Raw genomic sequence first — 56,263 nt, 5'->3', positions numbered from 1 at the left:
CTCGAAACCGGACCGGCGGCGCGACGGCACCCGGAAGTCCGCCTCGAACTCGGCTGCTGCGCCGATGTGTGCGATGTCGCGGTGCCCCAACGCGATCAGATGCTCGGTGGCCAGGCAGGCGAGCGCGGTCTGATCGAGCGAGAGCGTGCGCAGGCCGGGGTTCGGGCCGCCGATGCCGATCACCGGCAGGCCCAGCCCCTGCAGCTGCGAGGTCTCGTGCTCGTCGAGCTCGATGGCGACGGCGATCACGGCATCGACGCGCTGGCGCCGCAGAAAGGTCGAGAAGACCTCGCGGCGCACGACGGCATCGGCCGTGATGTTGTACAGCGTGACGTCGTAGCCGGCGCGCATCAGTGCGCTGGTCGCGCCGGAGAGCACGGTGCTGAAGAACCAGCGGTCGAGAAAGGGCACGATGACCCCGACGTTCTGCGTGCGACCGGATGCCAGGCTCGACGCCCGCGACGACACGACGTATCCGAGGGAGTCTGCCGCGGAACGCACGCGCTCTCGCGCGCGCTCCGACACGTGCCCGCGCCCGCTGAGCGCGCGCGAGACGGTCGCCGTCGACACCCCAGCGAGCCTTGCGACCTCGTCGATGCTCACCACATCGTCAGCCTATCCCGGCTGACCATCCGCTCAGCCGCGGGTGAACCAGGCGGCCGTGTTCGGCGGCAGCGCGGTGCCGGTGAACGGCTCGCTCTGCACGACGAAGGTGACGTCATCGCCGAGCTCGATCGGCTCGGCGCCGAGGTTCGCGACGACGTGCAGCTCGCCGCGGCGGAAGGCGACAGCAGAGTCGGCCACGTCGTCCCAGACGAGCGAGCCGCTGCCCAGGCGGCGCGCCGCGCGCTCGCTGAGCAGCTTCTTGTAGAGGTTCAGCGTCGAATCCGGCTGGCGCTCCTCGGTATCGCGCGCGAAGTGCGCCCACTCCGCGGGCTGCGGCAGCCACGAGGCGCCGGTGTCGTTGAATCCGAACGCGGGGCCCTCGGCCGTCCACGGCAGCGGAACGCGGCATCCGTCGCGACCGTAGCGCTCGCCGTTCGTGCGGAACCACGTCGGGTCCTGTCGGAACTCGTCGGGGATCTCCATCGCCTCGGGAAGGCCGAGCTCCTCGCCCTGGTAGACGTACGCCGAGCCGGGCAGCGAGAGCATCACGGTGGTCGCCGCGCGGCCGCGGGACAGGCCGATGGCCGGGTCGGGCTTGCCCTGCGAGTTCGGGCCGATGCCGTCGCCCTGCGGGCTGTCGGCGGTCAGCGCGAGACGCGAGGCGTGCCGGATCACGTCGTGGTTCGACAGCACCCAGGTGCTGGGTGCGCCCACCGCTCCGAACGCGTCGAGCGATTCGCGGATGACGAGGCGCAGCTCCTGGGCATCCCACGGCGTCATCAGGTAGGGGAAGTTGAAGGTCTGGTGCATCTCGTCGGGACGCACCCAGAGCGCGGTCTTCTTCAGCGTCGGCAGCCAGGCCTCACCGCACAGCGCGCGGTCGCCGTCGTACTCGGCGAGCACGCGGTTCCAGTCGCGGTAGATGTCGTGCACCTCGTCCTGGCCCCAGTACGGCACGTTCTCCTCGCCGCCGCCCATCGAGTCGGCGTCGGCGACGGGGGCGTAGTCCGGCAGCCCCGCCTCCTTCATCATCCCGTGCGCCACGTCGACGCGGAATCCGTCGACGCCACGGTCGAGCCAGAAGCGCAGGATGCTGCGGAACTCCTCGCGCACCTCCTCGTTGGTCCAGTCGAAGTCGGGCTGCGTCGCATCGAAGATGTGCAGGTACCACTGGCCCGGAGTGCCGTCGGGCTCGGTCACGCGCTCCCACATGCCGCCGCCGAACACGCTCTCCCAGTTGTTCGGGGGCAGCTCGCCGTTCTCGCCGCGTCCGTCGCGGAACACGTAGCGGGCCCGCTCGGGGCTGCCGGGCGCGGCCTTCAGTGCCTCCTGGAACCACACGTGCTGGTCGGAGGAGTGGTTGGGCACGAGATCGACGATCACCCGGATGCCCCGGGCGTGCGCCTCGTTCAGCATGACGTCGAAGTCGGCCAGGGTGCCGAACAGCGGGTCGACGTCGCGGTAGTCGGCGACGTCGTAGCCGGCGTCCTTCTGCGGGCTGGTCATGAACGGGCTCAGCCAGATGGCGTCGATGCCGAGGCTCTTCAGGTCGTCGAGCCGGCTGGTGATGCCGGGCAGGTCGCCGATGCCGTCGCCGGACGCGTCGGCGAACGACCGGGGGTAGATCTGATAGATGACGGCGGTGCGCCACCACTCGGAACCGGGGGCTGCCATCTGCTCACGCTGCTGTTCACGTTGTGCCATGAGCCCAGGCTACTGCAAGCGCTTACATCACGATGTTCACGGGCGGCTCTCCCGCCAGCATCCGGTCGATCTGACGCCGGATCAGTCGCGCGATGCGCGGGTTCATCGCCGTCGAGGCGCCGCCGCCGTGCGGGGTGATCAGCAGGTTCGGGGCGCTCCAGAGCGGATGCCCTGAGGGCAGCGGCTCCTCTTCGAAGACGTCGGATGCCGCGCGCATCGCATCGGCGCTGAGCGCGTCGACGAGGGCGTCGGTGTCGATCAGCGGCCCGCGACCGACGTTGACCAGCAGAGCGCCCTTCGCCATGCGCGCGATCCGTTCGCCGTCGAAGAGATGATGTGTGGAGTCGCTGGCCGGCAGGCTCAGCACCACGATCTCGGCATCCGGCAGCAGTGCGTCGAGTTCGTCCAGACCGTGCACGGCGATCTCGCCGACACCCTCGACCTGCTCGGTGCGCGCGGTGCGCGCGACCGCGGTCAGTTCGACCTCGAACGGCGCCAGGCGCCGGGCGATCGCCGTGCCAACGCCGCCGAAGCCGACCAGCAGTACGCGCCGGTCGGCGAGGCTCTCGGTGAAGACCGGCGCCCACTCGCCGCGGTCCTGCGCGCGCACGAACCGGGGCAGCTGCCGCTGCGCGGCGATCATCATCCCCACCGCGAGCTCGGCGGTCGATGCCTCGTGCACGCTCGCGGCGTTCGCGAACGGGATACCGGAGGGCAGTGCCTCCGCGACACCGTCGTACCCGATCGACTGGCCCTGCACGAGCCCGACCTGGAGTCCCTCGAGCGCCGTGAGCACCCGGCTGCCGCCCATGTACGGCGGCACGACGATGTCGATGCGGTCGGCCGGCGCGGGGGAGCGCAAGTCCCAGATGCGCAGCTCGACCCCGTCGGGAAGCGCGCCCAGGTTCGCGGCGAGACGCTCGGTCGGCACGGTCACGAGAAGGCTCACGCTACGACCCTACCGGCGTGCGCCCCGCAGGGTTCGCGTGCTACCTTAGGCAAGCCTTACCAAAGTGCGCACCGGGTCTCGGTGACGCCGCCACCCACCTGAAGGAACGCCCGTGCGATCTTCCCGTCTCCTCGCCCTCGCCGCCGCAGCAGCCCTTGCCGTCGGTCTCGCCGGCTGCGCCTCCGCAGCCGATGACAGCTCCGATGACTCGAACGCCTCCACCGGTTCGTCCGGCGAGTCGTTCCCCGTCACCGTCGAGCACGCCTTCGGCGAGACCGTGATCGACGCCAAGCCCGAGCGGGTCGCCACCGTCGCCTGGGCAAACCACGAGGTGCCCCTGGCGCTCGGCATCGTCCCGGTCGGCATGAGCAAGGCCACCTGGGGAGACGACGACAACGACGGCATCCTGCCCTGGGTCGAGGAGAAGCTCGACGAGCTCGGCGGCGAGCCGCCGGTCCTGTTCGACGAGACCGACGGGATCGACTACGAGGCCGTCGCCGACACCGCCCCCGACGTGATCCTCGCCGCGTACTCCGGGCTCACGCAGGAGGAGTACGACACGCTGTCGAAGATCGCTCCCGTCGTCGCCTACCCCGAGGTCGCGTGGGGCACCTCGGTCGAGGACATGATCGAGATGAACTCCGAGGCGCTCGGCCTCGAGAAGGAGGGCGACGCCCTCATCGAGCAGCTCGACGCCGACGCGGAGGCCGCGCTCGCCGAACATCCGGCGCTGAAGGACGCGAAGGTGCTGTTCGGCTACTTCGACATGAGCGACCTGTCGAAGATCGGCTACTACACCGCCGCCGACACCCGCCCCGGCTACCTGCACGAGCTCGGCCTGCCGCTGCCGCGGATCGTCGAGGACAGCGCAGACAGCGACCAGTTCTACCTCGAGGTGTCGGCAGAGGAGGCGCAGCGGTTCGACGACGTCGACCTGTTCGTCACCTACGGCGACGACTCCACCGTGGCCACCCTGCAGGCCGATCCGCTGCTGTCGAAGATCCCCGCAATCGCCGAGGGGCGCATCGCGATCCTGCCCGACGCGACGCCGATCGCCGCATCCGCCAACCCGTCGCCGCTGTCGATCCCGTGGGGCCTGAACGACTACTTCGACATCCTCGCCGCGCCGCTGGCGAAGTAAGTCCCTTCCGCTTGCGGAGACCCCGTTCGTGACCTCCACCACCACCGCCGCATCAGCACCGGCCGCCGCGCACCTGCGCCGGCCGGTGCTGGCGCGCGCAATGTGGCTGATGGCGGGCGTCGCGGCGCTGGTCGTGCTCAGCATCCTGTCGATCTCGTTCGGCGTGCGGGCGGTGACGATCGACGATCTGCTCGCCGCGCTGTCGGGGCAGAACGAGACGATCGAGCAGGCCGCGATCATCAAGCGGATGCCGCGCACCGCGCTGGCCCTGCTGATCGGCGCCGCGCTCGCCATGGCGGGCGCGGCCATGCAGGCCGTCACCCGCAACCCGATCGCCGAACCCGGCATCCTCGGCGTCTCCAACGGCGCCTCCCTCGCCGTGGTCGTCGGCATCGCCTCGTTCGGGCTGAGCGACCCGTTCGGGCAGATGGCCTTCGCGATCTCGGGCGCCGCGGTGGCGGCGGTCTTCGTGTACGCGGTCGGCTCGCTGGGCCGTGGCGGTGCCACCCCGCTCAAGCTCGCCCTCGCGGGTGCGGCGACCTCGGCCGCCTTCGCCTCGCTGATCAGCGCGATCATGCTGCCGCGGGTCGATCTACTGCAGACGTTCCAGTCGTGGCAGGTGGGCGGCGTCGGCGGTGCGGAATGGCCGCGCATCGCGGTCACCGCGCCCGTGCTGGCGCTCGGCGCTCTCATCTGCCTGCTGAGCGCACGGGGGATGAACTCGCTCGCGCTCGGTGACGACATGGCCAGGGGTCTCGGCGAGAACGTCGCCCGCACGCGGATGCTCGCAGCGCTCGGCGCCGTGATCCTCGCCGGCGCCGCCACCGCGATCGCCGGCCCGATCGGCTTCGTCGGTCTGGTCGTGCCGCACGTGTGCCGGATGCTGATCGGCACCGACCATCGCTGGCTGATGCCGTTCTCGGCGATGGCGGGAGCGGTGCTGCTGACCGCGAGCGACGTCATCGGCCGGGTGATCGCCCCGTCCGGGGAGGAGATCCAGGTCGGCATCATCACGGCGATCGTCGGTGCGCCCTTCTTCATCTGGATCGTGCGCAGGCAGAAGGTGCGCGAGCTGTGAGCACACGCGAGCGCACGGCAGGCGCACATGCCCCGATAGAGACCAGCATCCCGACCACGCACACGCTCGAGCGGCCGGCCGACACCGGCGCGCAGCGCGTCGTGCGCATCATCGCCGGCCGCCGCGCGCGCCACCGTCGCCACGCCGTCGCCACGATCCTGCTGGGCGCTCTGGTGTGCGTGCTCTTCGCTGTCGCGCTCATGGTCGGCGACCGGTTCTACAGCCCCGATCAGATCGTGCGGGTCGTGCTCGGCGAATCGGTGCCGGGGGCCTCGTTCACTGTGGGCGAGCTGCGGCTGCCCCGGGCCGTGCTGGCGGTGCTGACCGGGCTCGGCTTCGGGATGGCCGGCGTGACGTTCCAGACGCTGCTGCGCAATCCGCTCGCCTCGCCCGACATCATCGGCATCTCGCACGGCGCCGGTGCCGCGGCGGTGATCGGCATCATCGTGCTCTCACTCGACGGCCCGGCGGTGTCGCTGCTCGCACTCGGCGGCGCGCTCGCCACGGCCGCGCTGATCTACGCCCTCTCGATCAGAGGCGGCTTCGCGGGCACCCGACTGATCCTCATCGGCATCGGGGTCGCCGCGGTGCTGCAGAGCGTGATCTCGTACCTTCTCTCGCGCGCGGCGAGCTGGGACATCCAGACCGCCATGCAGTGGCTCAGCGGCAGCCTCAACAACGCCTCGTGGGAGCGCGTGCTGCCGATCGCGATCGCCGCCGCGATCGTGATGCCGTTGATGCTGTCGCAGGGGCGCTCGCTCGGTGCCATGCAGCTGGGCGACGACTCCGCCGCCGGCCTCGGGGTGCGCGTCAACGCGACGCGCATGCTGTTCATCCTCGGGGCGGTCGCGCTGCTCGCCTTCGCCACCGCCGCCGCCGGACCCATCGCCTTCGCCGCGTTCATGGCGGGGCCGATCGCCGCGCGCATCACCGGCCCCGGCGCGAACCTGCTGCTGCCCAGCGCCTTCGTCGGCGCGGCGCTCGTGCTCGGCAGCGACCTGCTCGCCCAGTTCGCCCTCGGTGCCCGCTATCCGGTCGGAGTCGTCACCGGCGTGCTCGGCGCGCCCTTCCTCATCTACCTGCTGATCCGCACCAACCGCTCGGGAGGCTCCCTGTGACCGCGGCGCACACTCTCGCGGCCGAATCCGTCACGCTCGCGTACGGCGACCGCACGGTGATCGAGGGGCTCGATCTGTCGATCGCGCCCGGCCGGATCACCTCGATCGTCGGGGCGAACGGATGCGGCAAGTCGACGCTGCTACGGGCGCTGGCGCGCCTGCTCAGCCCCGCCGGGGGCCAGATCGTGCTCGACGGCGCATCCGTGCACGCCCGCCCGTCGAAAGAGGTCGCCCGCGTTCTCGGGCTGCTGCCGCAGTCGCCCGTCGCGCCCGAGGGGATCGCAGTGGCCGACCTCGTGGGTCGGGGGCGACACCCGCATCAGCGGATGCTCGCGCGCTGGAGCGCACAGGACTACGCGGTCGTCGCCGATGCGCTCGACGCGACCGGCATCAGCGAACTCGCCGATCGCAGCGTGGACGAGCTCTCCGGCGGTCAACGGCAGCGGGTGTGGATCGCGATGGCGCTCGCGCAGCAGACCGACATCCTGCTGCTCGACGAGCCGACCACGTTCCTCGACGTCGCCCACCAGGTCGAGGTGCTCGATCTGCTCACCGACCTGAGCGGCTCGCGCGGCACCACCATCGTGATGGTGCTGCACGACCTCAACCTCGCCGCCCGGTACAGCGACGAGCTGGTGGCCATGAAAGACGGCCGGGTGCACGCCGTCGGCGCCCCGGAAGAGATCGTCACCGCAGAACTCGTCCAGGAGGTCTTCGGCCTCGCCAATCAGATCACCGTCGACCCCGTCTCGGGCAAACCGATGGTCACGCCCATCGGGAGGCATCATGTCCGCTGACACCACCACGAAGACCCGGCCCACCTACCTGCTGGCGCTCGCCGAGGTGCGCGCCGTCGAGCGCGTCTCGCCGAACTTCGTGCGGATCACCTTCGGCGGGGACGACCTCGACGAGCTCGGCACCCCCGGCGACACGTACGACTCGCGGATCAAGCTGATCTTCCCGCCCCGACCGGATGCCGTGCCTCCGATCGACCGAGACGGTGACGACTGGTGGGGGTCGTACCTGGCGGTTCCCGAAGACGAGCGAGGGTCGATGCGCACGTACTCGGTGCGCGAGCTGGCGGTGACGGACGCGGGCACCGAGATCGTCGTCGACTTCGTGCTGCACCTGAGCCCCGGCCTCACCGGCCCCGCCTCGCGGTGGGCGGCCGACGCACGCGTGGGGCAGCCGATCTTCGTCGTGGGCCCGCGCCGCGGGGTGTCGGCCCGGGAGCACGGCGGCGCGGAGTTCGCGCCCGGCGAAGCGCGCTCTGTGCTGCTCGCCGGCGACGAGACGGCGGCGCCGGCGATCGCGCGCATCCTCGAGGACGCCCCGCGCGACCTGCGCGGCACCGCGTTCATCGAGGTGCCCGAGCCGGCCGACGTGCTCGAGATCGCCGCACCCGCAGGCGTGGAGATCACCTGGCTGCCCCGCGCCGACGGCGACGCGCACGGATCGGCGCTCATCCCGGCGGTGCTCAGCCACCTCGGCGACGCGCACACGCACGTCGACGTGCGCGATGTCGAGACCGAGGATCTTCTCTGGGAGACCCCGGCGTACTCCAGCCTCGGTGAGCAGATCGCCGCGACCCACGCGCCCGCCGACCGGTACTTCTGGATCGCCGGTGAGAGCGGAGTGGTGACGACGCTGCGCCGTCACCTGGTCAAGGACATCGGGGTCGACCGTGCCCAGGTGGCGTTCATGGGCTACTGGCGCCACGGTGTCGCGATGCGCGGCTGAACGGCCTCGAACGCCACGGCACCCGGGAGTAGTCTGAGCGCATCCGATGAAGGAGGCGTCATGACGGTTCCCGAGATCAACTACTGGGCGGTGCTGGTCGCGACCGCGTCGAGCATGGTGGTCGGTGCGATCTGGTACGCCCGCGGCGTGATGGGTCAGCGATGGGCGCGCCTCGCGGGCGTCGACCTCGAGCATCCCTCACGCCGCCCGCTGTGGCCGATGATCACGACGGTGCTGATGAGCTTCATCACCGCGTGGGTGCTCGCCGGCGCCGCGACGATCGCGTGGCACTTCTACGAGGGCTCGTACTTCTGGGCCGCGCTCGTCACCGCTGTCACGCTGTGGGCGGGGTTGACCGCGGCGCGGTTCATCACGCACGACGCGTTCGAGGGGCGTTCGACCCGGCTGACCACCGTGAACATCGGCCACGAACTCGCCACGGTGCTCGTGATGGCGCTGATCATCGGCGCCTGGCCGCCGGCAGGCCTCTGACGGCCGCGGAGCGGGTGCAGCGACGCGGATGCGTCGCGGCTACGCCGCGATGCGCGCGACCGCGGCGATGGCGCTCTCGAAGAAGCCCAGACCGTCGACGCCCGAGCGCATGGCGGCACGGGTGTCGGGGCCGAAGCCCGCCTCGGTGGCGTGCTCGGGGTGCGGCATGAGGCCGACCACGTTGCCGCGGTCGTTGGTGATGCCGGCGATGTCGCGCAGCGACCCGTTGGGGTTGACCCCGGCGTAGCGGAACGCCACGAGTCCCTCGCCCTCGAGGCGGTCGAGGGTCTCGTCGGCGGCGATGTAGCCGCCCTCGCCGTTCTTGAGCGGGATGACGATCTCCTGGTTCTTCGCGAACGTGTTCGTCCAGGCGGTGTCGTTGTTCTCCACCGTGAGGCGCTGGTCGCGACGCACGAAGTGCTGGTGATCGTTGCGGATGAGGCCGCCGGGCAGCAGGTGCGCCTCGACGAGCATCTGGAAGCCGTTGCAGATGCCGAGAACCGGCATCCCCTTCTCGGCTGCGGCCCTGACCTCGGCCATGATCGGCGACAGAGCCGCGATCGCCCCCGAGCGCAGGTAGTCGCCGTAGCTGAATCCGCCGGGCAGCACGAGAGCGTCGACGCCCTCGAGATCGTGCGAGCCGTGCCACAGGGCGACGGGCTCAGCGCCGGCGATGCGCACCGCGCGCTGCGCGTCGCGGTCGTCGAGCGAGCCGGGGAAGGTGATGACGCCGATGCGCACGCTCACGGCGCGACCTCGACTCCCACGACATCCTCGATGACGGAGTTCGACAGCACGTCCTCGGCCAGGCGCCGCGCCTCGGCGAGCACGTCGTCGGTGACATCGCCGTCGACCGTGAGCTCGAAGCGCTTTCCGATGCGGACCTGGCTGAAGCTCTCGACGCCCAGGCGGGCGAAGGCGCCGGAGACGGCCTTCCCCTGCGGGTCGAGCAGTTCGGCCTTGGGCATGACGTCGACGACGATGGTGGGCATACCCCCGATTCTAGGCGATGCGATCGGTGCTCATGCAGCGTGCGTCCGCTCGGCGATACGCGGCCGTCGCGTCTGTCAAGGGGTGAGGGGAGGGGTGGTCGCCGTTCAGCTGCCTCGCTAGTGTCGGCGCCATGAGAAGACGCCGGATGACGGGTGCGGCCGCGCTCGTGCTGCTCGTCGCCCTGACGGGCTGCGGGATGCGGATCCCCGCTGATCCGCACGGCAGCATCGAGCGGATCGAGGGCGGCACGCTGCGCGCGGGCGCCACCGAGCAGCCGCCCTGGGTCGAGGTGCACGACGACGGGAAGCCCACCGGCTCCGAGCCCGAGCTGGTGCAGGAGTTCGCCGAGCAGCTCGATGCCACGGTGGAGTGGACGACGGGCAGCGAGGCCGATCTGCTCACCGCGCTCGAGCGGGGCGAGCTCGATCTGGTGGTCGGCGGATTCCTCGACGACACACCCTGGACGGATCGCGGCGCGGTGACGCGGCCGTACACCGAGCGCAGCACGAAGCACGGCACGCAGAAGCACGTGATGATCGTGCGGATGGGCGAGAACGCCCTGCTCACCGAGCTCGAGACCTTCCTGCACGAGGAGGTCGGCTCATGACGACGCGATTCGGCCGGACGGAGCTTCCCGAGCAGCAGGAGAAGGCGCTGCGCAAGGCGATCCGCTTCGAGTGGTACACCCTGGTCTTCCTCGCCGTGGCCATCACGATGGTGTACCTGGTGATGGGCAACTCGCAGGCGATGAAGGCGGCCTGGATCGAGGACCTGCTCTCACTGGCCCCGCCGATCGCCTTCCTCGTCGCGGTGCGCATCGTGAACCGCCCGCCCAGCGGCCGCTACCCGTACGGCTTCCACCGCGCGGTCGGCGTGGCCCACCTCGTGGCTGCCGTGGCGCTGATGGCCATGGGCGCGTTCCTCATCATCGACTCGCTCACCGGACTGATCGGGGGCGAGCATCCGCCCATCGGCACGGTCGTGCTGTTCGGGCAGCCGATCTGGCTGGGCTGGCTGATGGTCATCGTGATGGCGCTCACCATCCCGCTTCCGATCTACTTCGGCCGGGTGAAGATGCGCCTCGCGAAAGAGCTGCACGACAAGGTGCTCTACGCCGATGCCGACATGAACAAGGCCGACTGGCAGACCGCCGTAGGATCGATCGTCGGCGTGCTGGGCATCGGCATCGGGTGGTGGTGGACGGATGCCGTGGCGGCGCTGCTCATCGCCGGCAGCATCCTGTGGGACGGAGTGCGCAACATGCGCGCCGCGATCACCGACCTGATGGACGCCGCCGCGACGACGTTCGACGACGACAGGGTGCACCCCCTGACCGGCGAGATCGACGAGCTGCTGCGTTCGCTGCCGTGGGCGCAGGAGGTGGGATCGCGTGTGCGCGATCAGGGCCACGTGCTGCACGTGGAGTCGTTCGTCGTGCCGCGCAGAGGACGCACCCCGAAGCTCGCCGACCTGATCGCCGCTCGCGATGCGTGCATCGACCTGGACTGGAAGGTGCAGGACATCGTGATCGTGCCGATCGACGAGCTGCCCGAGGAAGTCGGCGGGCGCCGGGCGCGTCAGTCGGAGCGGAACGAGTGACAGGCAGCCCGCTCAGGCGGAGTGGAACACGGTGTGCAGATCGCCGATCGCCTCGCGGCCGCCGAGTCCGTCGATCTCGAACAGCACGCTGATGCCGGCGACGTGATAGCCGAGCCGCTCGACGATCTGGCGTCCGGCGGCGAGGGTGCCGCCGGTGGCGAGCACATCGTCGATGAGCAGCACGCGCGTGCCCGTCGGAAGGTCGTCGTGCATCTCGACCGTGGCCGTGCCGTACTCGAGGGCGTAGTCGACGGCCGCTGCGGGCCGCGGCAGCTTGCCCGCCTTGCGGATCGGGGCGAACCCGACCCCGGCGGCGATCGCGGCGGCTCCGGCGAGGATGAAGCCCCGGGCCTCGATCCCCGCGACGATGTCGAAGCTGCCGGCGAAGGGCTCGATGAGCGCCGCGGTCGTGGCACGCAGCGCCCTGGCATCCGCCAGCAGCGGCATGATGTCGCGGAACAGGATGCCCGGTTGCGGGTAGTCGGGGATCGAAGCGATCAGGGACTCGGCGCGCGCCAGTTCGGGACTCACCTGCCAAGGTTACCGAACGGCTGGGCGGCCCGCCCATGGGAGCGCTCCCAGCAAGTCATGGCATCATTGTCACCATGACCCGAACCTTTCCCGACGGCTTCCTCTTCGGCGCGGCCACCGCGGCCTATCAGATCGAGGGCGCGGCCTTCGAAGACGGCCGCACGGCGTCGATCTGGGATGCCTTCGCGCGCGTGCCCGGAGCCGTCGTCGGCGCGGACAACGGCGATGTCGCCTGCGATCACTACCACCGCTACGCCGACGACGTCGCGCTGATGAAGCGGCTCGGGCTGCAGACGTACCGATTCTCGACCTCCTGGTCGCGGGTGCGTCCCGACGGCGGCCCGGTCAACGCGAAGGGCCTCGACTTCTACAGCCGTCTGGTCGACGAGCTGCTCGAGGCCGACATCGTGCCGTGGCTCACCCTGCACCACTGGGACATGCCGCAGGCGCTCGAAGAGCTCGGTGGCTGGACCGATCGCGACATCGCCGAGCGCTTCACCGACTACGCGCTCAGCGTGCACGACGTGCTCGGCGACCGCGTGCAGCACTGGACCACCATGAACGAGCCGTGGTGCTCGTCGTTCCTCTCGTACACCGCGGGCGTGCACGCGCCAGGGCGCACGAGCATCCGCGACGGCCTTCTCGCCTCGCATCACCTGCTGCTCTCGCACGGTCGCGCCGTGCAGGCGCTGCGCGAGCGCGACGCGTCGCTCGACCTTGGCATCACCCTCAACCTCACGGTCGCCGATCCCGCCGACGTCGACGATCCGCTCGACGTCGATGCCGCCCGCCGCATCGACGGGCAGTTCAACGCCTGGTTCCTCAGCCCGATCTTCCATGCCGAGTACCCGGCCGACATCGTGCGCGACTTCCGCGAGGTCGACCCGGCCGCGGTCGCCGAGTGGCAGGCGGCCGTGCAGCCCGGCGACCTCGACATCATCTCGGCTCCGCTCGACGCGCTGGGCGTGAACTACTACCACGGAGAGCTGCTGTCCGGGCATCCGCAGCCCGGCGGGGGCGACCCGCACCAGACGGAGGGCCAGCAGCGCGAGACGCGCTCGCCGTTCCCCTCCAAGGAAGGCATCTACTGGGTCGAGCGCGGCCTGCCGCGCACCGGGATGGACTGGGAGGTGCAGCCCGAGGGTCTCACCCGTCTGCTCGTGCGCGTCGCGAACGACTACGCCGGCGATGTGCCGCTGTACGTCACCGAGAACGGTGCCGCCTACGACGACCAGGTGGGCCCCGACGGCGAGGTCGCCGACGTCGAGCGCACCGAGTTCCTGCGTGCGCACGTCGCGGCCACGCTGGACGCCATCGAGCAGGGCGTCGACGTGCGCGGCTACTTCTACTGGTCGCTGCTGGACAACTACGAGTGGGCGTGGGGATACCAGAAGCGCTTCGGCATCGTGCGCGTGGACTACGAGACGCAGCAGCGCACGATCAAGCAGAGCGGTGCGGAGTACGCTCGCATCATCGCCGCGCACACCGGTCGGTGAGTGACGCTGCGCACCGACCCAGCCGACACGCATTCCCGAAAGCACGCACCCTGATGCCCCGAGCCACGATCGAAGAGGTCGCCGCACTCGCCGGAGTGTCGCGCTCGACGGTGTCCAGGGTCGTCAACGGATCGACGTCGGTCAGCGCCGAGGCGCTCGCGGCCGTGCAGGATGCCATCGCCCAGCTCGGCTACGCCCCGAATCGTGCGGCCCGCTCGCTCGCCAGCCGGCAGACCCACGCGATCGGACTCGTCGTCCCCGAGGACACCACCCGGTTCTTCGGCGATCCGTTCCTGGCATCCGTCGTCGCGGGGATCAGCTCGCGCCTGGCCGAGTCGGAGTACATCCTCAACCTGCTGATCGCGAGCGACGACCCCGACGGCAAGATGACGCGCTTCGTGCGCAACGGCGGGGTGGATGCCGCGATCATCGTGTCGCACCACGCCAGCGACTCGTTCATCGAGCGCATCGCAGAAGCCGTGCCCGTCGTGTTCGGCGGGCGGCCGGCCGTGACGCGCGAGAGCGACATCATCGTCGACGTCGACAACGTGGCCGCGGCCCGCGCCGCGACCGAGCACCTCATCGCGCTCGGCCGTCGGCGGATCGCGACCATCACGGGCACGATGACGATGGCGGTGAGCGCAGACCGCCGCGACGGGTTCCTCGCGGCGCTGGCGGATGCCGGCCTGCAGAGCGTCGGCGAGATCGACGGCGACTTCAGCGAGCACGGCGGGGCAGAGGCCGCGCGTCTGCTGCTGCAGCGCGACGAGCAGCCGGACGCGATCTTCGTGGCGAGCGATCTGATGGCCCGCGGTGCGCTCGGCGTGCTGCGCGCGGCGGGGCTGCGGGTGCCGGACGACGTCGCGATCGTCGGCTTCGACGACTCCCGGGTGGCCGAGTCGACCGACCTCACCAGCGTGCGCCAGCCGATGTTCGCGCAGGGGGAGATGCTGGCAGACATGGTGGTCGACCTGCTGGCGGGCAGGCGGCCCGAGGCGCTGACGATCCTGCCCACCGAGCTCGTAGTGCGCGGGTCGGCACCCGCCGTCTGACACGCACCCCGGATGGACAGCCGCACACGGGTTGGGTAGACAGGCGGTATGGCATCCATCGACCTCAACTCCGACCTCGGCGAGAACTCCGCCGAGCGCGTGGTGAGCGATGACGCGGCGATGCTCGAGATCGTGACCAGCGCGAACGTGTCGTGCGGCTTCCACGCCGGCAGCGCCGAGGGCATCCGCGACACTCTTACTGCTGCCGTGGCGAACAGGGTCGCGATCGGCGCGCACCCCGCGTACCGTGACCGCGAGAACTTCGGGCGCACGCCGCTCGAGCCCGAGTCGCGCACGCTGCAGGCCGAGGTGGAATACCAGCTGGGCGCCCTGATGGCCCTCGCCGCGGCCGTCGGCGGCCGGGTCGCCTACGTCAAGCCGCACGGGGCTCTGTACAACACGATCGCGCGCGACGAACGACAGGCCCGGGCTGTGGTCGCGGCCGTGCGCGCCGTCGACCCGGCGCTGGTGATGCTGGGGCTGGCCGGCGGGGTGGTGCTCGACATCGCCGCGGGCGCGGGACTGCGAACGGCCGCCGAAGCCTTCGCCGATCGGGGCTACCTGCCCGACGGCACCCTCGTTCCGCGCACGCAGCCGGGGGCCGTCCTGCACGACCCCTCCGTCGTGGCGCGGCGGATGGTGCGCTTGATCGAGTCGGGTGTCGTGCGGGCGGTCGACGGCACCGATGTGCGCGTCGACGCGCAGTCGATCTGCGTGCACGGCGACAGTCCCGGAGCGGTGACGATGGCGGCTGAGACGAAGCGGATGCTGCAGGGCGCGGGCATCGAGATCGCCCCGTTCGTCGTGGTCTGAGCGGGTGAGCGCATGCGGGTGCTGACGGCGTCGGATCGGGCGGTGCTCGTCGAGTGCGCCGACCTCGACGAGGCGATGCGCATGCATCGCGCTTGGGCCGACGTGCCGGGGGTGATCGAGCGGGTGCCGGGGGCGCGCACCGTGCTCGTGCGGTTCGATCCGCTGGTGACATCGGCGGCGGAGCTGGCCTCCGCGCTTTCGGCGACCCGTGCGGACCAGGTCCAGCTCGTAGCGGGGCCGGAGGTGGTCGTGCCCGTCCGATACGACGGCGACGACCTCGCGGACACGGCGAGACTGCTCGGCGTCTCTGTCGACGAGCTCGTGCGCCGGCACGGCGCCGCACACTGGACGGTCGCGTTCTCGGGCTTCGCCCCCGGCTTCGGCTACCTCGTCGGCGACGACCCGCTGTTCGACGTGCCGCGTCGCCCGTCGCCGCGCACCCGCGTGCCCGCGGGGTCGGTGGCTCTCGCCGGCCGGTTCAGCGGGGTGTATCCGCGGGAGACTCCGGGCGGCTGGCAGCTGATCGGCACGACGGATGCCGTGATGTGGGATGTGCACCGCGACCCACCCGCCCTGCTGGTGCCCGGCGCTCGCGTGCGTTTCGTCACCGCTGATCGGGTTGCGGTGTCGGCTGCGAGGTCGGCCGTGGTGTCGGGGACGTCGGATGCTTCAGCCGCAGAGCGGAGCGTCGGCGTGCGGCACGCGGATGCCGGTCCGAACGGTCCGCCGGTTCCCGCGCCCGCGCTCGAGGCGCTGAACCCGGGGCTGCAGCTGCTCGTGCAGGATCGGGGCCGCCCCGGCCTCGCCGCGCTCGGCGTGCCGGCATCCGGAGCTGCCGACCAGATCGCCATGCGAGACGCGAACCGCGCCGTCGGCAACGCCCCCGAGGCAGCGGTTCTCGAGGGCGTCGGGCCTTCCGCCGTCCGCTTCCACGGTGCCGGGGTCGCGGTCATCACAGGGGCCGAGGGCGAACTCGCGGTGACCGGCGCCGGCGGTGCCACCCGCCGCATCGGGCACGGCGTTCCGTTCGCCGTCGCCGACGGCGACGAGCTGCACATCGGGGCACCCATGTGCGGGCTGCGGTTCACGATCGCGGTGCGCGGGGGCATCCGGATGCCGGCAGAGCTGGGCAGCCGTTCGACCGACACTCTCTCGGGCATCGGTCCGGCGCCGCTGCGAGCGGGCGATATGGTGCCGCTGGGAGACGCCGCGCCGAACGCGGTCGAGCCTGCGCCGCTGCCGCGCGAGCTGCCTGCGGCGGGCGGCCTCGTCGTGCTCGACATCACGCTCGGCCCCCGGCGCGACTGGTTCACGGCGACCGCGGTGCGCCTGCTCGGCGAGCAGGAATGGACGGTCACGGCGCGCTCCGACCGGGTCGGCATGCGACTGCACGGCGAGCGGCCGCTCGAGCGCGCGATCCTCGACGAACTGCCCAGCGAGGGGGTGGTGGACGGAGCGATCCAGGTGCCGGCCGACGGCCAGCCCGTGGTGTTCGGGCCCGATCATCCGACCACGGGCGGCTATCCGATCATCGGCGCCCTGACCGACGCCGTGCGCGATCTGGCGGCTCAGCTGTCGCCCGGCGTGCGCATCCGCTTCCGCGTGGCGTCGTGAATCACTGACCCTCGGTGTCCAGAGACGGCGTGGTCAAAGGCGACGCGCCGCGTCCGTGCCGTTTCGTCAGAGACTTCCCGCGTCTCCCACCGAACCGGCGCTGCGCCCGAACCGGCGCGCTACGCCCGACCGGCGCGCTACGCCCGACCGGCGCGCTCCACGCGGCCGGCGCGCGAGAACAGCAGCTCGACAGCCGCCTCGACGGTCGCTTCGAGCACGTCCTCGGGCTCGCCGTCCAGGTCGAGCCTGCGGTGCCCGGCCTCGTCGCGCGTCGCCCATCCGAGGAACACGGTCCCCGCGGGATGCCCGTCTTCGGCATCCGGACCACCGACCCCGGTCGTCGAGACGCACAGGTCTGCGTCGAACAGTTCACGGGCGCCTCGGGCCAGCTGCTCCGCGCATCCGGCGGAGGTCGGGTCCTGATCGGCCGGGAACCCCAGCACGCGCTCCTTCACCTCCGGCAGGTAGGCGACGATGCCGCCGCCGAACCAGGTGCTCGCCTCGGGGCCAGCGCCAATGGCACTGGCCAGAGCGCCGGAGGTCAGCGATTCGGCGACCGCGACGCGCAGATCGCGGCGACGGGCGAGGTCAGCGAGAGGTGTGACGTCGAGCATGCGCCGACGATACCGCCCAGACCGGATGCCCCGCGGGGCCTTGACAGACCCGGGGGAGGAGCGCTCAGCAGCCGTGCCGGACGCCCCAGAACAGGAGAACACGCGAGCGCAGGTGGATTCCCCGGGGAATGCACCTGCGCTCGCGTGCTCTCCTGCGCCCGGTGAGGGCCGCTGCCCGCGTCAGGCCGGGTCGCCTCCGGGGGCGCCCACGCCGGCGAGCGGCTTCGGGTCGTCGGCGCCCGAGCCGCGCAGTCGCGCGATGAGGTTGCCGAGGTGGTAGATGAGGATCGCGCCGATCGTCGCCAGCACGATTCCGCCGAGCTCGAAGCCCGACTCCGGATCCTTGATCATGAACCCGCCGACGGCGACGATCAGGCCGACCGCGGCGGTGTACTGGTTGACCGGGCGCGAGAAGTCGACGCGGTTGTCGACCCAGATCTTGATGCCGATGACGCCGATCAGTCCGTACAGGGCGGTGGTGATGCCGCCGAGCACGCCGGCGGGCACCGAGTTGATGACCGCGCCGAACTTGGGCGACATGCTGAGGAGGATGGCGGTGATGCCGGCCACCCAGTACGCGGCGGTCGAGTAGACGCGGGTGGATGCCATGACGCCGATGTTCTCGCCGTACGTGGTGGTTCCCGAACCGCCGAAGAAGCCGGCGAGCGAGGTCGAGATGCCGTCGGCGATGAGCGCCTTGCCCGTCTGCTTGTTGATCGCGGGGTCCTCGACCATGGTGGCCACGCCGCGCACGTGTCCCACGTTCTCGGCGATCAGCACGAGCACGACGGGAAGGAACATCGCCATCGCCGACCAGGTGCCCGGGGTCGCGAAGTCGGGCAGGTGGAACGTCGGGAAGCCGATCCAGTCGGCCGTCTCGACGTTGCTGAAGTCGAGCTCGCCGCGGATGCCCGCGAACACGTAACCCGCGATCACGCCGAGGAAGATCGAGATGCGGCCCAGGAACCCGCGGAACACCACGGCGAACAGGATGGTGATCGCGAGGGTGAAGGTCGCCGTGATCGGCGCCTGCTCGTAGTTGCCGCGCGCAGCGCCGGCGAGGTTGAATCCGATCAGCGCGACGATGGTGCCGGCGAGCACGGGCGGCAGGAAGCGGTCGACCCAGTGCACGCCCACCGTGTGCACGACGACGCCGATGAGGGCCAGCAGCACGCCGACCGCGACGATGCCCGCGAGCGCCGAGCCCATGCCCGCCGATGCCGTGGCGGCGGTGACCGGGGCGATGAAGGCGAACGAGGATCCGAGGTAGCTGGGGAGCTTGTTGCGCGTGATCAGCAGGAACAGGATCGTTCCGATGCCGCTGAACAGCAGCGTGGTCGGCACGGGGAAGCCGGTGATGATCGGAACGAGGAACGTCGCACCGAACATGGCGACGACGTGCTGCACGCCGATCGCGATGGTCGCCGGCCAGTTCAGGCGCTCTTCGGGGCGGACGACGGCGCCGGGCGCGACAGTGCGACCGTTGCCGTGGATGTTCCACAGCGGCATGGGGGCTCCTCGGGAGTCGGGATCAGGGCCGAGGAAACCCTACCGCCCCGGATGCCCGGCATCCGGCGTGCGACGAAACGGGGGCCGACACTCCAGATGTCGGACGGTTTCCGTGAATCGGGCCGACATCTGGAGTGTCGGCCCCCGAAGTGGTGGCGGGTCAGGCCGTCAGGCGGCCGATGAGCGCGCGGTACCGGTCGGCGGTCTGCTCGACGATGTCGGCGGGCAGCGCCGGCGGCTCGCCCTGCCTGTCCCAGTTGGTCGCCAGCCAGTCGCGCACGATCTGCTTGTCGAAGCTCGCCATCCGCTCTTCCGGTGTCGTGCCGGATGCCCAGGCCGCGGCGTCCCAGTAGCGGGACGAGTCGCTGGTGAGCACCTCGTCGGCCAGGCGCAGGATGCCGTCGGCATCCACCCCGAACTCGAACTTCGTGTCGGCGAGGATCAGGCCCTTCTGCTCCGCGATCTCCGCGGCGCGACGGTACAGCGACAGCGACGCGTCGCGCAGCTGGTCGGCGCGCTCCGCACCGACCAGCTCGACCACGCGCTCGAAGGTGATGTTCTCGTCATGCTCGCCGAGCGGGGCCTTGTAGGCGGGGGTGAACAGGGGCTCCGGAAGGCGGTCGCCGTTCTGCAGGCCTGCGGGCAGCGGGATGCCGCACACGGTGCCGTGCGCCGCGTACTCGGCCCACCCGGTGCCGGTGATGTATCCGCGCACGACGCACTCGATCGGCAGGATCTCGAGTGCCATCGCGAGCATGGCGCGCCCCGCCACGGCATCCGGGATCTCGCCCTCCGCGAGGTGGTTGGGCACGTCCGAGAGCTGGTCGAACCACCAGTCGCTCAGCTGGGTGAGCAGCTCGCCCTTGTGCGGGATGCCGGGGGAGAGCACGAAGTCGAACGCGCTCACCCGGTCGCTGGCGACGACGAGGATGCGGGTGTCGGCCGGGTCTTCCGACGCGTACAGGTCGCGGACCTTGCCGGAATACAGGTGCCGCCAGCCGGGGATGCTCTGTGCTTCGCTCACGCACCCATCTTCCCACCACGCAGAAGCGGATGACGGAGGTGCGCCGACGTCGGCGGGCAGGAGTAGCGTTGCCGGGTGACTTCGACTGACACGGCCCGCACCGCGACCCGCAGCCCCTGGCCCGCGCTGTGGGCGCTGGTGATCGGCTTCTTCATGCTGCTGGTCGACACGACGATCGTCTCGGTCGCCAACCCCGCGATCAAGGCGGCGCTCGACCCCGACACCAACAACCTCGACAACGTCGTGTGGGTGACGAGCGCGTATCTGCTGGCCTACGCCGTTCCGCTGCTGATCACCGGTCGCCTCGGCGACCGGTTCGGGCCGAAGAACATCTACCTGATCGGACTGGCCGTCTTCACCCTGGCGTCCCTCTGGTGCGGACTGTCGACGACCCTCGACGGGCTCATCGCCGCACGAGCCGCGCAGGGACTGGGGGCGGCCTTCATGACGCCGCAGACGATGGCCGTCATCACCCGCACCTTCCCGCCGCAGCGCCGAGGCGCGGCGATGGGGCTGTGGGGCGCGACGGCGGGCGTCGCCACGCTGGTGGGCCCGCTGCTGGGCGGCGTGCTGGTCGACGCCTTCGGGTGGGAGGCGATCTTCTTCATCAACATCCCGGTCGGCATCGTCGGATTCGTGCTGGCGTGGATGCTCGTGCCGAAGCTCGACACGCATCCGCACCGCTTCGATCTCGTCGGCGTCGTGCTCAGCGCGCTCGCGCTGTTCCTCATCGTGTTCGGACTGCAGGAGGGCGAGGCGTACGACTGGGGCACGATCGTGGGGCCCATCTCGGTGTGGGGTCTGATCATCGCGGGAGTGATCGTACTGGTGCTGTTCATCGTGCAGCAGGCGATGACCAAGACCGAGCCGCTGGTGCCGCTGGAGCTGTTCCGAGACCGCAACTTCTCCGGCGCGAATGCGGCGATCGCGGTCGTCGGCTTCGCGGTGACGGGCATGTCGCTGCCATTCATGTTCTTCCTGCAGCTCGCGCGCGGCCTGTCTCCCACTCAGGCGGCGCTGCTGATGATCCCGATGGCCGTGCTCTCGGGTGCTCTCGCACCGGCCGCCGGCAAGCTGCTCGACCGGATCGATCCGCGGTGGATCCTCATCCCCGGCCTGCTGTGCGTCGCCGGCGGGCAGCTGTGGAACGCGGCGCTGATGAACATGGACACCCCGACCTGGATGTTCCTGCTGCCGTCGGCCGTGCTCGGCATCGGCAACGCGGGCATGTGGGGACCGCTGGCCACCACCGCGACCCGCAACCTGCCGATGCGCCAGGCGGGTGCCGGCGCGGGCATCTACAACACCACCCGCACGATCGGATCGGTGGTCGGCTCGGCCGCCATCGCCGCCTTCATGCAGTCCCGCCTGGAGGCGAACCTGCCGGGCCTGTCCGACGCTCCGGCCGGTCTCGGTGGCGGGAGCGGGATGCCGCAGCAGATCGCGGAGGGCTTCGCGGCGGGCATGGCGCAGGCGATGCTGCTTCCCGCATGCGTCCTGTGCATCGCGCTGATCGCGGCGCTCTTCCTCGGGCGCGCTCGAGCCGACGAGGCGCAGCCCGCGCACTGATTTGACGGCCGCGCCACGCGTCCGGCTCAGCGGAAGAGGGCGATGCCCGCCTGGCCGATGAGCGCGAAGACGATCGCCCAGATGATGATCGAGATGACCTGCCAGACGATCACGGCGTTGCGGCTCGCACCGAACGACACCATCATCCCCGAGGTGATCTGGCTCGGCAGCACGGTCTGACCGAGCAGGCTGACGCCGGGAACGCCGAAGCGGTCGAACAGGCGCTTGACCCTCTGCCGACGCGGAGAAGGGGCATCCGTCGCGGCGCCCGCGCCGCGCCTCGCCAGGACTTTCTGCCGGGCGGCGGCGGCGATGAAGACGAAGACCAGCATGGAGATCACGTTGCCGACGACGGCGGCGAGCACGGCGATCGGGAGCGGCACCCCCGCGATCGCACCGATGAGCGTGCCGAAGTAGGACTCGATGAAAGGGATTGCCGCGGCGAGCATCACTCCCGCCCACTGCAGCCACAGGGGAAGGGACTGGGTGAATTCGACGAGTGCGTCCTGCATGATGGCCTCCGGATATGTAAAGCGCGTTTGACATGACAAGCATGCTTGACATCCATCCACGCTGTCAAGTCGGCTTTACATTGCGATGTCGGCGGCCTACCTTTGAAGCGTGCAGAGCAGGGTCAAAGAGCTGAGAACCGCACGTGGTCTCTCGCAGCAGGGGCTTGCGAGCGCGGTCGGGGTCTCCCGCCAGACCATCAATGCGATCGAGACCGGCCGATACGACCCCTCGCTGGTACTCGCCGTGCACCTGGCTCGGCATTTCGGCTCGACCGTTGAGGAGGTCTTCGATGTCGACTCATGACGACGCTGCAGTCGAACAGGCCCGCCGCCGCTGGCCCATGTCGCGCACCAACACCGTCCTGGTGGCGGTGTGCGCGGTGGGTGCGCTGGTCTGCTTCGTGCTCGGTCAGACGATCGCGGCGGTGGCGCTGCTGGTAGGCGCGATCGGCGGTGCGCTCGGCGCGATATTCGCCCGGCGCGGCACGTCAGGCGATCTCGAGCGCGTGAACGCGCTGGAGTACGCCGACGAGCGCGACCGCACGGCGGCCACGAAGGGACTCGCCGCCGTCGGGGTCGTCGCGCTCGTGCTGTGCACGGTGCAGCTGGTCGTGCACGCGGTCGTCGACACCGACCCGGTCTCGCGCTGGACGGCCATCGCGCTCTACTTCGCGCTGGTGATCAGCTGGTTCGCGGCGAACTGGTACTTCGTGCGCCGCGGCTGAAGGCGCCGCCCACACGTGATGGGATGGCAGGATGACGATCTCGCTGGCATCCCCGTCCCTGTCGCTCTTCGACTCGTGGTCGGAGACAGTCGGAGAGTTCGGTGACGTGCACATCGACGGGGCCGGTCTCGAGCGTGGCCGGGCAGCCGATCGGGCTGCATGCGACGCGTCGGTCGAGAGGGCTGAGCTCTATGCCGACCCGGCGGCCACGCTGCCTGAGGGGCACGTCGCCTGCGACTACTTCTGGATCCTCGACGACGGCGAGGTCGTCGGCTTCATCGCCTTCCGGCGCGAGCTGAACGCGTGGCTGCGACAGCACGGTGGGCACATCGGCTACTCGGTGCGCCCGTCGCGTCGTCGACAGGGCATCGCCCGCGCCGCACTCGGTCTCGTGCTCGACCGGGCGCGCGCGGCCGGGTACGACCGCGTCATGCTCTCCTGCGACGACACGAACGTCGGCTCCTACCGCACCATCGAGAGCGCCGGCGGCGAGCTCGAGGATGTCATCGACGAACCGGGTGCCGAGGCATCCGGCAACCGCTTGCGCCGGTACTGGATCGCCCTCTGACGCATCCGGGACGGATGTCGGCGAAAACCACGGATATCGGTCGGAACGGCTTGATCTCGGCGACATCCGTGCAATCGACCGACATCCGTCCTCGGTCCGCGCGCCGACAGACCCGCGCATTCTGCGGGATGTCGGGCAGAGTGTGACCATGAGGCTTCTGCGACTCGCACGGCTGTACCCCCTGCTCGCCGGAGGCGTGCTCGCCACCATCGCCGTGACGCTGCTCTCGCTCGCCGGCCTGCACGACGCGGGCCGCTGGATCGCGACCGTCGCCGTCGGAGTGGTGATCGCGATCACCGCCTGGGACATGGTGCGCGACATCCTGCGCGCGCATTTCGGCCTCGACATCCTCGCCCTCATCGCCATGGTCGCCACCCTGCTGGTCGGCGAGTACATCGCTTCACTCGTCATCGTGCTGATGCTGTCCGGAGGAGAGGCGCTCGAAGACTACGCATCACGCCGGGCGGCCCGCGACCTGACCGCCCTGCTCGACCGCTCGCCGCAGACGGCGCATGTCGTCGAGAACGGCACCGACGCGTCGACGCGCGACGTCCCCGTCGGCGAGGTCGTGCCCGACATGGAGCTGCTGGTGCGACCGTCCGAGATCGTCCCGGTCGATGCCGTGCTGCTCAGCGAACGTGCGAGCTTCGACGAGTCGTCGCTGACCGGGGAGAGCCTGCCCGTCTCGCGCGTAGCCGGCGAGGAGGTGCTCTCGGGGGTCGTGAACGGCTCGAACGCCGTGCGCGTCCGCGCCCTGCGCCGCAGTGCAGACAGTCAGTATCAGCAGATCATCGCGCTGGTGCACGAGGCGCAGCAGAGCAAGGCGCCCACGGTGCGCCTGGCCGACCGGTTCGCCGTGCCCTTCACGCTGGTCTCGCTGCTGATCGCCGGCGTCGCCTGGTGGATCGCCGGCGACCCGCTGCGCTTCGCTCAGGTGCTCGTGCTCGCGACTCCGTGCCCGCTGCTCATCGCCGCCCCGGTGGCCTTCCTGGGCGGCCTGTCGCGCTCGGCGAAGGAGGGGGTGATCGTCAAGGGCGGTGGCGTCATCGAGCAGCTCGCGCGGGTGCGCTCGGCGGCGTTCGACAAGACCGGCACGCTGACCCAGGGCCGGCCCGAGCTCGTCGAGGTGCGCGCCGCCGTCGGGATGGATGCCGATGAGGTGCTGCGCCTCGCGGCATCCGCAGAGCAGTACTCCAGCCACGTCCTCGCGGAGGGGGTGCGCCGCGCGGCGGTCGACCGCGGGCTGCGGCTCGCACCGGCCGCGTTCGCCGAGGAGATCGCGACCAACGGCGTCACCGCCACGATCGAGGGGCACGTCGTCGTGGTGGGCAAACCCGCCTACGTCACCTCACTCGCCCCCGAGACCCGACGCACCGAGCTCGTGTCGGGTCAGCTCGCCGCGTACGTGGCCATCGACGGGCGCTTCGCGGGTGCGCTCGTGCTGGCGGATGCCGTGCGGCCCGAGGCCGCGGCGGTCGTGGCCGGGCTGCGGGCGAGAGGTGTGGGGCGGATCGTCATGCTCACCGGCGACGCCGAGGCGACGGCGGAAGCGATCGCGTCGCCGCTGGGCGTCACCGAAGTGCATGCCGAGCTGCTGCCGGGGCAGAAGGTGTCGCTCGCCGCCGAGATGGCGCCGCGCCCGCTGCTGATGGTGGGCGACGGCGTGAACGACGCCCCCGTGCTGGCCGCGGCCGACGTCGGTGTCGCGATGGGAGCGCGGGGATCGACGGCCGCGGGCGAGGCGGCGGATGCCGTGGTGCTGAAGGACTCGCTGCTGCCGGTGCTGCGTGCCACCGAGATCGGCCGGCACACCCTGCAGGTCGCCTACACGGCGATCTGGATCGGCATCGTGCTCAGCGTCGGCCTCATGCTCATCGCCACGACCGGCCTGATCCCTGCCGTGGCGGGCGCCTTCATCCAGGAGTTCGTCGACCTCGCCACGATCCTGTACGCGCTGCGGGCGCTCACCGGCCCGAAGCCGCGCTAATCGACTACTCCGCGGCGCGCGCGGTTCGCACGGATGTCGGCGAGAACCACGGATGTCGGCAGGAATCAGCTGATTCCGCCGACATCCGTTCATGTCGCCGACAGGTGTGCGACGGGGGGGAGTCTGCTATTCCGCGACGCGCGCCGCGATGTCGTGGCGGTAGTGCGCGCCGTCGAGCGAGATGCGGCCGATGGCCTCGTAAGCCCGGGCCCTGGCATCCGCGAAGTCCGACCCGGTCGCGACGACGTTCAGCACCCGCCCGCCGGTCGCGACGAGTGATCCGCCCGGTGCGTCGGGAGCACCGGTCGCCGCGTGCACGACCGAGACGCCGTCGACGGATGCCGCATCGGCGAGCCCCTCGATCATCCGCCCGGTCTGCGGCGCCTCGGGGTAGCCCTCGCTGGCGAGCACCACGGTGATCGCGACGTCTGAGGAGAACTCGGGCTGCGGTTCGTCCTCGAGGGTGCCGGATGCCGCTGCCAGAAGCAGTCTGGACAGCGGGGTGCGCAGGCGCGGCAGCACGACCTGTGTCTCGGGGTCGCCGAAGCGCGCGTTGAACTCGATCACGCGCACGCCGGCGGGAGTGAGGATCAGGCCGGCGTAGAGCAGCCCGATGAACGGGGTGCCCTCGGCGTCGAGCTGACGCACCACGGGCAGCGCGACCGTGTCGGTCACCTCGGCGACGAACGCCTCGACGCTGCCGAAGTCGTCGGCCAGCCACGGCAGCGGCGAATAGGCGCCCATGCCGCCGGTGTTCGGTCCGCCGTCGCCGTCGAGCGCGCGCTTGAAGTCCTGCGCGGGGCTCAGCGCTCGCACAGTGTCGCCGTCGCTGAGGAAGAAGAGCGACACCTCGGGGCCGGTGAGGAACTCCTCGATCAGCACGGGGCCGGCCGGCAGGTAGTGCTCGGCGTGCGCCAGGGCCTCCGCGCGGTCGGTGGTCACGATGACGCCCTTGCCCGCCGCCAGACCGTCGGCTTTCACGACGTGCGGGGCGCCGAGGTCATCGAACGCGGCCTCCACCTCTGCTTGCGTCGATGCGCGCACCGCGCGCCCCGTCGGCACGCCCGCGGCATCCATGATCCGCTTCGCGAACGCCTTCGAGCCCTCGAGCTGAGCGGCGGCGCGACCGGGACCGAACACCGGGATGCCGCGCTCGCGCAGCACGTCGGCCACACCGGCGACCAGAGGCGCCTCGGGGCCGACCACGACGAGGTCGACACCGCGCTCGTTGGCGAACGCCGCGATCGCGGCGCCGTCGAGCTGGTCGAGGTCGACGAGGGTGGCGTCCTGCGCGATTCCGGCGTTGCCGGGGGCGGCGAAGATCTCGTGATCGTCCGCTTCGGACCGCAGGGAGAGGATGATCGCGTGCTCGCGCGCGCCCGAGCCGAGGACGAGGATCTTCATGCGGCCAGCCTACCGGCGCGGCCTCGCCCGACTCAGACCATGACGCGGCTCAGGGGCGGACACCAGTCGGACGGCGCCGGGTCAGACCGAGACGGGTCGCTCGACGGCTCGATCCCAGGGCTGCGCCCAGCCGGTCGCCTCGAACAGCGCGTCGAGGATGCCGGCCGTGAAGCCCCACACGATCGTGCCGTCCACGTCGAACGCCGGTCCGCGGTAGGTGTGGCCGTCCCGCCGCAGCACCGCGGTGAAGCGGTGGGCCGGGTCGACGAGCTGCGCGACGGGCACGCGGAACACCTCGACCGTCTCGGCGTGGTCGACCGCGGCGACCCGTGACGGCTCGCGCCACCAGGCGAGCACCGGAGTCACGAGGAAACTGCTCACCGCGAGGGGGATCTCGGGCAGCGACGCGAGCACTTCGACGCCCTGCGGGTCGAGTCCGGTCTCCTCCTGCGCTTCGCGCAGCGCGGTGGCGACGGCGTCGGCATCCTGCTCCTCGTACCCGCCGCCAGGGAACGACACCTGCCCCGGGTGCGACGACAGGGTGGCCGAGCGACGCTGCAGCAGCACGTCGAGGTCGGCCGACACCGTCTCGTCGTCGGCGCGGGCCGGGATGCTGTCCAGCCGGCCGAACAGGATCAGCACCGATGCCGGCCACACGTCGTCGACGGGCATCGGCAGGCGCGGCGTCCACTCGTCGGCACGGGCGGCCGCCGCGAGCAGCTCAGCGCGCGCGCCGCGCATCTCGTCAGCAGAACCGGTCATCGCTCTCGAGCCTAGGCCCGCGGTGCCCAGCGATCGCTGAGCGCGGCTTAGCCTGGTGGCATGCCCGCACGCAGGATCGACACGGCCGCAGGACGAGACGCGCTCGTGGCGGTCGCCGCCGGCGGGGCCGCCCGCGCGGTGACGGCGATGGCGGTGCGCTATCTGCTGCAGCTGCTCGACGAGAAGGCGCCGGGCAACAGCGTCGAGGTGCGGGTGCCGCCGTTCGGCGCCGTGCAGGTCGTGCAGGGGCCGCGGCACACCCGCGGCACACCGCCGAACGTGGTCGAGATGGACGCGAGCACGTGGATCGCTCTTGCCACCGGGGCCGAGCGGTGGGCGGATGCCGTGGCCGCCGGCCGCGTGGCGGCATCGGGAACCCGTGCGGACCTCTCCGACCTGCTCCCGCTGCGCCCCTGAGTCGCGCGGGCCGCAGGCCCGCGCACAGCGAGCGCGTGGGAGAATGGGAGCATGTCCGGAACAGCCAGTCACTCGACCGTCGAAGCGACGATCCGCCCCGTGCCGCGCTACGGCGTCTTCATGGTGACGGGCGCCGTGCTGGGGATCGTCGTCGCGGGCATCCTGACGCTGCTCGGCTCGTACGAGCCGTCCGACGTGCTCGGCGTGGTCTACCCACCCGGACAGGTGTTCGGCTTCGCGCTGCTGTGGACGGTTCCGATCGGCGTCGCACTCGGCGGCATCATCGCCGTCGGCCTCGACCGCGCCGCCCGCCGGCATGCTCGCGTCGTCACCGTCGAGCATGAGCGCGTGGTCGCCGACGACGGTCAGCTCTAGGCGAGTTAGGCGAGCTCGGCGATCACCGGTCGCATCGCCGCGTCGAACGCCACCACATCACGCCGCAGTCCGTCGGTGACGGCGACGCTCAGTGAGCCGATCCACCAGATGCCGCGCTGCGTGAACGGCAGCACCTGAACGTTCAGCTCGAACGAGTGCGCGCGTCTGCCGATCTCGCGCTCGAACTCGGCGATCGCACTGGCGTAGGCGCGGTACGAGCCGCCGGATGAGCTGACCGAGTCGACGTATCTGTTGTGCGCACGCTGCGCGTAGTGCAGCACGGTCTGCGCGTGCGGGATGATCGCGTCGCGCAGATCCTCCGCGCCGGTGGACGGCAGCGCGATGAGGGTGTCGAAGCCCTCGACGAGCTCCAGCGGAACCTCCGAGCGGTGCGCGCGCGGCTCGACGGTCATGTCCCAGTACTCGCGCCACTGCTTCTCGAGTGCGTCGTCGACCTCGGTCGCGTCGGGCCGGCGCACCTCGAGTCCGCGCAGCGCCGGCAGATCGTCGGGGGCCCGGATGCCCAGCAGCTGCCGCAGTGCGAGCGCGACCAGCACCGAGGTGCCGGCGTCTTCGCGGATCAGCCACTGCGGCTTGTCGACCATGGCCCCATCGTAGGGTCCTTCATGATCTTGCGCGCGGCTCTTGCGGCCCGCGTCGCGGCGGGTGCTCCGTCGGCGGGTGCTCGCCGGCGGGTGCTCCGCCGACGGGTGCGCCTCAGCGGCGACGGGAGAGGATGCGGCGGTGCAGACGCTCGCGACTGCGGGAGGGCGGACGCGTGGCATCCACCAGTGCCTGTCGAGCCGCGGCGAGGCTGGGGTAGCAGCCGATGCGGCGGCTGTGGCGGTCGTGCACGACGTGGGCGGTGTCGTCGACGGTCACGAAGCCGGCGAACTCGCCCCGGCTCGTCGCGACGAACACGTCTTCATCGGCCTGACGCCAGGCCAGCTCTGCGGGTTCGGTGTCGGCCGCGGGGTCGCGGTCGTGAATGGGCGCGCCGGAGCGCGCGGAAGTATCGGTACTGCTCATGGTCTCTGGTCTGTCTGCGGGCAGCATGCTGCCGGCGGTGATTCGATCGGGGCGCCGAAACCCGCATCGGTGCGGATCGGCCACTCATGCCCGGCCTGGATGTGTGCGCTGTGCCGGTGAGATACGGCGGAATGTCGCGCAACCACCCATATTAGCAGGTCACCGTGCCGGAGCGCGCCGACCGGCTCGTCACGAGGGGGCAGGGGCCCCCGCGTGCCGGTACGCTGTACTGGTGGCAGACTCCCCCACCAATCCCTATGCTCAGGCCGGTGTCGACACCGCCGCCGGCGATCTCGCCGTCGAACTCATGAAGGCCTCCGTGCGCGCGACGCACGGGCCCGAGGTGCTCGGGGGTGTCGGCGGCTTCGCGGGCATGTTCGACGCCAGCGCGCTGCTCGGCTACCGGCGTCCGCGGCTGGCCAGCAGCACCGATGGCGTGGGCACGAAGGTCGCGATCGCGCAGGCCATCGACAAGCACGACACGATCGGGCAGGACCTCGTCGGGATGGTGGTCGACGACATCGTCGTGGTCGGCGCCAAGCCGCTGTTCATGACCGACTACATCGCGTGCGGCAAGGTCGTCCCCGAGCGCATCGCCGACATCGTGCGCGGCATCGCCGAGGCGTGCTCGGCGACCGGCACCGCCCTCGTCGGCGGCGAGACGGCCGAGCATCCGGGCCTTCTGGGTCCGCGCGACTACGACGTGGCGGGCGCGGCGACCGGGGTCGTCGAGGCGGATGCCATGCTCGGCGCGCACCTCGTGCAGGACGGCGATGCCGTGATCGCGCTCGGATCGAGCGGACTGCACTCGAACGGGTACTCGCTCGTGCGGCACATCGTCGCGAACGCGGGCATCGGCTACGGAGACAACGCGGCCGACCTGGGCGGCACGTGGGGCGAGGCTCTGCTCGAGCCGACGCGGCTGTACACGACGCCGCTGCTGACGCTCCTCGAGACGCTGCCCGGAGCGGTGCACTCACTGAGCCACGTGACCGGCGGGGGGATCGCGGCGAATCTCGCGCGCGTCCTGCCCCAGGGCAGCTGGGCCGAGGTCGACCGCTCGACGTGGACGCCCAGCCCGGTGTTCCAGGTGCTGGCCGACATCGCAGGCACCCCGATCGTCGACACCGAGGGCACGTGGAACCTCGGCATCGGATTCCTCGCTGTCGTCGCCGCCGACAAGGCGGAAGCTGCGATCGCCGCCATCGGCGCGCAGGGCATCGCCACCTGGCAGGTCGCGACCGTGCACACGGGTGCGCGTCCGGAGGGCGGGTTCGAGGAAGGCGCCAAGGGCGTCGACGGCGGAGCGGTGCGCCTGGTGGGCGCGTACGCGGACGGAGTGAAGTAACACCCATGTGCGGCATCGTCGGAATGGTCGCAGGCGGCCCGGTCAACCAGGACATCTACGACGCCCTGCTGCTGCTGCAGCATCGCGGGCAGGACGCCACGGGCATCGCCACCGCGGAGCCCAACGGCGTCATGCACATGGCGAAGGCCGAGGGCATGGTGCGCGAGGCGTTCCGCACCCGCGACATGCGGTCGCTGCTGGGCACCATCGGCCTGGGGCACGTGCGCTACGCCACCAAGGGCACCGCGTCGAGCGAGGAGGAGATGCAGCCCTTCTACGTGAACGCGCCGTACGGCATCGTGCTCATCCACAACGGCAACCTCACCAACACCCGTGAGCTCACGGCCGACATGGCCGACCGCTACCGCCGCCACCTGAACTCGTCGAGCGACACCGAGCTGCTGCTGAACGTGCTCGCCGGCGAACTGCAGACCTCGACCTCCACCGTAGACCTGGATCCCGAGCGCATCTTCGAGGCGGTCGAGCGCACGCACGCCCGCATCGAAGGCGCCTACGCGGTCATCGCGATCATCGCCGGGTACGGTCTGCTCGCGTTCCGCGACCCGTTCGGCATCCGTCCGCTCATCCTCGGTCGCCGTGCGGCCGGCACCCCCGGTGGCCAGGACGAATGGGTCGTGACCAGCGAATCGCTCGTGCTCGAGAACGCCGACTACGAGATCGTGCGCGAGGTCGAGCCGGGCGAGGCGATCTTCATCTCGAACGACGGTGAGCTGTTCACCCGCCAGTGCGCCGAGAACCCGCAGCTCGTGCCGTGCGCGTTCGAGTACGTCTACCTCGCCAGGCCCGACTCGGTGATGAACGGCGTCTCGGTGTACGAGTCGCGCCTGCGCATGGGCGACAAGCTCGCCGACACCATCGCCAAGCATGTGCCGCTCGATGAGATCGACGTGGTCATGCCGATCCCCGACTCGTCGCGTCCTTCGGCGATGGAGGTCGCCCGCAAGCTCGGCAAGGAGTACCGCGAGGGCTTCTACAAGAACCGCTATGTCGGTCGCACGTTCATCATGCCCGGGCAGGCGGTGCGCAAGAAGAGCGTGCGCCAGAAGCTCAACGCGATGTCGGCGGAGTTCCGCGGCAAGAACGTGCTGCTGATCGACGACTCGATCGTGCGCGGCACCACCAGTCAGCAGATCATCCAGATGGCCAGGGATGCCGGCGCGAAGTCGGTGATCTTCGCCTCGGCGGCGCCGCCGGTGCGCTACCCGCACGTGTACGGCATCAACATGCCCTCGAAGCACGAGCTGATCGCGCACGGGCGCACCATTCCCGAGATCGCCGAGGAGCTCGGCTGCGACCGCATCGTCTACCAGGAGGTCGACGATCTGAAGGCGGCGATCATCGAGGGAACCGACCTGACCGACCTCGACATGAGCTGCTTCGACGGACGGTATGTCACCGGCGCCGTCACGCCCGAGTACCTCGCCTGGGTAGAGCAGTCGCAGACCTCGTGATCGGCCCGCGGCCGCTCTGGCGCGGCAGGGTGCTGGCCGTGCTCGGCATCCTGCTCTGCGCCTTCTCGCTGCGCTCTGCCGTCGCCTCGCTCTCGCCCGTCGTCGACCTGATCGGCGAGGACTTCGAGGTGTCGTCGGCCGTGCTCGGTGTGATCGGCACGCTGCCGCCCGCGTGCTTCGCGGTGTTCGGCATCCTCACCCCGATGCTCGAGCGGCGGCTGGGCATCGAGCGGCTGACGGTCATCGCCCTGACCGCCGTCACCGTGGGGCTCATCGGGCGCAGCCTCGCGGTCGACGCGACCGGCCTGCTGGTGGGCACGGCGGTGGTGTTCGCCGGGGTGGGCATGGCCAACATCCTGCTGCCGCCGCTGGTCAAGACGTACTTCGCCGACCGTATCGGGCTGATGATGACGGTGTACACCGCCACCATGGCGTTCTCGACGTTCGTGCCGCCGCTGCTCGCCGTTCCCGTGGCGGATGCTGCCGGCTGGCGCTTCTCGGTGGCGATGTGGGCTGCCTTCGCCCTCGCCGGAGTGATCCCCTGGCTGGTCATGATGCTCCGTCCCGACGCTCCGGCCGCCGCCGCCGCGACGCCGGCGTCCGACTCCGCGGATGAGGACACCGTCTTCTCCGCCACGGGACCGATCGCCACCGCGCCGAGCAACCGACGTCTGTTCGCCCGTCTCGCGCGGATCCCTCTGGTGTGGGCGCTGGCGATGACCTTCGGCACCTCGTCGACGATGGCGTACGTGTCGTTCGCATGGCTGCCGTCGATCCTGATCGACACCGCAGGGGTGGATGCCGCGACCGCCGGCTTCCTGCTGTCGCTGTGGGCGTTCATCGGCCTGCCGGCGTCGCTCATCGTGCCCGTGCTGGTCGTGCGGTTCCAGGCCACGCGGCCGCTGTTCGTGTTCGGGTCGCTCTCGGCTCTCGCCGGGCTGCTGGGCATCATGCTCGCACCGGTGCCTGAGCTGCTCTGGCTCTGGATGACCCTGTTCGGCCTGGTCGGGCTGCTCTTCCCGCTGGCGCTCGTGCTGATCAGCATCCGCACCCGCACACCCGAGAGCGCGGTGCTGCTGTCGAGCTTCGTGCAGAGCGCGGGCTACGTGCTCGCCGCGATCTTCCCGGCGCTCGTCGGAATCCTGCACGACGCGACCGGCGGCTGGAGCATCCCGCTCATCGCCGTCGCCGCCGTGCTCGTGCTCACCTTCCCCGCCGGACTCGTCGCGGGTCGCCGCGTCACGGTCGAGGACGAGTGGGAGCGCCGGCACGGACGCTGGTGAGCACCGGTCCTCCGGCCCGAACGACGACGAAACCCTGGCCGACGCGGCGTATGCCGGTCGCCAGGGTTCCTGCGCGAGTCGAGGTCAGGCTCGCTCGAGCTCTTCTTCGTCTTCGTCCGCGTACAAGTCGGCCCACTTGTCGACGTACTGGTCGTCTGACGTCGGGTGCCCGAGCTCACTCTCCAGCGCAGAGAAGTTCACGTCGGGACTGTACGACTTGAGTTCGCGGGCGATCTTGGTGTGCTTCGCCTTCTGACGGCCACGGCCCATGCGCGAGACCCCCTTATACGAGTTCAGCAGCGGGCTCGTGACGGGCCCGATGATATTCACGGCACCGGCGTGAAGCCGGTAAGAGTAGCATTCAGGATAGCACGCACGCCAGAGCATCCGGCCGTCCTGCGGCCGCCCTGCGGAAGGATCGACATGACGGATTCCACGCCCCGAGCAGCTGAGGAAGCGGCACAGAACGCGGCACTGCAGAAAGCGGTGATCGTCGGCATCCAGCCGGGTCAGCCACCGCACGTCCTGGACGAGGCGCTGCGCTACGCGCGGCTGCTGAGCGCCCCCCTCGTCGTCGTGCACGTCGACGTGACGCGCTTCGTCACGTACGAGGATCCGGACGGCTACGTGCACTCCGCTCCGATCGACCTCAACCTCGACGCCGGCGCCGCCGAGTTCGAGGATGTGCAGCGGGCGGCCGAGCAGGCTCTCGCCGACGTGGACGTGCCGTGGACGGCACGCCAGCTGGTCGGCGACCCGGCCCTGGCGATCAAGCAGCTGGCAGAGAAGCTCGATGCCCAGCTGATCGTGGTCGGCACCCGCAAGCGCGGTCTGGGCGAGTCGATCCGCGAGTTCTTCACCGGCTCCGTCGCGGCCCGACTGGCACACCGCCAGCACCGATCCGTGCTCGTCGTCCCGCAGGGCGACACGGTGCCGGACGACCAGAAGGACATCTGGACGGAATAAGCCGGCAGGCGGCTCCGCTTCCCGCTAGCGGCTCCGCGCACCGAAACCGATTGGCGCCGTCGGTGGCCGCCGCATTCAATGGACAGGTGACACCGTCCTCTCGTCGCGCGTTCGCGCTCATGCTGACCGCGCTGCTGCTGCTCGCCGTCAACCTGCGCCTCGCGGTCACGACGGCGTCGGTGCTGCTGCCCCTGCTCCTCGACGAGGGCGCGCTGACGCCGCAGGCCGCGATCGTCGTCCCCGCCGTGCCGACCGCCATGTTCGCCATCGGCGGGGTCGTCACGCCATGGCTGAGTCGGCGGATCGGCGCAGCGGCGGCCGTCACCTGGGCGATGGGGGCGGTCGCCGTGGGGATGCTGGCGCGCTTCGTTCCGCAGCCGGTCGCGATCGTCGGCGGGACGATGCTCGCGATGGCCGGCATCGCGGTCGTGAACGTCATGCTCCCCGCCCTCGTGCGGGCGACGAGCGGCAGCCGCATGCGCTCGGTGACGACCGCGTACACGACCGTGCTCTCCGCATCGAGCGCGATCGGCGCCGCAGCAGGGGTGCCGATCGCGCACGCGCTCGGCTCGGCGACGCTCGGCCTCGGAGCGTGGGCCGTGTTCGCCGTGCTCGCCTTCGGCGTCTGGATCGCCGCCTCGCGCGGTCATGACGTCGACGCGGCGCTGAGCGCACCCACCTCGTCGTCGCGTCCGCCGCTGCCGCGGGGTACCTGGCCGCTCACCGGCTTCTTCGCGCTGCAGGCGCTGCTCGCCTTCATCGTGATGGGGTGGCTGCCGACGATAGCCGTGGATGCGGGGATCAGCCCCGCCCGTGCGGGCGTGCTGCTCGGCATCGTGATCGTCGTCAGCATCCCGGCCGGCCTGATCGCGGTGAGCATGGCGCACACGCTCCGCGGGGTCCGCGTCGGCGTGGTCGGGGTGTCCGCCGGCTCCGCGGCCGGGCTGCTGGGACTGTGGCTGGCGCCGACCTCGGCTCCCGAGCTGTGGAGCGTGCTGATCGGAACGGGCATGGCGGCCTTCCCGCTGACCCTCGCGCTGATCGCCCGCTCGGGTTCGGGGGCAGCCGAGGCGACGCGCGTGTCCGGTGTCGCGCAGGGCGTCGGCTACGCCATCTCCACCATCGGACCGCTGGCGGCGGGCGCCTGGTACGGCGCCGGCGGCGAGTGGGGCCCGGTGCTGGTGGCCATGGTCGTCGGTGCGGTGCTGCAGGCTCTGATCGGTCTGGCCCTGGCATCCGGGCCCCAGGCGAGCGAGCGTCGCCCCTGACACGACGAGACCCTCACCCGCCCAGGCGGGGGAGGGTCTCGAAGGTATTACTGCTTGTCGGTCGGCAGCGCGCTCAGCGCACGGGTGACGGCGCGGGCCGCCTCGTCCATCGCGTGCTCGAGCTCGGTGACGACGGATGCCGGAAGCGAGCCTCCACGAGCGACATGCGTGCGCAGATCGGTGCGCAGCTGAGCACGGAACGCGTTGATCGAGGCATCCGCCCGCTGCAGGTGCTCGCGGCTGGTGGCGCGCTCGCCGCTCATCCCGTCGAAGCGGGGGCGCGACTTCGCTGCGCGCTGCTCCTCGTGGGCGGCGGTGGCGAGGTCGGCGCGCAGGCTGCGCATGGCATCCTGCACGCTCTGGCGCACCTCGTTCGCGATCAGCCGCACCGAATCGGCGAGGCCCTGCTCGATGCCTGCCAGATCGCCCTCGCGGGCGCTGAGCTCGGCGCGGCCGGCGTCGGTGATGGCGTAGATCGTGGTGCGCCCGTCGACGGTCTTGGTCACCAGGCCCTCCTCCTCGAGCTTCGCCAGACGCGGGTAGATCGTGCCGGCGCTGGGGGTGTACGTGCCGCCGGTGCGATCGGTGAGCGCCTGGATGATGCCGTAGCCGTGCTGCGGCGCCTCGGCGAGCAGCGACAGCAGGTACAGCCGCAGATCGCCGTGCGAGAAGACCGCGGGGCTCATGATTCCCACTCCGCGTCGTCTGCCACCGACACCTGCGGGCGACGCAGCACCGTGACCCCGCCGGAGACGGAGTTCGCGCGCACGTCGACGAAGCTGCCGGACAGCTCGCCGACCTGACCGGCGTAGCTGCCCGGCCCGCCGCTCGAGCGCTCGACGCCGTCGACCGTGATCCGCCCGGTCATGCTGCGCAGCACGTAGTTCGCGGGCAGTGTCTCGTCGAGTCGCACGGTCGTGCCACCCGAGACGGTGTTGAGGTTGATGGTGTTCATGTCGCCGACGGCGTCGATGAGGATCGAGCCGGACACGGTGTCGACGGTCGCCTTGCGCAGGCTGCCGGTCACGGCGACGTCGCCCGAGACGCTGTTCGCGTTGATCGAGCCTGTCAGTGCCCGCACCTGCACGTCGCCCGACACCGAGTTGGCGGTGAGGTCGCCGGTGATGCCGTCGGCGATCAGGTCACCCGACACGGTGTTGAGCTTGGCGTCGTTGCGGATGCCCGAGACCAGCGCGCCGGCGCTGACGACACCGAGTGTGAGGGCGATGGCGCGGGGCACGGCGATGCTCACCTCGGCCTTGGGGCCGCCCGCCCCGAAGTTGCGGAACACGTCGAGGAAGTTGTCCCACCCGATCTGGGGGTGGTCGATCTCGACCTGGGTGCCGTCGGACTCGATGCGCAGGTCCTTCACGGTGACACCGCGCACCTCGATGCGGATGCCGGGTTCGTCGTGTGCGATCACGTCGACCTGTCCGCCGACGAGGCCGACCTTCAGGCGCGACGCGGAGTCGATGTCGATCACTCGTTCCTCGCCGGGGGCGATGAGCCACTTCTCGGTCATGGGGTTCTCCTTGGATGGCGGATATCGAGATATATCGCGTTGAAGGAACCGTAACACGATATATCTCGATGTGCTACCCCTGCCGCTTTCGAATCGCTTGACTGCCCTGTTGCAGAGGTCGAACGCTGCACGTTGAGCGATTCGAAAGCGTGGAACCACGACGTGTCGCGACACGACACTGACCCCACCGACCGCCGCGGGTAGTCTGGCAAGCACGATGAGCATCACGCGCCGCACCCTGCTCGTCGGCGCCGGGGCGGGCGCCGTCGGACTGCTGCTCTCCGCCTGCACGCCCGAGCCGCAGCCCGCGCCCACTCGCACCAGGACGCCGATGCCCCGGCCGACCGCGCCCGAGGCGGTGCCCGCGCCGGCCGGCTGGCTGCGCAGCACGTGGGCCACCGACCCGTATTCGCACGGATCGACCAGTTACCTGCCCGCAGGCGCCGATCCCACCGAACGCCAGCGCCTCGCCGAACCCGTGCTCGACCGGCTGTTCTTCGCCGGCGAGGCCACCGACTCCGACCATCCCGGCACGCTGGTCGGAGCCGTCGACGACGCACGGCGGGCGGCGCTCGCGCTCATCTCGGCGAGCGACGACACCGAGCGTCTGGCCATCGTCGGCGCGGGTGCAGCCGGAGTGATCGCGGCCCGGATGCTTGCGGATGCCGGCCACGAGGTCACCCTGTTCGAAGCGCGCGAGCACATCGGAGGTCGCATCCGCAGCATCGCCGATGACGAGCAGTGGCCGATCCCTCCGCAGCTCGGCGCCTGGCTGCTCAGCGAAGCGGACCTCGCGTCGCTCGACGGCCGGCTGGTCGACCTGGGCGATCGCTCGCTCGCACTCGACACCGCGACGACGTGGAACGCAGAGGGCGAGACCGAGGGGCTCGACGGCGCGCCGATCGCCCAGGCCGTCGAGAAGGCCCAGGCACAGGCATCCGACGCGGCGATCACCGACGCACTCGCCGCGAACGGCGCCGACCTCGACGACCCGGCGCTCTCGGCGTCGCTCGCCTGGATGGCGGCGATGACGGGGGCCGATCCGTCGCGTGCGTCCAGCTGGTATCCGCCCCACTTCCCCGGCGACGGCGTGCACGGCATGATCGGCGACCTCGACGCATACCTCGGCGATCAGCTGGAGGGCGTGAAGGTGGCGACGGCGTCGCCCGTCGCGCGCATCGCGTACGACGACCGCGGGGTCAGCCTGCGACTGGGCACCGGCGAGGCGCTCTCGTACGACCGCGTGATCGTCACCGCGCCCCTCGGGGTGCTGCAGAAGCAGGGGATCGAGTTCGCCCCCGCGCTGCCCTTCTCGCATCGGGGCGCGATCGCGGCACTCGCATCCGGTTTCATCGAGACGGCATGGATGCGCTTCGACGAGGCGTTCTGGACGACCGAGGCGACCATCTGGCACGTGGCCGGGGGAGACGCGCTGATCCGCACCTGGCTGAACCTCCAGCCGTTCACCGGTGAGCCGGTGCTCGTCGGTCTCGTCGGCGGCGCGGACGCCGAGCGTTTCGCCGAGCTCAGCGAGCGCGACGCCACGGCCGCGGCGCGCGCCTCGCTCGCGTTCTTCGCAGCGCCGGCAGACGACGAGGGCTGATCTCGCCCCACGGCGCAACCGTGGGCCGCACCTTGCTGAGCAGCACGAGCGCGACCGCGACCCCGGCGAAGATCGCCAGGGCCAGCGCGCAGCTGAGCACCATCTCGCCCACGCCGGACACCTGGCGCAGGTCGAGGAAGTAGTACGGATACCAGCCGATGACGGTGCCGCGCCAGATCGTGAAGACGCCCCACGCCACCGGATACAGCAGCACGAACGGCACCACGCGCCACGACGCTTCACGCCGGCCGGGGCCGAACACCCACGCGACGACCGCCCACGCCGGCAGCACGAAATGCAGCACGACGTCCGACCAGGGGACGGTGATCGGGATGCCGTGCTCGCCGGCCTGCCACACGATGAGCGCGAACGCGAGACCGGCGGTGATCGTCCAGCTGAGCACGAGGGCGCGAGCCGTGGTCAGCCACGCCGGATCCTCCTCGCGGCGCAGGGCGACGACCCCGGCGACGACAGCCAGCACAGCGAACGCGGTGTTCGACTGGATCGTCAGATAGGCGAAGAAGTTCGAGCCGGCCATGGTCTGCGAGCCCATGCCCCACAGCATCCGGTGCACCAGCGCCGCGATGCACACGGCGGCGGTCGCCAGACGAGACCAGCCGAAGATCCTTCGCGTGAGCACTCGAGCGTCGTCCTCCCGGCGGTCCGGCGGCATCGGGGGCGCAGCCGCACCACCGCTTCGAGTCTATGCAACGGCGGGCGAGCGACCGCGGGCAGGCGCGCGGCTAGAGTGGCGCAGTGACCACCCCGACCCCCGTGCGCACCGTCATCCGTCGGGCGGGGCTGGCCGCGGTGGGCGGGACGGTCGGCACCGCCGCCCGCCTCGGGCTCGGGATGCTCATCGCCGACGCCCCCGTCGCGGTGCTGGTGGCCAACATCGCGGGGGCCATGCTGCTCGGCATCCTGACCGCTCGTCTTCCCGCATCCGACCTGCGGATCCTGCTCGGCACCGGGATGCTGGGCGGATTCACCACGTACAGCGCGTTCGCGCTCGACAGCGTCGAGCTGTGGGCCGACTCGCCCGCGCGCGCCGTGGGATACGTCGTCGCGAGCGTCGGCGGCGGGCTGGTGTCCGCGTGGCTCGGCCTGCGGATCGGCGGATCCTTCCGCGTCGGGCGGGCGTCGTGAGTCCGCTGGTGTTTGCGCTGGCCGCCGCCTGCGGCGGACTCGGCGCCGCCGCCCGGTACCTGATCGACATCGGCATCGCGGGCATCGCCCGCTCGCGCTTCCCGTGGGGCGTGATGGTGATCAACGTGACCGGCTCGCTGCTGCTGGGCGTGGTGGTCGGGATGCTTCCCGGCAGCGCCTTCGTCGTGGGTGCCGGGTTCCTCGGCGGCTACACCACCTTCAGCACGGCGATGATCGACGCGGTCTCGCTGTGGCGGGACGGCGCGCGGCGCGCGGCGGTCGTCGATGTGGTCGGGATGCTTGTGCTCTCGCTCGTCGCCGCGCTGGTCGGCCTCGCCTGCGGGAGCGCGCTGGGCTGAGGTTGCCAGTCAGGCCACAGGTTCGGGCGCGCATAATGTACAGACGTACATCTTGAGTGCCCGGGAGGGTCATGAGCGAGCCGCCACGCCGCCGTCGTGATCCCGAGGCGCGCCGTACCGAGATCATCGCCGCGACAGCCGAGCTGATCCTCGAGTTGGGGGTGAGCGCGGTCACTCACCGTCTGATCGCCGCTCGCGCGGGCGTGCCCCTCGGTGCGACCACGCACTACTTCGCCACGCTCGACGACCTGCGCTCGCAGGCTCTGCATCACCTGGTCGCCGAGCTCGACGCTCGCGTCGACGGCATCCGCTCAGCGCTGGAGCAGCGCGGCGCGACCCCGCAGGTGCTGACGCAGCTGATCGTGCAGGCGCTCGCCGACGCGCGCGCACTCGAGGCCGACCGCGCCGTCGTGACCGCCGCCGTCGACGATCCCCAGCTGCGCGCCATGGCCCGGCGGTGGTCGGAGCGGATGACCGGCTTCCTCATCCCCGCCTACGGCGTAGAGCGGGCGACCGCCGCGGCCGTCTTCATCGACGGCGTGCTCTGGCACGCCCGCATCCACGACGAGACGCTGAACGCGTCTCTGATCGAGAACGCCCTCGCCGGCATCCTCGGCACCGAACCTACGACCACGAGCGACTGAAAGAGCACCGCGTGTCGAACCTCGCCATCCTCAGCCTGCGCAACCGCGCACTCATCGCGCTGATCACCGTCGTCTCCGCCGTCTTCGGCGGCCTGGCGCTCACCAACCTCAAGCAGGAGCTGATCCCCTCGCTCGAGCTGCCGGCGCTGGTGGTCATGAGCACCTACCCCGGCGCATCGCCCGAGGTGGTCGAGAACGACGTCTCCACCCCGATCGAGAAAGCCATCCAGGGCGTGCCCGGCCTGGAGTCGAGCAGCGCCACGAGCACCACCAACGCGTCGATCGTGCAGGCGATGTTCGCCTACGGCACCGATCTCGCCACGGCCGAGCAGAAGATGCAGCAGGCGATCAACCGCATCTCGCAGCAGCTGCCCGATGACGTCAGCCCGCAGGTGCTCAGCGTCTCGATCGACGACTTCCCCGTCATCCAGATCGCCGTCACCGGCTTCGACGACTCGGAGACCGCGCAGCAGGACCTCGAGACCACGGTGATCCCCGAACTCGAAGACGTCGACGGCGTCAACGCCGCCGAGATCGTCGGCGGCGTCGGCCAGCGCATCACGATCACCCCCGACCGGGCGAAGCTGTTCGCGGCAGGGCAGACGACGCAGGCGATCAGCCAGGCACTCGAGCAGAACGGCGTGCTGCTGCCGGGCGGTGACATCACCGAGGCCGGCGAGACGCTCACCGTGCAGTCCGGCGCGAAGCTCACCTCCGCCGCAGACGTCGCGGCCCTGCCGCTGAGCGGCACCGATCTCACGATCGGCGAGGTCGCCGACGTGGCGCAGGTGGCCGATCCGGTCACGTCGATCTCCCGCGTCGACGGTGAGGACGCGCTGTCGATCGCGGTCACCAAGCTGCCCGCGGCGAACACGGTCGAGGTCTCGCAGGGCGTGCTGGCCGCGCTCGACGAGCTCGGCGACACGTTCCCGGACGCCGAGTTCACCGTCATCTTCGACCAGGCGCCGTACATCCAGCAGTCGATCGAGACGCTCGCCACCGAGGGCATGCTCGGTCTGGCGTTCGCCGTGCTCGTCATCCTCGTCTTCCTGCTGTCGATCCGCTCGACCCTGGTCACCGCGATCTCGATCCCCACCAGCGTGCTGATCACCTTCATCGGGCTGCAGGCGTTCGGGTACTCGCTCAACGTGCTCACCCTCGGCGCGCTCACGATCGCGATCGGCCGCGTCGTCGACGACTCGATCGTGGTGATCGAGAACATCAAGCGGCACTACGTCGAGGGGGCCGACAAGGGCGCAGCGATCCGATTGGCCGTGCGCGAAGTGGCATCGGCGATCACCGCCTCGACCATCACGACCGTGGCGGTGTTCCTGCCGATCGTGTTCGTCGGCGACATGGTCGGCGAGCTGTTCCGACCCTTCGCGATGACCGTGACCATCGCGATGGTCGCGTCGCTGCTCGTCGCGCTGACCATCGTGCCGGTGCTCGCGTACTGGTTCCTGCGGCCGGGCAAGCCGCTGCTCGCGGCGGACGGCTCGCGCATCGATCCCGAGCATCCGGATGCCCCGCCCACGGCACTGCAGCGGATGTACCGGCCGATCCTCGGCTGGACCCTGAAGCACTCCGCGGTGACCGTCGTGCTCGCGGTGCTCGTGCTCGCGGGCACGCTCGCCGCCGCGCCGCTGATGAAGATCAACTTCCTCAGCGACTCCGGCCAGAACACCATGACCGTCACGCAGGACATCGGCGAGACCGCGAGCCTGGAGGCGAAGTCCGAGGCGGCGAAGAAGGTCGAGGAGGCCCTCGACGGCCTCGACGGGATCACGCATGTGCAGGCGTCGATCGGCTCGAGCGGATCGGCTCTGCGCGACGCGTTCTCGGGCGGCGCGGGCATCACGTACTCGATCCAGACCAGCGACGAGGTCGATCAGGAGCAGCTGCGCGCTGACGTGCAGAAGAAGGTCGACGGTCTCGACGACGCCGGTGAGATCACCGTCGCGGCGAGCGGCGGCGGATTCGGCTCGAGCGACATCGCGGTCACGGTGACCGCCCCGAACGCGGAGGATCTGCAGGCCGGCACCGACGCACTCATGAAGGAGCTCGAGGGACGCGACGGCATCGGCCAGGTCACGAACAACCTGTCGGCCTCACTGCCCTACATCGCCGTGGTCGTCGACCGCGAGGCCGCCGCCGCGCGAGGACTGTCGGAGGTCGCGGTCGGATCGATCGTCTCGGGCACGATGCGTCCGCAGCAGATCGGCTCGGTCGAGGTCGACGACAGCGCTCTCACGGTGTACCTCGTCGACCCCGAACCGCCGACATCCGTCGAGGCGCTGAAGCAGCTGTCCATCCCCACCGCCACCGGACCTGTGCCGCTGCAGGAGCTCGCGACCGTCGAGCAGCGTGAGGGCCCCACCTCGATCTCGACCGAGCAGGGACGCCGCACGGCCACGATCACCGTGCCGCCGGCATCCGACGACCTCGCCGTCGCCACCGCATCGGTCACCGCGGCGCTCGCCGCGGTCGACCTGCCCGACGGCGCTCGCGCCGAGGTGGGCGGCGTCGCCGAGCAGCAGGCCGACTCGTTCTCGCAGCTCGGACTGGCGATGCTCGCGGCGATCCTCATCGTCTACGTGGTGATGGTCGCGACGTTCAAGTCGCTGCGTCAGCCGCTGCTGCTGCTCGTGTCGGTGCCGTTCGCCGCGACCGGCGCGATCCTGCTGCAGATCGTGACCGGTGTGCCGCTGGGCGTCGCCTCGCTGATCGGCGTGCTGATGCTGATCGGCATCGTGGTGACGAACGCGATCGTGCTCGTCGATCTGGTCAACCAGTACCGGTCGAAGGGGCTCACCACGCCCGAGGCGGTGATGGCGGGAGGTGAGAAGCGTCTGCGGCCGATCCTCATGACCGCGCTCGCGACGATCTTCGCGCTGACGCCGATGGCACTGGGGATCACCGGGCACGGCGGGTTCATCTCGCAGCCGCTCGCGATCGTCGTGATCGGCGGACTCGTGTCGTCGACCGTGCTCACCCTCATCGTGCTGCCGACGCTCTACAACCTCGTCGAGGGGGCGAAGGAGCGCCGTCACGCGAAGCGCACCGGAGGTCCGGATGCCGGCGGTCCGGATGCCGGCGGTCCGGATGCCGAAGGGCCGGATGCCGGAGGGCCGACACCTGCCGCCGCACCGGCCGACGGGGTCGCCCTCACGCGGCGTCAGCTGCGCGCGGCTGACGCGCACGAATGAGCCGGCGGGCCGCTCAGTCGAAGCGGATGCCCCACTGCAGCCTCCACGCTTCGCCTGCGGCGAGGCGGCGCAGCCCGCGGCCGGAGTTGAAGGCGTCGGCGGGCGCCGTCATCGGCTCGATCGCCACGGCGAGCGGTCGCCCGGGGTACTTGTCGGTCGTGAACGCCTGCACGTAGTCGAACCCCGGGCCCTGCTGCAGCGTCACCGTGCGGCCGTCCGGGGCGGAGAGCGTGGTGCGCACGTAGCCGTCGGCGTCGCGGTGCAGGTTGGCGTACCCGGTGTCGAGCTGAACGTCGCCGAGACGACGGCCCTCGCGCAGGTCGGTCGCCGACGAGACCGGGCTCTCGCCGACCGGCAGCATCCGGTCATCGGTCTCGAAGTACGTCTCGGCCGGCAGCCGCAGCACCAGCTCTCGTGAGTCGACCCCGTCGACGACGAAGAAGGGGTGGGTGCCGAGCGCGACCGGCGCCGGGTCGGTCGAGTGGTTGGTGAGCGTGTGCGTGACATCCATCCCGGCATCCGTCAGCGCGTAGGTCACCGATGTCGCCACGAGATACGGGTAGCCGGTCTGCGGCACGATGTTCGCGGCGAGAGTGACGGCATCATCGGTGTGCTCGACGATCTCGTACGCGGTGTAGCGCAGCAGCCCGTGGCTGGCGTTGCGGAACTTCGGCTCGCTGATCGACAGGGCGCGCTCGGCGTCGCCGTCCTGCCAGACCCCGCCGCGGATGCGGTTCGGCCAGGGCGCCAGCACGACGCCCGAGCACGAGGGCGTCGGCTGATCGGCCGGGTAGGGCGGCACGATCTCGACGTCGCCGACGGTGAGATGGCGCAGTGAAGCGCCGACCTGCGCGATCTGCGCCGTCACGTCGCCACGTCGCAGGTGGATCTGGATGCCGGTGGGGGAGCCGATCACATCGTCAAGAGGCATGAGGTCATCGTACGGCGGGCACTCTCTCAGCAAAGCCCGGTATTCTGGAAGGAGTCGGCTTCGAGCACCCGCGTCACGCGGTTCTTCCGAGCACTACTCATGCTCACTGTGAGCTCAGGGGCCGATGGTTCATAACCATCACATGAATGGCCCCGGTCGACGGATGCTCGGGTATGTCCCACGCGCGCTGATCTCTGTGCCCGCGGAGCGGACGCTGTTCTCGTGTCAGAGACAGTCAGGAAACACCATGCCCAAGAACGGCAAGCCCAAGGGCGGACGCCCGTCGCGCAACTTCGAGCCGCGGTACGCGAAGAGCGGACCCTCGTTCCACGAGCGCCACTCCGGCGGACGTCCGTCGCGCGACGGCGACCGCCGCACGGACGGCGCGGAGCGCCGCTCCTTCTCATCGGATGCCCGCGCCGACCGCCGCCCGGGCAGCGTGAGCCCGAAGCACCGGGGCTACCGCCCCACGGACGCCGAGGGCTCGGCGTCGAAGGGGCGCTGGTCGGACACGCAGCGTGCGGGTCGCGACGAGGCCCGCTCGATCCGCAACCGCGCCGAGTCCGGTCGCCGCGAGGCTCCGCACCACCGCGGCGACCGCGACGACCGCGGGGGCCGTGGCTTCGACCGCAACGACCGGTTCGGTCGGGACTCGCGTCCGGCGCGTGATGACCGGTTCGGTCGGGATGCGCGTCCGGCGCGCGATGACCGGTTCGGTCGGGATGCGCGTCCGGCGCGCGACGACCGCGGGGACCGCGGCTTCGACCGCAACGAGCGCGGCGGCTTCGACCGCCGCGAACGCCCGGCCCGCAACGAGCGCGGCGGCTTCGACCGCCGGGGTGGTGTCGATCGCGATGCCCGTCCGGCGCGGAACGACCGTTTCGACCGTGAGGCCCGTCCCGCGCGTGACGAGCGCTCCGGCTACGCCCGCACCGACCGTTTCGACCGTGATGCCCGCCCCGCTCGTGATGAGCGTCGCGGCGGATCAGACCGTCCTCGTTTCGACCGCGACGCCCGCCCGGAGCGCGGCGGCCGGTTCGATCGCGACACCCGCCCCGCCCGGACCGACCGTTTCGACCGGGACGCCCGCCCGGCACGCGATGACCGCCGCGGTGGCTTCGAGCGCAGCGAGCGCCCCCGTTTCGACCGCGACGCGCGCCCGGCACGGCAGAACCGCGACGCCCGCCCCAACCGCAGCGACTGGAATGCCACCTCGACCGCGAAGGCGCACGACGAGCAGGTCGACGTGGTGCACGAGCGGCTCGAGGCGGAGGCCGTCCAGGCCACCGAGGTCGCAGATGTGACCTTCGGTGACCTGGGGATCGGCTCGAACATCGTCGAGATCCTGAAGAACATGGGCGCAGCGACGCCGTTCCCGATCCAGGCCGCGACGATCCCCAGCATTCTGCAGGGGCGAGACGTGCTCGGCCGGGGCCGCACCGGTTCAGGAAAGACGATCGCGTTCGGCGCACCGCTCGTCGAGAGCATCCTGCTGTCGCAGAAGGGCACGCGCCGGGAGTTCGGCCGCAAGCCGCGTGCGATCATCCTCGCCCCGACCCGCGAGCTGGCGCTGCAGATCGACCGCACCGTGCAGCCGATCGCGCGCAGCGTCGGCCTGTTCACCACCCAGATCTACGGCGGCGTGCCCCAGGCGCGCCAGGTGGGTGCCCTGAACAAGGGCGTCGACATCATCATCGGCACCCCCGGCCGCATCGAAGACCTGATCGAGCAGCGCAAGCTCGACCTCTCCGAGGTGCGCATCGCGGTGCTCGACGAGGCCGACCACATGGCCGAGCTCGGGTTCGCCGAGCCGGTGCAGCGCATCCTGCGCAAGACCGGCACCGCCCTCCCCGACGGCGCCACCAGCCAGAAGCTGCTGTTCTCGGCCACGCTCGACCGCGAGGTCGCGGCCATCGTCGACGAGTTCCTCGTCGACCCGGCCGTCTACGAGGTCGCCGGTGAGGATCAGGACTCCAGCACCATCGACCACCGCGTGCTCGTCATCGAGCACCGCGACAAGGCCGATGTGCTCACCTCGCTCGTCGACCGCGACGGACAGACGCTGGTCTTCGCGCGCACCCGCGCCTATGCCGAGATGCTCGCCGAGCAGTTCGAAGACGCCGGCATCGCCGCGGTCTCGCTGCACGGCGACCTGAACCAGGCCAAGCGCACGCGCAACCTGCAGAAGCTGACGGCCGGCAAGGTGCAGGTGCTCGTCGCCACGGATGTCGCCGCCCGCGGCATCCATGTCGACGACATCGACCTCGTCGTGCAGGCCGACGCTCCCGACGAGTACAAGACGTACCTGCACCGCTCCGGCCGCACGGGCCGCGCCGGTCGCTCGGGCCGTGTGGTCACGCTGATCACCCGTCAGCGTCGTCGCCGCATGGAGGATCTGCTCGGCCGCGCCGAGATCGACGCGCCGTTCGAGCAGGCGGCTCCCGGTGACGACGTGATCGAGGAGATCGCCGGTCGGATGCCGAGCGAGGCCGAGCTCACCGCCTGACCTGCCCCCACCGCCGAGAAGCCGTCGGATTCGCGCTCGTGCCCGAATCCGGCGGCTTCGCTGTCGGATCTCCGGAGCCGTGGTGGAGTCCGCGGCTCGTCGACCGGGCTGCGAGCAGAACCCGACCGTGGGTCACCCCGCTTGGAAGCTGAACCGCACCAGCACGGCGAGGGTGTCGTCGTCGACGTGGAACTCCGGGTCGCCCACGTACTCGCGGTACTCCTGGCCGTGCCAGAAGCTCTCGTGCCCGGCTCGCCATTCGGCGACGGTCGCGTAGCCCTCGCCCTCGCCGAGAGCGTGCGCGAGATCGACGTCCGCGAGACGAACGACGCGCACATCCTCGATGGTCTCGACGCCTACAGGTCGTCCCGCGGAGTCGACCACCGCCGCGCGGTCGCCGACGGCGGGCATCGGCTCGTCGTCGATCTCGAGCTCACGCAGCAGGAAGGTCGTCGTGATCTTCTCGCCCGCGAGGATCGCCCCCACCAGCCGGTCGCGCAGCGACCCCGGGAAGGCGTACTCGGAGACGGGCAGGTCATCAGGCGTCGACATCCGCTCAGCCTATGCGTCGAGCGACGGCGTCGAGTCGCCGGTCAGAACAGCATGTCGTCGCGGGAGGTGGTGGTGCGGACGGATGCCGGAGTCGGGCGCGCGCGCATCCGTCTTCCGCGCATGCTGTCGTTCTCCTCTTCCGATCGGGCGTCGAGCCCGTGCACGCGCATGAGCGGACGGATGCGTCGAGCGAGCCACTGCCGATACGCCTTCGGCGCCTCGACCGCGACGCCCGGGTACAGCCCCCGATACGACGACAGCAGCTCCGGATGCTCGCGTTCCAGCCACTGGAAGAACCACGGCTTCACGCCCGGGCGCAGATGCAGCGAGCCGTAGACGACGTGGTCGGCGCCCGACTGCTTGATGCGACGCAGGGCGTCGTCGATCGCCGCGAGCGAGTCGGTGAGGTGCGGCAGCACCGGCATGAGGAAGACGCCGACACGGAAACCCGCATCGCTGAGCGCGCGCACGGTGTCGAGCCGCGCCTGCGTGCCGGGGGTGCCGGGCTCGACCGCACGCTGCAGGTCGTCGTCGTACATCGCGATCGACATCTGGATGTCGATCGGCACGCGCTTCTTCGCTTCGACGAGCACGGGGATGTCGCGGCGGATCAGCGTGCCCTTGGTGAGGATCGACATCGGCGTCCCCGAGTCGGCGAGGGCCTGCACGATGCCGGGCATGAGCCGGTAGCGCCCCTCGGCGCGCTGGTACGGGTCGGTGTTCGTGCCCAGCGCAACCGTCTCGTGACGCCACGATCCGCGTCGCAACTCGCGCTCGAGCACCTCGACCACATTCGTCTTCACGACGATCTGAGAATCGAAGTCCGCGCCGCCATCGAGATCGAGATACTCGTGCGTTCCCCGAGCGAAGCAGTAAACGCATGCATGACTGCATCCCCGGTAGGGGTTCACGGTCCAGGCGAACGGCATGCGCGAGGCGCCGGGCACCGCATTGAGGGCGGACTTGGCGAGCACCTCGTGGAAGGTCATCCCGGCGAACCCGGGCGTGGTCACCGAGCGCACGATCCCGGTGCGGCTCTCCATGCCCGGCAGCGCGTCGGCATCCTCTTCGCGTACCGCCTGCCCCTGCCATCTCATCCCCCCATTCGAACAAAAGAACGCATTCATGTCAACCATGTATCGCAGATGCGTTCGAGGAACGCCGATGCGCGCCGTGGGGGACAATGGATCGGTGAACGCCGCGCAGTCCCGACACGTCGCGCGCGAACCGCTCGCCGTGCGGATCGCGCTGCCGCTCGGAGTGCTGTTCACGGCGATGGCGTCTCTGGCGACCCTGTGCGGCGTGATCGCCGACAGCCCCGTGGCCCGAGTCGAGCTGCCGGCGCCCGCCGCCGCGCTCGCGATCCCCACCGTGGAGGTCGATGCCCGGCCGGCCGCCGATCCCTGCGCCGACGACGCCGTGCGGGCGGCGCTCGACACGGGTGATGACGCGGGTGTCATAGCAGCGTTCGGCGGCGGCGCCGCGTTCCGCGAGGCGGTCGCGAACGGCAACGCGCCCTGCGTCTCGCTCTCCGACCCGAACCGGTCGTGGGTGGTCATCAACAAGCAGCGTCCGCTCGAGCCGGCGAGCTTCGCGCCGGCATCCCTCGCCGAGATCGGACTGAGCGCGACCACCCGCTCGAACGAGCTGCGCCCCGAGCCCAAGGACGCCCTCGAATCGATGGCGACCGAGGCGAGTCGAGCGGGTGCGGGCACGATCGGGATCAACAACGGCTACCGGTCGTTCGGCCTGCAGGAGAGCACCTACGACGGGCACGTGCGTGACAAGGGGCAGAGCGGAGCGGATGCCGTGTCGGCGCGCCCCGGCTTCAGCGAGCACCAGAGTGGTCTCGCCTTCGACCTCGTCGCGTGCGACCCGCGCTGCGGCACCATCGAGGCCTTCGGCGCGACGCCGCAGGGGCGGTGGGTCGCGGAGAACGGCTGGCGGCACGGCTTCATCGTGCGCTACGAACCGGGGCGCACAGGCACCACCGGGTACGCACCCGAGCCGTGGCACATCCGCTACATCGGGCCCGAGCTCGCCCAGGCGTATCACGACGGCGGGTTCCACACGCTCGAGGAGTTCTTCGGGCTGCCGCCCGCCCCGGATTACAGCCATTGAGGCACAGACCGCGACATCCCACAAACGCGGGACGCAGTGTCATCGTGTGTGAGACTTGTTCCCACAAGCGACTGTCCGGCGATGTCATTCCGACCTAGACTCGCCGTGCGACGACGCACATGATTCGAGGAGGACGCCATGGAGCGCGACATCTACGAAGAAGACCACGAGGCCTTCCGCGACCTGATCAAGGACTTCGTCAGACGGCACGTCTCGAACGAGTCGATCGAGCGGTGGGATGCCGCGGGCGAGGTCGACCGCGAGACCATGCTCGCCGCCGGTGAGGCCGGCATCATCGGCCTGTCCGTGCCCGAGGAGTTCGGCGGCGCGGGCATGCTGCAGGACTACCGCTTCCGCGCGATCGTCAACGAAGAGGTCATCGGCGCCGGTGCCGGATCGCTGGCGGGCGCCCTCGGCATCCAGGACGATCTCGCCGTGCCGTATCTCGTGCACATGGGCACGCAGGAGCAGAAGGAGAAGTGGCTGCCCCGCATGGCGACGGGTGAGATCCTCGGCGCGCTCGCGATGACCGACCCCGGCGCGGGCAGCGACCTGCGCGGCATCAAGACCAACGCGAAGAAGGTCGACGGCGGGTACATCCTCAACGGCGCCAAGACGTTCATCTCGTCGGGCACCACCGCCGACATCGTCGTCACCTTCGTCAAGACCGGCGAGGGCAACCGCCCCGATGCCTTCAGCCTGCTGATCGTCGAGAAGGGCATGGCCGGCTTCGACCAGGGCAAGAAACTCAGCAAGATGGGCTTCCACGGCTGGGACACCGCCGAGCTCAGCTTCACCGACGTCTTCGTCCCCGATGAGAACCTCATCAGCGGCAAGGAGGGGCAGGGCTTCATCCAGCTGATGATGAACCTGCCGCTCGAGCGCCTGTCGATCGCCGTGTCTGCCGCCGCGGTCATCCAGGCCGCCGTGAAGTGGACCGTCGACTACACGAAGAGCCGCGACGCGTTCGGCGAGCGGGTCATCGACTTCCAGAACACCCGCTTCCGCATCGCCGACATGGCGACCACCGCCGACGCGGTCTGGGCCTACGTCGACCGCGGTCTCAAGGCCTACGCCGCCTCGCAGCTCACCGCCGAAGAGGCCGCGCAGCTGAAGTTCTGGGTCACCGAGCGCGAGTGGGAGGTGCTCGACACGGGAGTGCAGCTGCACGGCGGCTACGGCTACATCATGGAGTACCCGATCGCCCGGGCCTTCACCGACGCCCGCGTGCACCGCATCTACGGCGGCACGAACGAGATCATGCGCGAGATCGTCGGACGTCAGATCGCCGGCAGGCGCTGAGCGATGTGGGGCCCGGCGGTCAGCTCGGCTGCCAGGGGAAGGTCAGAGCCAGCACCGCGGCGGATGCCAGCAGCACCGTCGCTGTGAAGATCGTGTCGCGCGTGCGCCACAGCACGACGTGCCGCTCGGTGCGGGTGGGATAGGCGCCGAAGGCGCGGGCATCCATCGACAGGGCCACCCGCTCGGCATGCCGGATGCCCGATGCCAGCAGCGGCACGATGTATCCCCAGCCCCGCGCGAGCCGGGCGAGCGGACCGCGACCGCCGCCCTGGCCGCGCACGCGATGCGCGGCGCGGATGATCGACAGCTCGTATCCGAACCGCGGCACGAAGCGGTAGGCGGCGAGGGCCGTGTAGCCGATCCGGTATGGCACGCGCAGCTGCTGCACGGCGGCGCGCACGAGGTCGGGTCCGTGCGTGGTCAGGCCGCCGATGAGCGCAAGCGCGAGGATCGCGGCCAGGCGCAGCGCGGTGGCGAGTCCGCTGAGCAGGGCGCCGGAGTGCAGGGTCCAGTCGCCGATCCGCACGAACGCGGTCGTGTCGGCGACCTGCGCCGCGTCGACCCAGACGCCGAAGCCGACGCTGAGCACGACGACCGCCAGCGGCACGCCGAGCAGCAGCACCGCCGCCGCGCGGCGGGTGAGCCGTGCGCCGGTCAGCATGACGGCGTAGGCCAGCGCGAGGAAGATCGTCGGGGTGAGCAGATCCCGGGTGAAGGCGAGCAGGGCCATCGCCGGGACGACGGCGCCGAACTTGGCGAGCGGGTTGATGCCGTGCAGCCAGAAGCGCGCCGGCACCGGCGCATCGGCGTACGGGTCGACGGGGGTGGGCTCGGTCACCGGGACGATCGGGTCGCCCGCGGAGGCGGATGCCACGGCATCCGGATCGGTCTGCGCGAGAAGCTCGGCCGCGGGACCGGCGGCGATCACCTCGCCGTCTGCGACGAGCACCGCGTGGGTCGCGTACTCGGCGATCAGTCGTCGGTCGTGGGAGACGATGACCACGGTCGTGCCCGCCTGCTGCAGCTCCTGCAGCATGCCGAGCAGCTCCGCCGCCCGCGCTCTGTCCTGACCGAAGGTCGGCTCGTCGAGCGCGATCACCGCGGGGCGGGCGATCAGCGCGGTGCCCACCGACAGTCGCCGCTTCTCGCCGCCGGAGAGCAGAAAGGGATGCACGTCGGCCTTGGCCGTCAGACCGAAGCGGGCCAGCATCTCGGCGACGCGCTCGTCGATCTCCGCATCCTCGATCCGCTGCAGCCGCAGACCGTGCGCCAGCTCGTCGCGCACGGTGCCGGCGACGAACTGGTGCTCAGGATTCTGGAAGACGAACCCGGCGTGCGCGGCGAGCACGCGCGGTGAAGCCCGCCCCACATCGATCCCGTCGACGAGCACCGTACCGCGCGTCGGCGGCACCACGCCGCCGAGCGCCTGCAGCAGAGAGGTCTTCCCGGCGCCGTTCGCCCCCATGATGACCGTGAACGAGCCCCGCGCGATGTCGAGGTGCGGCGCGTCGAGCACACGTGCGCCGCGCTTCTCGACGACGACATCACGCGCGGTGATCGCCGGAGCGGGGTCGTGAGCGGCGGCTGCGCGCGTCGGGGCGTCGTATCGCGCGGTGCCTCCGCTGACGGACGTCGGGATGACGGGCGTCGGGATGACGGGCGTCGGGATGGCGGGCGTTCGGGTGGCGGGTGTCAGCACGCCCAGTTCCCGCAGGGTCTCGGCGTGCTGCTGCAGGGTCTCCCGGACCGGGCCGTCGAGCAGCAGGCGCCCGTCGTGGTCGAGCACGATCACGCGGGTGGCGAGGTCGACGGCCGCGTCGACGTCGTGCTCGACGAGCACGATCGCGCGCTGCTCGGCATCCCGGATCAGCTCGCCCAGGGCGGAGTAGACGTCGCGCACACCCTGCGGGTCGAGGTTGGCGGTCGGCTCGTCGAGCACGATGACGCGCGAGCGGAGGGCGAGCGCGCAGGCGATCGCGAGACGCTGGCGTCCTCCGCCGGAGAGCAGGTCGGGATTCCAGCGGCGTCGGCTCCAAAGACCGGCGCGGCGCAGCGCCTGCTCGGCGCGGGCGAGCACGTCGGATGCCGGCAGCCGCAGGTTCTCGAGCGCGAAGGCGACCTCGTCGAGCACCGTCCCGGTCACGAGCTGCGAGTCGGGGTCCTGGAAGACCATCGAGATCTCGGTGCTGAGCTGAGCCACCGGAGTCGTGCGGGTGTCGCGGCCGGCCACCTGCACCGACCCTGTCATGGTCGCGTTCTCGACCGACTGCGGGATCAGACCGTTCAGAGCGAGGGTGAGAGTCGACTTGCCGGATCCGCTCGGACCGAGCAGCAGCACCACTTCGCCCGGGTGCACGTCGAACGAGACGTCCCGCAGGGCGGGGTGCGCGGCGCCCTCGTGCGTGACGCTCAGGTCGCGCACGCGGAGCAGGGGCGCGGAAGGGCGCACGGGCGGGTCCTCTGTGAGCGGGCGGTTCCCTCCTAACTTAGTCTGACCTAACCCCGATGACGCTGCGAGAGTCGTCGCATCCTTCAGCGCGGAGCGATGCCGGCCCGACGCAGCGCGTTCCCGATCGCGATCCCGATCGCCGTCCACGCCACCGGCCCGAGCACCGAGACGATCAGGTAGCTCAGCTGCACCCAGGGGGCGAACTGCCTCAGGTCGACGATCAGGCCGACGACGATGGCCACGAGCACGCCGATGAGCGCGGCTGACACGAAGAAGCGCCACCGACCCCAGGCGCGGTACCGGGTGAGGGCGGCCACCCCCTCCTGGATCGCCCCGAAGAGCAGTGCGGTGCCGATGTACCGCATCGCCCACATCGGGGTGAACGCGCTCGAGATCAGCGCCGCGATGACGTGCGTGATCAGCGCCACCATCGGCTTGCGCAGCACCTCCTGCGCGATGATGCCGGGCAGAACGTGCACCCCGAGCACGAGCCCGTACACGTAGGGCGCGAGAGCGATGACGCCGACGGTGACGAGTCCGGCCACGCCGCCGAGGATGCCCGTGGCGACACCGATGGCAGCGCAGACGAGGAGGGTGCGCGTGTTCAGCGCCTGACGGAGTGCCACCCCTCCAGGGTATCGGCCATGGCCGACCCCGGTCAGGGGCCGAGAGGCAGAAGCTGGGCGATCGCGGTGTCGCTGATCACCGCGGGACCACCGAGCAGGATCACCCGCTGCGGCTTCAGACGCCGGATCTCGTCGAGGACTGCTGTCGGCAGAGCGCTCTGACCGGTGAGGAGCACCGGGCCGCCACGATGCCCGGCGGCTGCGGCCCCTGCCAGAGCGTCGGGGAACGACAGGCCGCTAGCGATGTAGACGGCCGGAACCCCGGCGGTGGGGAACGTGGCTTTCGACACGGCGATCGCGGTCATGTACCGGTTGATGCCGCCCAGGCGCTGCGTGGCGGTGCTGACCCCCGTCGCCGCGACGGCGGATTCGACGACCGCATCGCTGATCACACCCGTGCCGCCGAGCACGACGATCTTCGCCGGGCGCAGCCGCGCGAGGGCGCTCGCCGTCTCGTCAGGGAGGGAATCGCCACGTGTGAGCAGCACGGGGGAGTCCTTCGACCCGGCGGCGGCGGCTCCGGCGAGGGCGTCGGGGAAGTCGAGTCCGCTCGCGAGGTACACCGTCGCCGCGGAACCCCACAGTGTCGACACCGCGGCCGCGGTCGCATAACGATCGGGCCCTGCGAGCCGGATGACACCGCCGGTCGTGATCTCGGCGATACGGCGCTGCACATCGCCGTTCACCGCCCCATCTCCACCGGCGATGAAGGCTCGGTCCGCGCCCAGGCGCGTCAGCTCCTGTCGGGTGGGCTCGCGCAGCGACGTCGGTCGGGTGAGCAGCACCGGCGCCCCCGCGCGACCGGCAGCCGCTGCAGCGGAGAGGGCGTCGGGGAAGGTGGTGCCGTCGGTGATGAAGGCCGAAGCGGCACCCTGCGCCTGATAGGCGCGCGATGAGACGCGAGCGGCTGTCGCGAAGCGATCCAGACCGAACTGCCGTTCGACGAAGTCGAACGGGGTCGTGAAGCGCACCGGTGCGGAGTACGCGCCTGTTCCCGACGAGTTCACGGCGGCGACGCTGAAGTCGTAGGTCGTCTCGGGAGTCAGCCCGTCGATGAACACGTTGGTCGCCGACCAGTCCTGCACACGCAGCACCTGACCGCCCGACGTGAGGCGGATGCGGTACCCCGATGCCCCGGCGATCGCCGGCCAGGTGAACTGCACCTCGGTGTCGCCGAGAGCGATGCGTCGAGGCGGCGCAGGGCGGTCGGGTGCGGCGGTCGGCGTGCGGATGCCCGTGACCGGGGTTTCAGCGGCCGCCGGCGCCGCTCCGGGGAGCGGCAGAGTCGCGAGCAGCGCAGCGAGGATCACGATGCCGGTGCCGGTGCGGACGCGACCGGAGGTCTTCACGGGCATCGGTTCTCCTTCGTCGCCCCAGATCTCGTTCGTGCGCCCCGCCCTCAGAGTACGCGGTGGGCTGCGTATCGGTGTGCGGGCCAGGGCCCGGGCCGGGTGGTGTCGCCACGGCCAGGGGCGTACAGACCGGGGGCCGACACTCCAGATGTCGGACGATCCCCGCGAGTACGTCTGACATCTGGC

56 protein-coding genes (1 of these 56 only partly in view) are annotated in these 56,263 nt (G+C 70.7%); 32 read left to right on the top strand and 24 right to left on the bottom strand.

Annotated elements, in window-relative coordinates:
- The 3 genes in view from H9633_RS04710 to H9633_RS04700 are tightly spaced (at most 30 nt apart) and all read right to left on the bottom strand, a layout consistent with a single transcriptional unit that may run on beyond the window.
- A protein-coding gene (locus H9633_RS04710) for a LacI family DNA-binding transcriptional regulator (RefSeq protein WP_191712261.1) crosses the window boundary here: on the bottom strand, positions 1 to 606 show its 5' portion. The gene continues 399 nt to the left of window position 1, outside the view; 606 of the gene's 1,005 nt are visible here — the first part of the coding sequence; it begins with the start codon at positions 604 to 606; its stop codon lies off the left edge, out of view.
- Positions 607 to 636: 30 nt separating this feature from the next.
- Positions 637 to 2,310 (bottom strand): glycoside hydrolase family 13 protein, encoded by a 1,674-nt coding sequence (locus H9633_RS04705; RefSeq protein WP_191712260.1) that lies wholly within the window; start codon positions 2,308 to 2,310, stop codon positions 637 to 639.
- Positions 2,311 to 2,332: 22 nt separating this feature from the next.
- A complete protein-coding gene (locus tag H9633_RS04700) occupies positions 2,333 to 3,259 on the bottom strand; it encodes a 2-hydroxyacid dehydrogenase (RefSeq protein ID WP_318247197.1) in 927 nt (308 codons plus the stop codon).
- 112 nt (positions 3,260 to 3,371) lie between these two features.
- Between H9633_RS04700 and H9633_RS04695 the strand changes: the two genes are divergently transcribed.
- Genes H9633_RS04695 through H9633_RS04670 form a run of 6 tightly spaced genes read left to right on the top strand, consistent with a single transcriptional unit; the run spans position 3,372 to position 8,828 of the window.
- Positions 3,372 to 4,400, top strand: coding sequence for an iron-siderophore ABC transporter substrate-binding protein (locus H9633_RS04695; protein WP_191712259.1), 1,029 nt, complete (start codon positions 3,372 to 3,374; stop codon positions 4,398 to 4,400).
- Between the two features lie 28 nt (positions 4,401 to 4,428).
- Positions 4,429 to 5,478, top strand: coding sequence for a FecCD family ABC transporter permease (locus tag H9633_RS04690; protein WP_318247196.1), 1,050 nt, complete (start codon positions 4,429 to 4,431; stop codon positions 5,476 to 5,478).
- Between the two features lie 47 nt (positions 5,479 to 5,525).
- Complete coding sequence (locus H9633_RS04685; RefSeq protein WP_191712934.1) at positions 5,526 to 6,596, top strand: FecCD family ABC transporter permease; 1,071 nt, start codon at positions 5,526 to 5,528, stop codon at positions 6,594 to 6,596.
- A complete protein-coding gene (locus H9633_RS04680) occupies positions 6,593 to 7,393 on the top strand; it encodes an ABC transporter ATP-binding protein (protein ID WP_071643320.1) in 801 nt (266 codons plus the stop codon). The genes H9633_RS04685 and H9633_RS04680 overlap by 4 nt, the downstream gene beginning before the upstream one ends.
- Positions 7,383 to 8,336 carry a siderophore-interacting protein gene (locus H9633_RS04675; protein WP_191712258.1) on the top strand — a complete coding sequence of 318 codons (954 nt, stop codon included), beginning with the start codon at positions 7,383 to 7,385 and terminating at the stop codon, positions 8,334 to 8,336. The genes H9633_RS04680 and H9633_RS04675 overlap by 11 nt, the downstream gene beginning before the upstream one ends.
- Positions 8,337 to 8,396: 60 nt before the next feature.
- A complete protein-coding gene (locus tag H9633_RS04670; protein ID WP_191712257.1) occupies positions 8,397 to 8,828 on the top strand; it encodes a DUF1761 domain-containing protein in 432 nt (143 codons plus the stop codon).
- 39 nt (positions 8,829 to 8,867) lie between these two features.
- Here the strand turns inward: H9633_RS04670 and purQ are convergent, their stop codons facing one another.
- Both purQ and purS read right to left on the bottom strand, forming a co-directional pair.
- A complete protein-coding gene (gene purQ, locus H9633_RS04665; RefSeq protein ID WP_071643326.1) occupies positions 8,868 to 9,575 on the bottom strand; it encodes a phosphoribosylformylglycinamidine synthase subunit PurQ in 708 nt (235 codons plus the stop codon).
- The gene (gene purS / locus H9633_RS04660) at positions 9,572 to 9,820 is read right to left on the bottom strand and encodes a phosphoribosylformylglycinamidine synthase subunit PurS (RefSeq protein WP_191712256.1); all 249 of its coding nucleotides are present in this window, start codon (positions 9,818 to 9,820) and stop codon (positions 9,572 to 9,574) included. Before purS ends, purQ begins: the two co-directional genes overlap by 4 nt.
- Positions 9,821 to 9,951: 131 nt before the next feature.
- Between purS and H9633_RS04655 the strand changes: the two genes are divergently transcribed.
- On the top strand, positions 9,952 to 10,428 hold the full coding sequence (locus H9633_RS04655; RefSeq protein ID WP_191712255.1) for a substrate-binding periplasmic protein: 477 nt from the start codon (positions 9,952 to 9,954) through the stop codon (positions 10,426 to 10,428).
- A complete protein-coding gene (locus H9633_RS04650) occupies positions 10,425 to 11,420 on the top strand; it encodes a cation diffusion facilitator family transporter (protein WP_191712254.1) in 996 nt (331 codons plus the stop codon). Before H9633_RS04655 ends, H9633_RS04650 begins: the two co-directional genes overlap by 4 nt.
- A gap of 12 nt (positions 11,421 to 11,432) precedes the next feature.
- On the opposite strand, the gene H9633_RS04645 is transcribed toward H9633_RS04650, so the two are convergent.
- Positions 11,433 to 11,951 (bottom strand): adenine phosphoribosyltransferase, encoded by a 519-nt coding sequence (locus H9633_RS04645; protein WP_071643334.1) that lies wholly within the window; start codon positions 11,949 to 11,951, stop codon positions 11,433 to 11,435.
- Positions 11,952 to 12,025: 74 nt separating this feature from the next.
- On the opposite strand from H9633_RS04645, the gene H9633_RS04640 reads away from it, so the two are divergent.
- From H9633_RS04640 to H9633_RS04625, 4 genes are read left to right on the top strand one after another with little or no spacing between them, the layout of a single operon-like run.
- On the top strand, positions 12,026 to 13,447 hold the full coding sequence (locus tag H9633_RS04640; protein WP_191712253.1) for a GH1 family beta-glucosidase: 1,422 nt from the start codon (positions 12,026 to 12,028) through the stop codon (positions 13,445 to 13,447).
- 53 nt (positions 13,448 to 13,500) lie between these two features.
- Positions 13,501 to 14,499: a LacI family DNA-binding transcriptional regulator gene (locus tag H9633_RS04635; RefSeq protein WP_191712252.1), complete on the top strand. Its 999-nt coding sequence runs from the start codon at positions 13,501 to 13,503 to the stop codon at positions 14,497 to 14,499.
- Between the two features lie 48 nt (positions 14,500 to 14,547).
- A complete protein-coding gene (locus H9633_RS04630; protein WP_191712251.1) occupies positions 14,548 to 15,312 on the top strand; it encodes a LamB/YcsF family protein in 765 nt (254 codons plus the stop codon).
- A 12-nt stretch (positions 15,313 to 15,324) separates the two neighbouring features.
- Entirely contained in the window at positions 15,325 to 16,926 is a 1,602-nt protein-coding gene (locus H9633_RS04625; protein ID WP_191712250.1) for a 5-oxoprolinase subunit B/C family protein, read from the top strand.
- Positions 16,927 to 17,063: 137 nt separating this feature from the next.
- Here H9633_RS04625 and H9633_RS04620 read toward each other — a convergent pair whose 3' ends face one another.
- The 3 genes from H9633_RS04620 to H9633_RS04610 form a co-directional block, all read right to left on the bottom strand.
- Positions 17,064 to 17,540 (bottom strand): CinA family protein, encoded by a 477-nt coding sequence (locus H9633_RS04620; protein WP_191712249.1) that lies wholly within the window; start codon positions 17,538 to 17,540, stop codon positions 17,064 to 17,066.
- A gap of 180 nt (positions 17,541 to 17,720) precedes the next feature.
- Positions 17,721 to 19,049 (bottom strand): uracil-xanthine permease family protein, encoded by a 1,329-nt coding sequence (locus H9633_RS04615; RefSeq protein ID WP_191712248.1) that lies wholly within the window; start codon positions 19,047 to 19,049, stop codon positions 17,721 to 17,723.
- A gap of 160 nt (positions 19,050 to 19,209) precedes the next feature.
- Entirely contained in the window at positions 19,210 to 20,073 is an 864-nt protein-coding gene (locus H9633_RS04610) for a phosphoribosylaminoimidazolesuccinocarboxamide synthase (RefSeq protein ID WP_191712247.1), read from the bottom strand.
- A 75-nt stretch (positions 20,074 to 20,148) separates the two neighbouring features.
- Between H9633_RS04610 and H9633_RS04605 the strand changes: the two genes are divergently transcribed.
- The gene (locus H9633_RS04605; RefSeq protein WP_318247195.1) at positions 20,149 to 21,642 is read left to right on the top strand and encodes a DHA2 family efflux MFS transporter permease subunit; all 1,494 of its coding nucleotides are present in this window, start codon (positions 20,149 to 20,151) and stop codon (positions 21,640 to 21,642) included.
- A 26-nt stretch (positions 21,643 to 21,668) separates the two neighbouring features.
- Here the strand turns inward: H9633_RS04605 and H9633_RS04600 are convergent, their stop codons facing one another.
- Positions 21,669 to 22,154: a hypothetical protein gene (locus tag H9633_RS04600; RefSeq protein WP_191712246.1), complete on the bottom strand. Its 486-nt coding sequence runs from the start codon at positions 22,152 to 22,154 to the stop codon at positions 21,669 to 21,671.
- A gap of 109 nt (positions 22,155 to 22,263) precedes the next feature.
- On the opposite strand from H9633_RS04600, the gene H9633_RS04595 reads away from it, so the two are divergent.
- From H9633_RS04595 to H9633_RS04580, 4 genes are all read left to right on the top strand, one after another.
- The gene (locus H9633_RS04595; protein ID WP_191712245.1) at positions 22,264 to 22,458 is read left to right on the top strand and encodes a helix-turn-helix transcriptional regulator; all 195 of its coding nucleotides are present in this window, start codon (positions 22,264 to 22,266) and stop codon (positions 22,456 to 22,458) included.
- Complete coding sequence (locus tag H9633_RS04590; protein WP_191712244.1) at positions 22,445 to 22,879, top strand: hypothetical protein; 435 nt, start codon at positions 22,445 to 22,447, stop codon at positions 22,877 to 22,879. The genes H9633_RS04595 and H9633_RS04590 overlap by 14 nt, the downstream gene beginning before the upstream one ends.
- 31 nt (positions 22,880 to 22,910) lie before the next feature.
- Positions 22,911 to 23,447, top strand: coding sequence for a GNAT family N-acetyltransferase (locus tag H9633_RS04585; RefSeq protein WP_191712243.1), 537 nt, complete (start codon positions 22,911 to 22,913; stop codon positions 23,445 to 23,447).
- A 148-nt stretch (positions 23,448 to 23,595) separates the two neighbouring features.
- The gene (locus H9633_RS04580; RefSeq protein ID WP_191712242.1) at positions 23,596 to 25,434 is read left to right on the top strand and encodes a heavy metal translocating P-type ATPase; all 1,839 of its coding nucleotides are present in this window, start codon (positions 23,596 to 23,598) and stop codon (positions 25,432 to 25,434) included.
- Between the two features lie 126 nt (positions 25,435 to 25,560).
- Here H9633_RS04580 and purD read toward each other — a convergent pair whose 3' ends face one another.
- Positions 25,561 to 26,838: a phosphoribosylamine--glycine ligase gene (purD, locus tag H9633_RS04575; protein ID WP_191712241.1), complete on the bottom strand. Its 1,278-nt coding sequence runs from the start codon at positions 26,836 to 26,838 to the stop codon at positions 25,561 to 25,563.
- An 81-nt stretch (positions 26,839 to 26,919) separates the two neighbouring features.
- Positions 26,920 to 27,600 (bottom strand): NUDIX hydrolase, encoded by a 681-nt coding sequence (locus H9633_RS04570; protein ID WP_191712240.1) that lies wholly within the window; start codon positions 27,598 to 27,600, stop codon positions 26,920 to 26,922.
- Between the two features lie 60 nt (positions 27,601 to 27,660).
- Here H9633_RS04570 and H9633_RS04565 point away from each other — a divergent pair, with 60 nt between their 5' ends.
- Both H9633_RS04565 and H9633_RS04560 read left to right on the top strand, forming a co-directional pair.
- Complete coding sequence (locus H9633_RS04565; protein ID WP_191712239.1) at positions 27,661 to 28,017, top strand: sterol carrier family protein; 357 nt, start codon at positions 27,661 to 27,663, stop codon at positions 28,015 to 28,017.
- Positions 28,018 to 28,068: 51 nt separating this feature from the next.
- Positions 28,069 to 28,392, top strand: coding sequence for a hypothetical protein (locus tag H9633_RS04560; RefSeq protein ID WP_071642191.1), 324 nt, complete (start codon positions 28,069 to 28,071; stop codon positions 28,390 to 28,392).
- Between the two features lie 5 nt (positions 28,393 to 28,397).
- On the opposite strand, the gene H9633_RS04555 is transcribed toward H9633_RS04560, so the two are convergent.
- Entirely contained in the window at positions 28,398 to 28,997 is a 600-nt protein-coding gene (locus H9633_RS04555) for a zinc-binding alcohol dehydrogenase (RefSeq protein WP_071642192.1), read from the bottom strand.
- 112 nt (positions 28,998 to 29,109) lie between these two features.
- Positions 29,110 to 29,421 (bottom strand): hypothetical protein, encoded by a 312-nt coding sequence (locus H9633_RS04550; protein WP_143187160.1) that lies wholly within the window; start codon positions 29,419 to 29,421, stop codon positions 29,110 to 29,112.
- Positions 29,422 to 29,653: 232 nt separating this feature from the next.
- Between H9633_RS04550 and purM the strand changes: the two genes are divergently transcribed.
- The 3 genes from purM to H9633_RS04535 are packed head-to-tail and all read left to right on the top strand — an operon-like array spanning position 29,654 to position 33,524.
- Positions 29,654 to 30,769, top strand: coding sequence for a phosphoribosylformylglycinamidine cyclo-ligase (purM, locus tag H9633_RS04545; protein WP_191712238.1), 1,116 nt, complete (start codon positions 29,654 to 29,656; stop codon positions 30,767 to 30,769).
- A 5-nt stretch (positions 30,770 to 30,774) separates the two neighbouring features.
- Positions 30,775 to 32,241 carry an amidophosphoribosyltransferase gene (purF, locus tag H9633_RS04540; RefSeq protein ID WP_191712237.1) on the top strand — a complete coding sequence of 489 codons (1,467 nt, stop codon included), beginning with the start codon at positions 30,775 to 30,777 and terminating at the stop codon, positions 32,239 to 32,241.
- A complete protein-coding gene (locus H9633_RS04535) occupies positions 32,238 to 33,524 on the top strand; it encodes an MFS transporter (protein ID WP_191712236.1) in 1,287 nt (428 codons plus the stop codon). The genes purF and H9633_RS04535 overlap by 4 nt, the downstream gene beginning before the upstream one ends.
- An 84-nt stretch (positions 33,525 to 33,608) precedes the next feature.
- Here H9633_RS04535 and H9633_RS04530 read toward each other — a convergent pair whose 3' ends face one another.
- Positions 33,609 to 33,794, bottom strand: a complete 186-nt coding sequence (locus H9633_RS04530) for a DUF3073 domain-containing protein (protein WP_071642212.1) — start codon at positions 33,792 to 33,794, stop codon at positions 33,609 to 33,611.
- Between the two features lie 153 nt (positions 33,795 to 33,947).
- Between H9633_RS04530 and H9633_RS04525 the strand changes: the two genes are divergently transcribed.
- Together H9633_RS04525 and H9633_RS04520 are read left to right on the top strand one after the other, a co-directional pair.
- Positions 33,948 to 34,490: a universal stress protein gene (locus tag H9633_RS04525; protein ID WP_071642197.1), complete on the top strand. Its 543-nt coding sequence runs from the start codon at positions 33,948 to 33,950 to the stop codon at positions 34,488 to 34,490.
- A gap of 86 nt (positions 34,491 to 34,576) precedes the next feature.
- Positions 34,577 to 35,758: an MFS transporter gene (locus H9633_RS04520; RefSeq protein WP_191712235.1), complete on the top strand. Its 1,182-nt coding sequence runs from the start codon at positions 34,577 to 34,579 to the stop codon at positions 35,756 to 35,758.
- Between the two features lie 47 nt (positions 35,759 to 35,805).
- On the opposite strand, the gene H9633_RS04515 is transcribed toward H9633_RS04520, so the two are convergent.
- Both H9633_RS04515 and H9633_RS04510 read right to left on the bottom strand, forming a co-directional pair.
- Entirely contained in the window at positions 35,806 to 36,444 is a 639-nt protein-coding gene (locus H9633_RS04515; RefSeq protein ID WP_071642199.1) for a PadR family transcriptional regulator, read from the bottom strand.
- Positions 36,441 to 37,280, bottom strand: a complete 840-nt coding sequence (locus H9633_RS04510; protein ID WP_191712234.1) for a DUF4097 family beta strand repeat-containing protein — start codon at positions 37,278 to 37,280, stop codon at positions 36,441 to 36,443. Before H9633_RS04510 ends, H9633_RS04515 begins: the two co-directional genes overlap by 4 nt.
- Positions 37,281 to 37,497: 217 nt before the next feature.
- On the opposite strand from H9633_RS04510, the gene H9633_RS04505 reads away from it, so the two are divergent.
- The gene (locus H9633_RS04505) at positions 37,498 to 38,883 is read left to right on the top strand and encodes a flavin monoamine oxidase family protein (protein ID WP_191712233.1); all 1,386 of its coding nucleotides are present in this window, start codon (positions 37,498 to 37,500) and stop codon (positions 38,881 to 38,883) included.
- Here the strand turns inward: H9633_RS04505 and H9633_RS04500 are convergent.
- Positions 38,807 to 39,523, bottom strand: coding sequence for a Pr6Pr family membrane protein (locus tag H9633_RS04500; RefSeq protein WP_318247194.1), 717 nt, complete (start codon positions 39,521 to 39,523; stop codon positions 38,807 to 38,809). The genes H9633_RS04505 and H9633_RS04500 overlap by 77 nt on opposite strands.
- Positions 39,524 to 39,639: 116 nt before the next feature.
- On the opposite strand from H9633_RS04500, the gene H9633_RS04495 reads away from it, so the two are divergent.
- From H9633_RS04495 to H9633_RS04480, 4 genes are all read left to right on the top strand, one after another.
- Positions 39,640 to 40,029, top strand: a complete 390-nt coding sequence (locus H9633_RS04495; protein WP_318247193.1) for a fluoride efflux transporter FluC — start codon at positions 39,640 to 39,642, stop codon at positions 40,027 to 40,029.
- The gene (locus tag H9633_RS04490; RefSeq protein ID WP_071642203.1) at positions 40,026 to 40,388 is read left to right on the top strand and encodes a fluoride efflux transporter FluC; all 363 of its coding nucleotides are present in this window, start codon (positions 40,026 to 40,028) and stop codon (positions 40,386 to 40,388) included. Before H9633_RS04495 ends, H9633_RS04490 begins: the two co-directional genes overlap by 4 nt.
- 71 nt (positions 40,389 to 40,459) lie before the next feature.
- Positions 40,460 to 41,032 (top strand): TetR/AcrR family transcriptional regulator, encoded by a 573-nt coding sequence (locus H9633_RS04485; protein WP_071642204.1) that lies wholly within the window; start codon positions 40,460 to 40,462, stop codon positions 41,030 to 41,032.
- Between the two features lie 11 nt (positions 41,033 to 41,043).
- Complete coding sequence (locus tag H9633_RS04480; protein ID WP_191712231.1) at positions 41,044 to 44,238, top strand: efflux RND transporter permease subunit; 3,195 nt, start codon at positions 41,044 to 41,046, stop codon at positions 44,236 to 44,238.
- Between the two features lie 13 nt (positions 44,239 to 44,251).
- On the opposite strand, the gene H9633_RS04475 is transcribed toward H9633_RS04480, so the two are convergent.
- Positions 44,252 to 45,169, bottom strand: coding sequence for an aldose 1-epimerase family protein (locus tag H9633_RS04475; protein WP_071642206.1), 918 nt, complete (start codon positions 45,167 to 45,169; stop codon positions 44,252 to 44,254).
- Positions 45,170 to 45,416: 247 nt separating this feature from the next.
- Here H9633_RS04475 and H9633_RS04470 point away from each other — a divergent pair, with 247 nt between their 5' ends.
- The gene (locus tag H9633_RS04470; RefSeq protein WP_191712230.1) at positions 45,417 to 47,675 is read left to right on the top strand and encodes a DEAD/DEAH box helicase; all 2,259 of its coding nucleotides are present in this window, start codon (positions 45,417 to 45,419) and stop codon (positions 47,673 to 47,675) included.
- Between the two features lie 132 nt (positions 47,676 to 47,807).
- Here H9633_RS04470 and H9633_RS04465 read toward each other — a convergent pair whose 3' ends face one another.
- Both H9633_RS04465 and H9633_RS04460 read right to left on the bottom strand, forming a co-directional pair.
- Positions 47,808 to 48,227 carry an ASCH domain-containing protein gene (locus tag H9633_RS04465; RefSeq protein ID WP_071642208.1) on the bottom strand — a complete coding sequence of 140 codons (420 nt, stop codon included), beginning with the start codon at positions 48,225 to 48,227 and terminating at the stop codon, positions 47,808 to 47,810.
- 41 nt (positions 48,228 to 48,268) lie between these two features.
- Positions 48,269 to 49,324, bottom strand: a complete 1,056-nt coding sequence (locus H9633_RS04460; RefSeq protein ID WP_071642209.1) for an Rv2578c family radical SAM protein — start codon at positions 49,322 to 49,324, stop codon at positions 48,269 to 48,271.
- Between the two features lie 94 nt (positions 49,325 to 49,418).
- On the opposite strand from H9633_RS04460, the gene H9633_RS04455 reads away from it, so the two are divergent.
- Entirely contained in the window at positions 49,419 to 50,348 is a 930-nt protein-coding gene (locus H9633_RS04455; protein ID WP_318247192.1) for a M15 family metallopeptidase, read from the top strand.
- A gap of 138 nt (positions 50,349 to 50,486) precedes the next feature.
- Complete coding sequence (locus H9633_RS04450) at positions 50,487 to 51,650, top strand: acyl-CoA dehydrogenase family protein (RefSeq protein ID WP_191712228.1); 1,164 nt, start codon at positions 50,487 to 50,489, stop codon at positions 51,648 to 51,650.
- A 19-nt stretch (positions 51,651 to 51,669) separates the two neighbouring features.
- Here the strand turns inward: H9633_RS04450 and H9633_RS12995 are convergent, their stop codons facing one another.
- From H9633_RS12995 to H9633_RS04430, 3 genes are all read right to left on the bottom strand, one after another.
- Positions 51,670 to 54,099, bottom strand: a complete 2,430-nt coding sequence (locus H9633_RS12995; protein WP_318247191.1) for an ATP-binding cassette domain-containing protein — start codon at positions 54,097 to 54,099, stop codon at positions 51,670 to 51,672.
- Positions 54,100 to 54,182: 83 nt separating this feature from the next.
- Positions 54,183 to 54,725: an ECF transporter S component gene (locus tag H9633_RS04435; RefSeq protein WP_191712227.1), complete on the bottom strand. Its 543-nt coding sequence runs from the start codon at positions 54,723 to 54,725 to the stop codon at positions 54,183 to 54,185.
- Between the two features lie 32 nt (positions 54,726 to 54,757).
- Complete coding sequence (locus H9633_RS04430; protein WP_191712226.1) at positions 54,758 to 56,080, bottom strand: cell wall-binding repeat-containing protein; 1,323 nt, start codon at positions 56,078 to 56,080, stop codon at positions 54,758 to 54,760.
- Between the last annotated feature and the right edge of the window lie 183 nt (positions 56,081 to 56,263).

It is taken from the genome of Microbacterium commune, from assembly GCF_014836945.1.
In the GTDB taxonomy this organism is placed as follows: Bacteria; Actinomycetota; Actinomycetes; order Actinomycetales; family Microbacteriaceae; genus Microbacterium; species Microbacterium commune.
The sequence above is the reverse complement of the archived record's forward strand: the minus strand, read 5'-3'. Positions and strand labels throughout refer to the sequence as shown.

Bases quoted from the DNA above. Each gene is read 5' to 3' on its own strand.
- purD (WP_191712241.1), bottom strand. From the start codon at position 26,838: ATGAAGATCCTCGTCCTCGGCTCGGGCGCGCGCGAGCACGCGATCATC.
- H9633_RS04620 (WP_191712249.1), bottom strand. From the start codon at position 17,540: ATGCTCGACGTCACACCTCTCGCTGACCTCGCCCGTCGCCGCGATCTG.
- H9633_RS04515 (WP_071642199.1), bottom strand. From the start codon at position 36,444: ATGAGCCCCGCGGTCTTCTCGCACGGCGATCTGCGGCTGTACCTGCTG.
- H9633_RS04555 (WP_071642192.1), bottom strand. From the start codon at position 28,997: ATGGTCGACAAGCCGCAGTGGCTGATCCGCGAAGACGCCGGCACCTCG.
- H9633_RS04655 (WP_191712255.1), top strand. From the start codon at position 9,952: ATGAGAAGACGCCGGATGACGGGTGCGGCCGCGCTCGTGCTGCTCGTC.
- H9633_RS04560 (WP_071642191.1), top strand. From the start codon at position 28,069: ATGTCCGGAACAGCCAGTCACTCGACCGTCGAAGCGACGATCCGCCCC.
- H9633_RS04585 (WP_191712243.1), top strand. From the start codon at position 22,911: ATGACGATCTCGCTGGCATCCCCGTCCCTGTCGCTCTTCGACTCGTGG.
- H9633_RS04630 (WP_191712251.1), top strand. From the start codon at position 14,548: ATGGCATCCATCGACCTCAACTCCGACCTCGGCGAGAACTCCGCCGAG.
- H9633_RS04625 (WP_191712250.1), top strand. From the start codon at position 15,325: ATGCGGGTGCTGACGGCGTCGGATCGGGCGGTGCTCGTCGAGTGCGCC.
- H9633_RS04675 (WP_191712258.1), top strand. From the start codon at position 7,383: ATGTCCGCTGACACCACCACGAAGACCCGGCCCACCTACCTGCTGGCG.
- H9633_RS04450 (WP_191712228.1), top strand. From the start codon at position 50,487: ATGGAGCGCGACATCTACGAAGAAGACCACGAGGCCTTCCGCGACCTG.
- H9633_RS04705 (WP_191712260.1), bottom strand. From the start codon at position 2,310: ATGGCACAACGTGAACAGCAGCGTGAGCAGATGGCAGCCCCCGGTTCC.
- H9633_RS04430 (WP_191712226.1), bottom strand. From the start codon at position 56,080: ATGCCCGTGAAGACCTCCGGTCGCGTCCGCACCGGCACCGGCATCGTG.
- H9633_RS04635 (WP_191712252.1), top strand. From the start codon at position 13,501: ATGCCCCGAGCCACGATCGAAGAGGTCGCCGCACTCGCCGGAGTGTCG.
- H9633_RS04640 (WP_191712253.1), top strand. From the start codon at position 12,026: ATGACCCGAACCTTTCCCGACGGCTTCCTCTTCGGCGCGGCCACCGCG.
- H9633_RS04580 (WP_191712242.1), top strand. From the start codon at position 23,596: ATGAGGCTTCTGCGACTCGCACGGCTGTACCCCCTGCTCGCCGGAGGC.
- H9633_RS04510 (WP_191712234.1), bottom strand. From the start codon at position 37,280: ATGACCGAGAAGTGGCTCATCGCCCCCGGCGAGGAACGAGTGATCGAC.
- H9633_RS04600 (WP_191712246.1), bottom strand. From the start codon at position 22,154: ATGCAGGACGCACTCGTCGAATTCACCCAGTCCCTTCCCCTGTGGCTG.
- H9633_RS04470 (WP_191712230.1), top strand. From the start codon at position 45,417: ATGCCCAAGAACGGCAAGCCCAAGGGCGGACGCCCGTCGCGCAACTTC.
- purF (WP_191712237.1), top strand. From the start codon at position 30,775: ATGTGCGGCATCGTCGGAATGGTCGCAGGCGGCCCGGTCAACCAGGAC.
- H9633_RS04650 (WP_191712254.1), top strand. From the start codon at position 10,425: ATGACGACGCGATTCGGCCGGACGGAGCTTCCCGAGCAGCAGGAGAAG.
- H9633_RS04530 (WP_071642212.1), bottom strand. From the start codon at position 33,794: ATGGGCCGTGGCCGTCAGAAGGCGAAGCACACCAAGATCGCCCGCGAA.
- H9633_RS04525 (WP_071642197.1), top strand. From the start codon at position 33,948: ATGACGGATTCCACGCCCCGAGCAGCTGAGGAAGCGGCACAGAACGCG.
- H9633_RS04485 (WP_071642204.1), top strand. From the start codon at position 40,460: ATGAGCGAGCCGCCACGCCGCCGTCGTGATCCCGAGGCGCGCCGTACC.
- H9633_RS04615 (WP_191712248.1), bottom strand. From the start codon at position 19,049: ATGCCGCTGTGGAACATCCACGGCAACGGTCGCACTGTCGCGCCCGGC.
- H9633_RS04550 (WP_143187160.1), bottom strand. From the start codon at position 29,421: ATGAGCAGTACCGATACTTCCGCGCGCTCCGGCGCGCCCATTCACGAC.
- H9633_RS04475 (WP_071642206.1), bottom strand. From the start codon at position 45,169: ATGCCTCTTGACGATGTGATCGGCTCCCCCACCGGCATCCAGATCCAC.
- H9633_RS04465 (WP_071642208.1), bottom strand. From the start codon at position 48,227: ATGTCGACGCCTGATGACCTGCCCGTCTCCGAGTACGCCTTCCCGGGG.
- H9633_RS04670 (WP_191712257.1), top strand. From the start codon at position 8,397: ATGACGGTTCCCGAGATCAACTACTGGGCGGTGCTGGTCGCGACCGCG.
- H9633_RS04590 (WP_191712244.1), top strand. From the start codon at position 22,445: ATGTCGACTCATGACGACGCTGCAGTCGAACAGGCCCGCCGCCGCTGG.
- H9633_RS04565 (WP_191712239.1), top strand. From the start codon at position 27,661: ATGCCCGCACGCAGGATCGACACGGCCGCAGGACGAGACGCGCTCGTG.
- H9633_RS04570 (WP_191712240.1), bottom strand. From the start codon at position 27,600: ATGACCGGTTCTGCTGACGAGATGCGCGGCGCGCGCGCTGAGCTGCTC.
- purS (WP_191712256.1), bottom strand. From the start codon at position 9,820: ATGCCCACCATCGTCGTCGACGTCATGCCCAAGGCCGAACTGCTCGAC.
- H9633_RS04460 (WP_071642209.1), bottom strand. From the start codon at position 49,324: ATGAGATGGCAGGGGCAGGCGGTACGCGAAGAGGATGCCGACGCGCTG.
- H9633_RS04505 (WP_191712233.1), top strand. From the start codon at position 37,498: ATGAGCATCACGCGCCGCACCCTGCTCGTCGGCGCCGGGGCGGGCGCC.